Source organism: Caldimonas taiwanensis NBRC 104434 (assembly GCF_001592165.1).
In the GTDB taxonomy this organism is placed as follows: Bacteria; Pseudomonadota; Gammaproteobacteria; order Burkholderiales; family Burkholderiaceae_C; genus Caldimonas; species Caldimonas manganoxidans.
The window spans coordinates 1-56,582 of the sequence record NZ_BCWK01000014.1 but is presented as its reverse complement, the minus strand read 5'-3'; the positions used below and the strand labels follow the sequence as shown (position 1 = coordinate 56,582).

Genomic DNA, 56,582 nt, shown 5'->3' with positions numbered 1-56,582 from the left:
TCCATCATGCCGCCTTCGCTGTGCTTGACGTCGAAGAGCCCGTCCTTGACCGGATGGGCCTGGCGCACCTTGGCGCGCATGGCGCGGATTTCCTCGCGCACGGCCCGTGCATCGCGCGGGGCGGCGATCACCTCGCGGCGCACTTGTTCGAAGCGCGCGCCGATGTCCGCTGCGCCGGCGCAAAAGCGCGCCCGTGTGATGGCCTGATGCTCCCAGGTCCAGGCGGTGTTGCTGCCTCGGCCTTTCTGGTAGGCCTCGAAGGCCGACAGCGAGGTCACCAGCAAGCCGGAATTGCCGTTGGGGCGCAAGGCGGTATCGATTTCGAACAGTTCGCCGGCGCTGGTGCGCAGGGTCAGCCAAGTGATGAGCTTGCGCGCGAAAGCGGCGTAGGCCTCGGGCGCGCGCTCGTCGTCGTCGTCGAACAGGAAGACCAGGTCGAGGTCGCCCCCATAGCCCAGTTCCTTGCCGCCGAGCTTGCCGTAGGCGATGACGGCAAAGCGCGGTTGCTCGGCATGGCGTTGACGCAGGTGCGGCCAGGCCCAGCGCAGGGTGCATTCGACGGTGGCATCGGCCAGGGCGGAGAGATCGTCGGCGACTTGCTCGACGCTGATGTGCCCCTCGACATCGCGCACCAGGGTGCGGAACACCTCGGCATGATGGGCGCGGCGCAGGGTGTCGAGCAGGGCTTCTTCGTCGGCCTGGCCCGAGCGCGCCCAGGCTTCGTGGCGTTGCTCCAGGTCGTGCACGAAGCTGGCGGCATCGAAGCGGGTGTAGATCAGGCGCGGGTCGGCCAGCTCGTCGATCACGCCGGGGTGGCGCATCAGATAGCGCATCGGCCAGCGCGCCAAGCCCAGCAGGCGCAGCAAACGCTGGTGGACCTCGGGCCGCTCCACCAGCATGGCAAGGTAGCTCTCGCGGCGCAGCAGGGGGTCGAGCCAGTCGATGAAGCGCAAGGCCGCCTCGTCGGGGATGTCGCCTTGCGCCACGCGCTGGGCCGACCGCAACACCAGCTTGGCCAGTCGTTGCTTGGTGTCGTCGCGCAAAGCGGCGATGCGCGGGTGCGCCACCCAAGGCTTGACCCGTTGGGCCAGAGCCAGCGGCAGCCGCTCGAGCAAGGCCTCGCTGTCCAGCGCCGGCAGCGACTCGCCACAGCCCTTGCAGCCACCCGGGCGCGGGGATTGGCCATCGTGCAAGAGGGCGTCGAACTCCAGCGCCACGAATTCGCGGGTTTGCAGCAGACGGTCCATCAACTCGCAGGCATCGCGATGGCAGGCCAGGCCCAGGCTGCCGGCGATCCAGCGCAAATCCTCGTCATGGGTGGGTAGCTGGTGGGTCTGCTGATCGTCGAGGTACTGGATGCGGTGTTCGACCCGGCGCAAAAAGACATAGGCCTCGGCCAATTGCTGCGCCGTCTCGGGCTTCATCACGCCCACCTGGGCCAGGCGTTCGAGGGCGCGCAGCGTCGAGCGGGTGCGGATCTCGGGGAACTGGCCGCCGCGCACGACCTGCAACAGCTGCACGATGAACTCGATTTCTCGGATGCCGCCACGCGAGAGCTTCACGTCATTGGCGCGCTCGGGCCGGCCGGCGGCGCGGCGCGCGGCCTCTTCGCGCACCTTGCGGTGCAGGTTGCGCAGGCTCTCGAACACACCGTAGTCGAGATAACGGCGAAAGACGAAGGGAATGACCACATCCCGCAACTGCAAGGCCCGTCCCGAGACCACCGAGGCGCGCGGGGCCACCACACGGCTTTTGAGCCAGGCAAAGCGCTCCCACTCGCGGCCTTGCACGAGGAAATATTCCTCCAGCATGGCCAGGCTCACCACGGGCGGGCCGGACATGCCATTGGGTCGCAAGGCCAGATCGACACGGAAGACGAAACCATCCTCGGTGGTGTCGCCGATGAGCGTGTACAGGCTGCGCGCCACCTGCGAGAAGTATTCGTGTGCCGAGATGCGGCCGCCCCCTTGCGCGTTGCCGGCGGTCATGCCGGCTTCCTCGTACACGTAGACCAGGTCGATGTCGGAGGAAACGTTGAGCTCGCGCCCGCCGAGCTTGCCCATGCCCACGACCCAGAAGTCGATGCGTTGGCCGGCTTCGTTCAGCGGTGCGCCGTGGCGCTCGTCTTGTTCGGCCAAAGCCGCACTGAGCGCACGGTCGAGCGTCACTTCGGCCAGCGCGGTCATCGCCTGCCCGATCTCGGGCATGCTGGCGGCGCCTTCGATGTCGAGCACGGCCAGCCGCTCCAGCGTGAGCTGACGCGCCTGCCGCAAGGCCGCTGCCAGCGATCGACCGCGACCGAGCAAGGCATCGATCAGGGCTTCGATGCGGGGCGGGTCGGGAAGCCCAGGGGGCAGCAAGCCCAAGATGTCGCCATGGCGACGACGCACCCGCTGCACGAAGCGGGAATACTCGGCCCTCACCCCTGGGCCGGTGGCGGAGCGACCGCCGCTGACAACTTCGTGGAAACCCATGGCCCGTCCTGGGGTCTGATCAGATGCCTGTGCTAGATTGTGATGGCCTCATCGCGCAGGGCGCCGATGGCTTGCGCGTTGCTGCGCGAGCCGTGGCGGCTGCCGTCATCGTCCCCATGAGTCTTGCTGTCTTGCCGCATGCCTGGTTCCAATGGCCCCGTCGGGCCGTTGGCAAGATCGTGCGCGTGTTGCAGTGGATGACGGTGGCGGCGCTGGGCCTCATGCTGCTGGTGTGGCTGGTCGTGCACACGGTGATTCTGCCGCGAATCGACACTTGGCGTGTGCCGATCGAGCAGGCCGCCACCCGGGCCTTGGGGGTGCCCGTGCAGATTGGGCGCATCCGTGCGGAATTTCACGGCGGCACGCCGGTGTTCGAGCTCGATGAGGTGCGCCTGTTCGACAGCCAGGGGCATGAAGCCTTGCGTCTGCCGCGCCTGAGCGGGACATGGTCTTGGGCCTCGCTGTGGCATGTCGAGTTGCGATTGGGCCGCCTGGACATCGAGGCCCCTCGCTTGGCCGTGCGGCGCGATGCCCAGGGGCGGCTGTTCATTGCCGGGTTGGATGTGGGGGACACTGGCGCCAGTGCGTCGGCCTCGCCGGCGGCCCTGGACTGGTTCCTCTCGCTGCCGGAGTTTCGCGTGCGAGGGGGGCAGCTGCGCTGGATCGACGAGCAGCGCGGCCTGCCGCCCCTGGAGCTTGGCGACGTGCAGGTGGTGATGCGCAACAGCGCCCTGGCGCCGCGTCGGCATGAGTTCCGGCTCGATGCCACCCCGGTGGACGGCTGGGGCGAGCGCCTGTCGCTGCGGGGCCGGTTCACGCAGCCGTTGCTGACCCGTCCATCCGATCGTTCGCGTTGGAGCGGCCAGGCCTATGCCGAGCTGCCGCGGGTGGACTTGCAGGCTTTACGCCGCCACTTGCCGGCCGAGCTGCAGCTGCAGCGCGGCGTCGGAGGGCTGAGGGTGTGGGCGGACATGCAGGCCGGGCGCTGGAGCGGTGTGACCCTCGACCTCGATCTGACCGATCTGCAAGCCCGCTTCGAAGGGGTCGACCAGGCCCTGGAGCTGGGCGGCCTGCACGCGCGCCTGCTCTGGCGTGAGGAGGAGGGCGGGCAGCAAGTCGTGGCCTTGCAGGGGCTGAGCGCGACGGCCGCCACGCACACGGCCCCGGCGCAGGCGGCGCTTTGGGCAGGGCTGCCGCCGTCCTTCGAGCTGCGGTGGCGTGCGGCGTCCACACCAGGGCTCACCGAGGACGGGTCGCTCCATCTGCCGCGCGCCGATGTGGCCGCCTTGGCCGCGTTGGCACAACGGCTGCCCCTGCCGGCGGGCTTGCGTGCCGGACTGGCCGAAGTGCAGCCGGCCGGTCGGGCCGAACCCTTGTCGCTGCAATGGCAGGGCGATTGGCGTGCACCACGGGCGTACCGGGTCAGTGGCCAGTTGTTCGGCGTGAGCCTGGCCGCGCAGGCCGTGGGGCCGACGGTGGGGCGTCCCGGGTTGCAAGGGGCCGACTTGGCCTTCCAAGCCCATGAGTCCGGGGGCTCGGCCCGGTTGCACATGCGTCAAGGCGCCTTGGTGTTCCCGGGCGTGTTCGACGATCCGCGCGTGCCGCTGGACGAGCTGCAGGCCGACTTGGCCTGGACCCTCACGGCCGGCGAGGATGGCCCGGCCGTGACTGTGCAGGTGCGCGACGCGCACTTTGCCAATGCAGATGCCCAGGGGCGCTTCGTTGGGACATGGCGCACCGGCGCGGCCGCCGGCGTGGGCCGCGGGGCGCGGCTGCCCGGCGTGCTCGATCTGCAGGGCCGCCTCGACCAGGCCCAGGCCACGCGCATCTGGCGGTATCTGCCGCGCCAACTGCCCGCCTCGGTGCGTGACTATGTGCGTCGCGCCGTGATGGCCGGCCGCGCCAGCGAGGTGGAGTTCCGCGTGCAGGGTGATTTGTGGGACTTCCCCTATGCGCCCGGCCAAGACGGCACTTTCCGCATTGCCTCGCGCATCGAGCAGGCCAGCTTTGCTTACGTGCCCGGCCAGGAGGGGCAAGCCTCGCCCTGGCCGGCCTTCACCCATGTGCATGGCGAGCTCGTGTTCGATCGGCACTCGATGCAGATTCGACAGGCCCGGGCTCGGCTCTTCGGCTTCGAACTGCAAGACGTCAACGGCGGCATCGAGGACTTGGCACATCAGCCCGTGCTGCGCTTGAGCGGAGCTGGCAGCGGGCCTTTGGCCGATGCCTTGCGTTTCGTCAATGACACGCCGGTGGGGCAGTGGACGCATCATGCGCTGGCCCAGGCCAGCGGCAGCGGCCTGGCGCAGCTGCGCTTGTCGGTGCAACTGCCGCTGGACGACCCGTCGCAGGCTCGCGTGCAGGGGCGCGTCCGTTTGGACGGCAACGACCTGCGGCTGCGACCCGACACGCCCGTGCTGGCGCGCGCCCGCGGCGAGGTGAGCTTTTCCGACGAGGGCTTCACGGTGCATGGCGCCTCGGCCCGGGTGTTGGGGGGGGAGCTGCAGTTCGAAGGCGGCACCATGCGCGATGGCAGTGTGCGCTTCGAAGGCCAAGGCACGGCCAGCGCCGCCGGCCTGCGCGAGGTGCGTGAACTGGGGCTGCTGCCCTATCTGGCCGAGCACCTGCAAGGCCAGACGGCCTACCGGCTCCAGTTCGGTCTGGTGCAAGGCTGGCCCGAGCTGAGCCTCAGCAGCGACCTCACCGGACTGGCCTCGACCCTGCCCGCCCCGCTGGACAAGCCCGCGGCGCGGCCCTGGCCTTTGCGAGTGACGCAGACCGTCGAGGCCGACAGCCTGCAGCCGGGCCGCACACCACGCGACCAGGTGCGCGTGCAGCTCGGTCAATCGCTGTGGGTGCATTACCGCCGGGCGCTGGGCGACGCGACCCAAGGCACCCCCACGCGCGTGCTGGCCGGTGCCATCGGCCTGGGCGATGCCCTGCCGCTGCCGGCCAGCGGCGTGCGCGCCCGGGTGGCCTTGCCCCAGCTCGACATGGACCGCTGGCGTGCCGTGGCTGAAAGCTTCGAAGCCGGTCTGGCCAGCGCCGAGGCGCCGGGGGCGGACTATGCGCCCGATCGCGTCGAGCTGCGCAGCGCGGCGGTGCAGGCCGCGGGCCGGCGGTTCACGGCCGTGCGTCTGACGGGCGAACGCGCCGGTGAAGGCTGGCGTGGCCAGGTCCGCAGCGAACAGCTCGAAGGCCGCATCGAATGGCAGCCTGGGGCCGCCGGCGGCCAGCTCCGAGCCCGGCTGGCCCGTCTGAATTGGCCCGAGGCCGATCCTGGCGATGGAACACCGGCGGCCACGCCGTTCGGCTCGGACCGTGCAGCACCCGCCCTGGACATCGAGGTCGAGGACTTCCGCTGGGGCTCGCGTGCCTTGGGGCGTTTGGAAGTGCAGGCCGAGAGCCGTCGCACTGGCGAGTTCCGTGAATGGCGGCTGCGGCGACTGTCGCTGCAAAACGCCGTGGCTCGCTTCGGGGCCAGCGGTGCTTGGCTGGCCGTGCGCGATGGCCTCGGCGGGGCCACGGCCCGCACCGAACTGGACTTCGAGCTGGACGTGACCGACAGCGGCAGCCTGCTGGAGCAATGGGGGCAGGCCGGCGTGCTCAGCGGCGGCCAAGGGCGCGCCAGCGGTCGCATCGGCTGGCAGGGTCCGCCCCTGGCTCCCGACCTGGCCAGCCTGGAAGGACAGCTGCGCGTCGATGTCGAACGCGGCCGCTTCCTCAAGGCCGACCCCGGCGCGGCGCGGCTCATCAGCGTGCTGAGCCTGCAGGCCTTGCCTCGGCGGCTGATGCTCGACTTCCGCGATGTCTTCAGCGAAGGCTTCGCCTTTGACGACTTCGGCGGCGATGTGCGCATCGAGCGTGGCGTGGCCCACACCGACAACCTGCGCATGCGGGGGGTGGCCGCTGCGGTGCTGATGGAAGGCCGCGCCGACCTGCGGCACGAAACCCAGGACCTGCGCGTGGTCGTGGTGCCCGAGATCAACGCCGGCGGCGCCTCGCTGGTGTATGCCGCGATCAATCCGGCCGTGGGCCTGGGCACCTTCTTGGCGCAGCTGTTCTTGCGCAAACCCATGATCGAGGCCAACACCCGTGAATTCCGCATCACGGGCTCGTGGAGTGACCCTCAGGTGTTGGCCGTCCCCCGCGCCGCTTCGTCGGCGGCGCCAGCGGCCACCAGTGGGGCGCCCAGCCCTGCGCTGCCGGGGGGATGAACCCCCGATCCCCAACGAAGGAGTCTCCATGCGCATTGCTGCGGTCCAGATGGTGTCTTCCACCCGCCCGGCCCACAACCTCGAACGTGCCCGCGACCTCATCGCGCAGGCCGCGGCGCAAGGGGCCGAACTCGTGGGCCTGCCCGAGAATTTCGCCTTCATGGGCCACAGCGACACCGACAAGCTGTCCCTGGCCGAGCCGCCGGGACACGGGCCTTGGCAGCAAGCGCTGGCGCAGGCTGCACGCGAGCACCGCCTCTGGCTGATCGGCGGCAGCCTGCCCCTGCGCACCGAGCAGGCGCAGCGCGTCACCAACACCACCCTCGTCTTCGATCCCCAGGGTCGCTGCCGTGCGCGCTACGACAAGATCCATCTCTTTCGCTATGAGGAACATGGTCCCGAGGGCCACAAGCTCTACGACGAAGCCGTGGTGCTGCGTGCCGGCGACCAGCCCGTGGCCGTGGACCTGCAGTCGCGCCAGGGGGTGGCGCTGCGCCTGGGGCTGAGCATCTGCTATGACCTGCGCTTTCCCGAGCTGTACCGGGCGCTGATGCGCCCGCCGTGCGACTTGATCGCCGTGCCCTCGGCCTTCACCCATACCACCGGGCAGGCTCACTGGGAGGTGCTGCTGCGTGCGCGGGCGATCGAGAACCAGTGCTATGTGATGGCGCCGGCCCAAGGGGGGCGCCACGAGAACGGGCGCCGCACCTTCGGACACACGCTCATCATCGACCCTTGGGGCGAGGTGCTGGCGCGCGTGGAAGAGGGGGAGGGGGTGGCCTGCGCCGAGCTCGATCCCGCACGCATCGCCCAAGTGCGTCAACGCTTGCCGGCCTTGGCGCATCGCCGGCTGTGATCCCGGGCCGGTCATTCACGAGGGCCTTTAGACCTTTAGAAGAACGGCGAATCGTCGGCCGGCGGCCGGCGATGGGGGCTGCGCTCGCGCGGCCAAGGCGGCGGGCGGCGTGCCGGGCGTGCGGGCCGCGGCCGGCTCAGCCACAGGCCCAGCAGCGGCAGCAGCGGTTGCAGCCATGCCAGGCCCTCGCGCATGCCTCGCAGAAAGCCCACGGCCGCGCGTGTGACCGACACGGGCGTCTGCCCGAGACGACGCGGGCCGGCCCACAGCGCCATGGCGGTCACCAAGCCCGCGACGGCCACCGCCTTGGGGTTGGCCAGGATCCACCGCAGGCTTTGGCTGCGCGGGAAGGCCGGGCTCAAGCGCGGGTGGGCCGGCCAATCGGCATCGCCCGGGCCGAGGTCGGGGGCGCCGGCTGGCCTCGCAGGCCCGGGCGCGGCCGCTGCGCGCGGTGCCACCAGCGCACGCAATTGCGCTCGCTGGCGCGCCATGCGCAACAGCAACAGCTCGCGCTGGGCATCACGGTGCTCTTGTTCGGGCGTTCGGTTCGGCGGGGGCGCACTCATGATGATGGTGGACTCTCAGGCGTCCAAGGGCGGGCATCGTCGCTGGGCGGCATGGGCGCAGGACTGGCCACCGCCGGCCCCTGGCCCTCATGCAAGCGTCGCAGGGTCTCCAGATCGGCCGCCAGCTCGCGGCGCAACAAGGCAAAGGCCTGATCCCCTTGCTCGAGCAGGCGCCGCACTTGGAAGACGGCCCATGCCGCGCCCACGCCCAGGACCAACACCACGCCGGCGGCCGCTGCGACGCGCCAGGGCGTGTCCCAGCAGGCGATGATGACCAGCGCGCCGAGGAAGCTGACGGTCAGGCCGGCCAGCCAGACTGCCGCCAGCAGGCTGACGAACAGCCGCGCCAGGCGCCGCTTTTCGTCTTGCCATTCGAGCTGGGCCAGGGTGACCCGGTCGACCGCCACCTCGACGCCCAGCGCCAACACGCGCCGTAGCCGCTCGATCAGCGCATCGATCTGGGGGGCGAACAGCCGCGCCAGCATGGGGCTGACTCGGTGGGTCAGCGGCGGGCGATCAACACACCCACCAGCAGGCCGGCCAAGGCGGCGATGCCAGCCACCTTCCAGGGCTCCTCGTGAGCGTATTCATCGGCCATGGCCGCGGTGTGACGCACCCGTTGGGTGATGTCATGCGTGACGTCGGCCACGGCCTCGCTGGCCCGATGCAAAGAGGCCTGCAGCTTTTCCTTCAGCGCTCGCACCTCGGGCAGGTCGCGCACGGCCGGGTTGGACATCAGCTCGGCCAGATCGGCCTTCAGATCGGCCCATTCGCGCTCCAGGGTGCTGGCGCTGTCTTGCGCCGCCTGACTCACCCCGCGGGCCACGCGGCGGGCGGCCTGTTCAGTGCGTTCGGCGGCAGCGGCAGCGGCTTCGGTGGGGGCATTGGCAGACATGGCGTTCTCCTGTGGTCAATGAAAAGGGAGGACCAACCCATTCTAGGCAGGGTTGGTGGCGCGACGCGCGGCACCGCAGCGCGTCATGGGGTCTTGTGCGGTGGGGCTTGCGCACGCAAAGCGTCCAGGGCCAGCGCCACACGGTCGAATTCATAAGACTTGTCGAAGAAATGCTCGGCCCCCAGGGCCAAGCAGCGCAAGCGCACCGCGCGCGAGGCCGTGTTCGTCAACACCATCGTCAGCGGCCGCGGTTGCAGATGCTGTAGCGCGCTCAGCACCCCGAAGCCGCTGCCCTCGCGCAACTGCAAATCCACCACCACCACATCGAAGGCCTGCTCGCGCAGCGCGCTCAACGCGGCGGCCTCGGTGTCGGCCTGAGCCGTCACCCGGAAGCCCTCGCAGCTGTGCACCAACTCGACCAGGCGCTCGCGGATCAAGGCCGAGTCCTCGATCACCAACACCGTGCGCTCGGGCACGCGCGGAGGGACGGCAGTGGATGCGCTCGCATGCATGATGGTCTGAGCCTAGCGCAGCAGCCCGTGCACGTCTGTAGGCGCGGGCCTACGTGCTCATCCCGGCGACGCGGGCGCTGCTGATTTGGACGCTGCTTATTGAACGCTGGCTATTGAACGCTCGCTATTGAACGCTGGTTATTGGATCAACCCGTTCTTCACCGCGTAGTACGTCAGCTCGGCATTGCTCGACAATTGCAGCTTGGCCAGCAGTCGCGCACGGTATGTGCTCACCGTCTTGACACTGATGAAGAGTTCGTCGGCGATCTGCGTCACCGACATGCCCGAGGCCAGCTTGCACAGCACCTGGAATTCGCGTTCGGACAAATCCTGGTGGGCCGGCCCAGCCCCGGGCTGGTCCATCCGCTCGGTCATCAGGTCGGCCACCACCGGGCTCACATAGCGCCGCCCCTGCAAGACCACGCGGATGGCGCGCAAGATCTCTGCGCCATCGGCATCCTTTTTCAAGTAGCCGTTGGCGCCGGCGCGCAACAGATTGATGGCGTACTGCTCTTCCGGGAAGGCACTGACGATCAGCACCGGCACCTCGCCCACATGGTGGCGGATCAGGCGCAGCGTGTCCACGCCCGTGCGGTCCGGCAGCGAGATGTCCAGCAGCACCAAGTCCCAGCCGCTGTGGCGCAACAGGGCCAAGGTCTCGGCGCTGGTCGAGGCTTCCCCGCCGACGACCAGGTCGGGTTCTGCGTCGATCAACTGGCGCAGGCCGGCGCGCACGATCTGATGATCGTCGGCCACCAACAGGCGTTTGCGTTGCATGCGAAGGTGCCAAGCCGCAGGATGCCCAGTCTGGCACAGCACGGCGGGATTCGCCAAGTCGGGCTGGGGCATGTGGACCTCTGAATGGCAAGAAAGTGGAGGGCGCACCCTACCGAGCCGCCAAGCCCCAAGGACATGAGCCGGCGGAGGGGTCCGTGGCGATGCGGCCGCTGCGGGCCCAAGCTGCCACCACCGATGCCCTCATGGTAGAAACGCGAGGCGACGGCCGGTGTCATCCTGCATGCCGGGCGGTCTGTCGGAATCCGCTGACATCGATGAGGCCTTTTTCTGCTCCGTCCTCCTGGTCCTTGCGCGGCGTGTGGCGCGAGGTGCTGCGCCGACTGCGTCGGATTCACCAGGACCTGCAAGCCGCCGCGGCGCGCTCCGGCCAAGTGCCGGCGCGTCTGCTGCGTCGGCTGGCCGTGCTCAAGCTGGCGCTGCCCTTGGCCCTGGCCTTGGGGGTGGGCATGCTGTGGATCACCGAGCGCGGCTATGAGCGGCTGGTCCACACTTATGCCGAACTCAAAGGCTCACGAGTGTTCTCCGCCAACCTCGACAGCCTGGCCTTCCTCGCGGCTCGGGCCGATGCCACGCAGGCCGAGTATCTGCTGACACGCACGCCCGACAGCCTCTGGCGCCACCGTTCCACCTTGCAGCAGATCGTCGCTCTGTACCCGCCCTTGCTCGAAGGCGGCCTGCCGCATGCCGACCCGCAGGATCTGGCCGTGGCCTTGCGCTACATCGACGCCGAGCGCGAAGAACTGGCGCGGCTCGATGCCTTGGGGCCCCGCGCCACGCCCGCACAGATCGACGCGGTGCTGCAACCCAGTCCCGTGTCCGATGGCAGCCTGCGCCAAGCCATCGGCCGCATGGTCGCGCGCGAGCGTGCCTTGCTCGAACGCGCCGAGGCCGAGGCGGCCGGCGAACTGCAGCGTCAGCGCTGGGTCTCGCTGGGCACGCTGGTCGCAGGCCTGATGCTGCTCGTGCTGCTCTTTCAGGCCTACCGCGGCGAGTTCGCAGAGGAGCAGCGCATGGCCCAGCGTTTGCAACAGGAGCGTGATCGGCTGGAGCGTGCGGTGCGGCTGCGCACGCGTGAGTTGTCGGAGCTGGCCACCCACTTGCAGGAAGTGGCCGAGCAGGAAAAGGCCCGGCTGGCGCGCGAGCTGCACGACGAGCTCGGAGCGCTGCTGACGGCCAGCAAGATGGACGTCGGCCTGCTGCTGCGGCGCGGCTTGCAGCTGCCGCAAGAAGCGATCGAGGCCTTGCAGCGCGTGCAATCCAACCTCGAGCAAGGCGTGCAGATCAAACGCCGTGTCATCGAAGGGTTGATGCCTTCGACCCTCAGCCACCTGGGCTTGGTGGCTGCGCTGGAGACCTTGGCCGACGAGGTGCAAGCCCAGTCGGGGCTGCACATCGAGCGCGATCTGCCCGAGGCCCTCGAGCTCGACCGCGAACGCAGCCTAGCGGTGTTTCGGCTCGTGCAGGAGGCCCTGACCAATGTGCAAAAACACGCCCGCGCCAGCCGGGTGGACTTGGTGCTCGAAACCCGAGGCGACCGCCTGCTGCTGCGTTTGCGCGACGATGGCGTGGGGTTGGACCCGGCGCAGACACGCAAGCTCAAAAGCCACGGGCTGCGCGGCATGAAACACCGGGTCGATGCCTTTGGCGGCCGCTTCGAGATCGGGCCTGCGGCTGGCGGCGGCACTGTGCTGACGGTCGAAATTCCCTTGACGCCCGTGCCCGAGGTCGCGGACGACACCGAGATCTGAACGCCAGCCCGCCGGCAGCTGCCATGCCGGCAGTGCCGTGTCGGTGCGCCCGCGCGCCGTGGGGCAGCGGCCTATCGTCGGCCGAACATCATCTGCCGCGCCAGCAGCGACTTGGCCGGCGACATCCGCTGCAGCGCAGCCAGCCCCAGCGCGCGGGCTGCCCCCAAGCCCGGCAGGTTCCACACGAAACTGCGCGCCAGGAAGTCGGTGACGGCGATCGTGCCCCAGCGGTCCCCCGCGCGGGCCCATTCCGCGCGCCGCAGTGCGGCGTCCACGTCGCCGCCCGAGCGGCGCAGCCGTCGTACCAGTTCAAAGGCGTCGCGCAGACCCAGGTTCAGGCCCTGGCCGGCCACCGGGTGCAGTGTTTGCGCCGCATTGCCAATGCGCACCGTGCGACCCTGCACCAAGCTGCGTTCGGCATTGAGCCCCAGTGCGAACGCCTTCAGCGGACTGATGGCCACCACGCGCCCGGTGTCGGGGTGCAGCACGTGGTTGAGCACGGCGATGCGCTGCGCATCGTTCAAGGGCTGCACGGGATCGTCCTGCTGCGGCACACACCACACCAGCGCGGCCTCCTCGCCCCCCAGCGGCAGCAAGGCCACCGGCCCGTGGGCGGTGAAACGCTCATAGGCCGTGCCGGCGGGCAACCCACGCACCGTGACCTGGCCGACCCAGGCGGTTTGCGCATAGTCGTGACGCAGCGCCTTGCGCGCCTGCTCGGCAAACACCCCGCCTTCGGCCACCACCGCCAAGTCGAAGCGTTCGGCGATGTCGGTGTCCAGCTCCACGGCGCCGTGCAGCGTCTTCAGCGAGCGCACCGGGGTTCCCAGCCGCAGGGCCAGACGCTGCGGCTGGGCAGCGCAGGCGTCGGCCCAGGCCTGCTGCAGCGGGGCCACCAAGCGGCCGTAGCGCAGCACCGCCCCCAGCATCGGCACGCCTTCTTCCAGCGCATCGATCACCACTTCTGGCTGCCGGCGCACCAGCAGCAAGGGTTGCTGCTGCGACACATGCACGCGCCGGATGGGCTCGGCCGCCGCCGCGGGCCAGACCTTCAGGCGCTGCAGCAACTGCACGCTGCCCAGCGACAGCGCCAAAGTGCGGGGATCGGCCCCCACGTCATGCTCGGGCGCTCGGGCATCGAAGACGGTCAGGCGCGCGTGCGGCAGTTCGCGCGCGGCCAGCAAGGCCAGCGCCAAGCCGCAGGGGCCGGCGCCGACCACGGCAATGTGCAGATCGGCGGACATGGGAAGCAACACCTGGGGAACACCTGGGGCAGGGCGACACGGAAGCCTGCCGGTACGGCGATGATAGGGCGGCCCTGCACCGATATCATCGCCGCAACCCCATCCGCCGACCCGGCCTTGCCCATGGCCCGACTGCCCCGCCTCGTCCTGCCCGGCCTGCCCCACCATGTGATCCAGCGAGCGCACCCTGGACAGCCGGTGTTCGGCGACGAGGCCGACCATCGCGCCTATCTCGAGGCCCTGCGCGAGGCAGCCCGCACCCACGGGGTGGCCGTGCATGCCTATGTCTTGGTGCCGCGCGAAGTGCAGCTCCTGGTGGTGCCCGATACCGCCGAGGGCTTGTCCCGCATGATGCAGTCCATCGGTCGGCGCCATGGCGCCTGGTTCAACCGTCGCCATGCGCGCAGCGGCAGCCTGTGGGACGGCCGCTATCGGGTCACCATCGTCGAGCCCGAAACCGGGTTCATCGACCTGTGCCTGTACATCGAAGCCCTGCCAGTGCGCCTGGGCTTGTGCGCCCGGCCGCACGACTGGGCCTGGTCCAGCCTGCCCCACCACCTGGGGCGGCAGCGCGACCCCTTGCTGAGCGAGCACGCTGAGATCTGGCGCCTGGGCAACACCCCCTTCGACCGCGAAGCCGCTTACGCGCGGCGCACCGAAGAGGGGCTGAGTGCCCGGCGCATCCAGGAGCTGGAGGCGGCCTGCGGGCGCGGCTGGGGGCTGGGGCGCGCGGAGTTCCTGGCCGACCTGGCCGAGAAGGCGGGGCGGCCGCTGCAACCGCGCCCGCGCGGCCGGCCGCGCAAATCGCTGCCCCCACAAGACTGTCCCCATTAATTTGTGCACCGTATTGGTGATGAAAATAATTTGAGTCTGACCCCATTTAATTGCGCTTGAAGTCCTGTCGGGCCTGCAGTACGCTCGGGTCATCCCTAACGATGACTCGGAGTGCGCCATGCCACAGGCCGCCCAGGGGGGAGCCACCCCCGAAGAAATTCGTGCCCTGGCCGAACAGGGCCTGTATGACCCCCGCAACGAGCGTGATGCCTGCGGCGTGGGCTTCGTGGCCCACATCAAAGGCCACAAGGCTCACAGCATCGTCGAGCAGGGCTTGAAGATCCTCGAAAACCTCGACCATCGCGGCGCCGTGGGGGCCGACAAGCTGATGGGCGACGGTGCGGGCATCCTGATCCAGATCCCCGACGAGTTCTATCGTGCCGAGATGGCCAAGCAGGGGGTGGAGCTGCCGCCGCCGGGCGAATATGGCGTGGGCATGATCTTCTTGCCCAAGGAGCATGCCTCGCGGCTGGCCTGCGAACAGGAGTTGGAGCGGGCCGTCAAGGCCGAAGGGCAAGTGCTGCTGGGCTGGCGCGATGTGCCGGTGGACAAAGACATGCCGATGTCGCCGGCAGTGCGCGAGAAAGAACCGGTGATCCGCCAGATCTTCATCGGCCGCGGCCCGGACATCATCGTGCCCGATGCCTTGGAGCGCAAGCTCTACGTCATCCGCAAGACCGCCTCCAGCGCGATCCAGCGCCTCAAGCTCACGCACTCGCGCGAGTACTACGTGCCCAGCATGAGCTGCCGCACGGTGATCTACAAGGGCTTGTTGTTGGCCAACCAGGTGGGCACCTATTACAAAGACTTGCGCGACCCGCGCGTGGTCTCGGCCCTGGCCCTGGTGCATCAGCGCTTCTCGACCAACACCTTCCCGGAGTGGCCGCTGGCCCACCCCTACCGCATGGTGGCCCACAACGGTGAGATCAACACCGTCAAGGGCAACTTCAACTGGATGCGCGCCCGCGAAGGCGTGATGAAATCGCCCGTGCTCGGCGACGATCTGCAAAAGCTCTATCCGATCAGCTTCGAAGGCCAATCCGACACGGCCACCTTCGACAATGCGCTGGAGCTGCTGACCATGGCGGGCTATCCGCTGGCCCATGCCGCCATGATGATGATCCCGGAGGCTTGGGAGCAGCACACGCTGATGGACGAGCGCCGCCGCGCCTTCTACGAGTACCACGCGGCGATGATGGAGCCCTGGGACGGTCCGGCCGCGATGGTGTTCACCGACGGCCGTCAGATCGGCGCCACGCTGGACCGCAACGGCCTGCGTCCGGCGCGCTACATCGTCACCGACGACGATTTGGTGGTGATGGCCTCGGAGTCGGGCGTGCTGCCCATTCCCGAGAACAAGATCGTCAAGAAGTGGCGCCTGCAGCCGGGCAAGATGTTCCTGATCGACTTCGAGCAGGGCCGCATCATCGATGACGAGGAGCTGAAAAACCTCTATGCCTCGGCCAAGCCGTACCGCCAGTGGATCGAGAACGTGCGCATCAAGCTCGACTCGATCGACGTGGTGGGCGAGCCGCCGAAGTTCACCGAATCGCTGCTGGACCGCCAGCAGGCCTTCGGCTACACGCAGGAAGACCTGAAGTTCCTGATGAGTCCGATGGCGCAGTCCGGCGAGGAGGGCATCGGCTCCATGGGCAACGACTCGCCCCTGGCCGTGCTGTCGGACAAGAACAAGCCGCTGTACAACTACTTCAAGCAGCTGTTCGCCCAGGTCACGAACCCGCCGATCGACCCGATCCGCGAGGCCATCGTGATGTCGCTGGTGTCCTTCATCGGCCCCAAGCCCAACCTGCTGGACATCAACGCGGTGAACCCGCCGATGCGTCTGGAGGTTTCGCAGCCCATTCTCGACTTCGACGACATGGCGCGCCTGCGCCAGATCGAGCGCCACACCGGCGGCAAATTCAAGAGCTACGAGCTGAACATCACCTATCCGCTGCAATGGGGGCGTGAGGGGGTGGAGGCCAAGCTCGCCTCGCTGTGCGCCGAAGCCGTGGACGCCATCAAGACCGGCCACAACATCCTCATCATCACCGACCGCTACATGAGCCGCACCCAGGTGGCCATCCCGGCCTTGCTGGCCTTGTCGGCCGTGCATCACCATTTGGTGCGCGAAGGCCTGCGCACCACGGCCGGCTTGGTGGTGGAGACCGGCTCGGCCCGCGAGGTGCATCACTTCGCCGTGTTGGCCGGCTATGGCGCCGAGGCCGTGCACCCCTACCTGGCCATGGAGACGCTGGCGGCCATGCATGCCGAGCTGCCGGGGGAGCTGTCGGCCGAAAAAGCCATCTCCAACTACGTCAAGGCCATCGGCAAAGGCTTGTCGAAGATCATGTCCAAGATGGGCGTGTCCACCTACATGTCCTATTGCGGGGCGCAACTCTTCGAAGCCATCGGCCTGAAGAAGGAGATGGTGGACAAGTACTTCCGCGGCACGGCCTCGCAAGTGGGCGGCATCGGCGTGTTCGAAGTGGCCGAAGAAGCCATCCGCATGCACATGGCCGCCTTCGGTGACGACCCGCTGCTGCGCGACATGCTCGACGTCGGCGGCGAATACGCCTGGCGCGCGCGCGGCGAAGAGCACATGTGGACGCCGGATGCCATCGCCAAACTGCAGCACAGCACGCGCGCGGGCCGCTTCGACACTTACAAGGAATACGCGCAAATCATCAACGACCAGTCGCGCCGCCACATGACCCTGCGCGGCTTGTTCGAGTTCAAGCTCGATCCGAGCAAGGCCATTCCGATCGAGGAAGTCGAACCTGCCTCGGAAATCGTCAAGCGCTTTGCCACCGGCGCGATGTCGCTGGGCTCGATCTCCACCGAGGCCCACACCACGCTGGCCATCGCGATGAACCGCATCGGCGGCAAGTCCAACACGGGTGAAGGCGGCGAGGACCCGGCGCGCTACCGCAACGAGCTCAAAGGCATCCCCATCCAGGCCGGCACCAAGGTGTCCGATGTCTTGGGCCACAAGGTCATCGAGGTCGACTACGAACTGCAGGCCGGCGACTCGCTGCGCTCGAAGATCAAGCAAGTCGCCTCGGGCCGCTTCGGCGTGACCACCGAGTACCTGGTGAGCGCCGACCAGATCCAGATCAAGATGGCGCAGGGCGCCAAGCCCGGCGAAGGTGGCCAATTGCCGGGCGGCAAGGTGTCCGAGTACATCGGCTTTTTGCGCTACTCGGTGCCTGGGGTGGGCCTCATCAGCCCGCCGCCGCACCATGACATCTACTCGATCGAGGACCTGGCCCAGCTCATCCACGACCTCAAGAATGTCAACCCGCGCGCCGACGTGTCGGTCAAGCTGGTGTCCGAAGTCGGTGTGGGCACGATCGCCGCTGGTGTGGCCAAGGCCAAGGCCGACCATGTCGTGATCGCCGGCCATGACGGTGGCACCGGCGCCTCGCCTTGGTCGTCCATCAAGCATGCCGGCACGCCCTGGGAGCTGGGCTTGGCCGAGACCCAGCAGACCCTGGTGCTCAACCGCTTGCGCGGACGCATCCGCGTGCAGGCCGATGGTCAGATGAAGACCGGCCGCGACGTGGTCATCGGCGCGATGCTGGGGGCCGACGAATTCGGCTTCGCCACGGCGCCCCTGGTGGTCGAGGGCTGCATCATGATGCGCAAGTGCCACCTCAACACCTGCCCGGTGGGCGTGGCCACGCAAGACCCGGTGCTGCGCCGCAAGTTCGCCGGCAAGCCCGAGCACGTGGTGAACTACTTCTTCTTCGTGGCCGAAGAAGTGCGCTCGATCATGGCCCAGCTGGGCATTCGCAAGTTCGACGACCTGATCGGTCGCTCCGACTTGCTCGACATGCGTCGGGGCATCGAGCACTGGAAGGCCCGCGGCTTGGACTTCAGCCGCATCTTCCACCAGCCTGAGGTGGGACCCGAGGTGGCGCGCCACCATGTCGAGTCCCAGGACCATGGGCTGGAGCGCGCGCTGGACGTGCGCCTCATCGAGCGTTCGCGCCCCGCGCTGGACAAAGGCGAGAAAGTGCAGTTCATCGAGACCGCGCGCAACGTCAACCGCACCGTCGGCGCGATGCTCTCGGGCGAGTTGATCCGCCGCCATCCCGACGGCCTGCCCGATGACACCATCCACATCCAAATGGAGGGCACCGGCGGCCAGAGCTTTGGCGCCTTCCTGGCCAAGGGCATCACGCTGTACCTCATCGGCGATGCCAACGACTACACCGGCAAGGGCTTGTCGGGCGGCCGCGTGGTGGTGCGTCCCAGCATCGACTTCCGCGGCGATGCCACGCGCAACATCATCGTGGGCAACACGGTGTTGTACGGCGCCACCAGCGGTGAGGCTTTCTTCCGCGGCGTGGCCGGCGAGCGCTTTGCGGTGCGTTTGTCCGGGGCCACGGCGGTGGTCGAGGGCACGGGCGACCATGGCTGCGAATACATGACCGGCGGCACCGTCGTCGTGCTGGGCAAGACCGGCCGCAACTTTGCCGCCGGCATGAGCGGCGGCATCGCCTACGTCTATGACGAGGATGGCCAATTCGCCAAGCGCTGCAACACGGCGATGGTCAGCCTGGAGAAAGTGCTGCCGGCGGCCGAGCAACGCGCCACGGTCGATCCGGCGATCTGGCACAAGGGGCAGACCGACGAGGAACTGCTCAAGAAGCTGGTGCAGGACCACAACCGCTGGACCGGATCGCAGCGTGCGCGCGACATCCTCGACCACTGGGAAGAAGCGCGTGCGAAATTCGTCAAGGTCTTCCCGCACGAATACAAGCGGGCCCTGGGTGAGTTGCATGCGCGCACCGAAGCGGCCCACACCATCGAGCGTGCCAAGGCGGCCGATGCATCGAAGAAGTCCGCCAAGGCCAAGGCCTGAGCCCCACGTCAGGAGTTCAACACATGGGAAAAGTCACTGGGTTCCTCGAGTACGAACGCCTCGAAGAGGGCTATGAGCCGGTCGAGAAGCGGCTGAAAACCTGGAAGGAATTCGTCATTGGCCTCAAGGAAGACGAGGCCAAGATCCAGGGCGCGCGCTGCATGGACTGTGGCACGCCGTTTTGCAACAACGGCTGCCCGATCCACAACATCATTCCGGACTTCAACGATCTGGTCTATCGCGGCCAATGGCGCCAAGCGCTGGACGTGCTGCACTCGACCAACAACTTTCCGGAGTTCACCGGCCGTGTCTGCCCGGCGCCCTGCGAAGCGGCCTGCACGCTCAACGTGAATGACGACCCGGTGGGCATCAAGTCCATCGAACATGCCATCATCGACCGCGCCTGGGCCGAAGGCTGGGTGGTTCCTCAGCCGCCCCAGCGACGCACCGGCAAGAAAGTGGCCATCGTCGGCTCTGGGCCGGCCGGCCTGGCCGCAGCCCAGCAGCTGGCCCGCGCCGGCCACGACGTGACCGTGTTCGAGAAGAACGACCGCATCGGCGGCCTGCTGCGCTACGGCATTCCAGACTTCAAGATGGAGAAGTCGCACATCGACCGGCGCATCGAGCAAATGAAGGCCGAAGGGGTGACCTTCCGCACCGGGGTGCTGGTGGGCAAGCTGCCCGAAGGCTCCAAGGTCACCAACTGGGCCAAGGAAACCCTCAGCGCCGAGCAATTGTGCAAGGACTTCGACGCCGTGCTGTTGGCTGGCGGGGCCGAACAATCGCGTGATTTGCCCGTGCCAGGCCGTGAGCTCGACGGCATCCATTTCGCGATGGAATTCCTGCCCCAGCAAAACAAGGTGGTGGCCGGCGACAAACTCAAGAGCCAGATCCGTGCCGATGGCAAGCATGTGATCGTCATCGGCGGTGGCGACACCGGCTCGGACTGCGTGGGCACCTCCAACCGTCACGGCGCCAAGAGCGTGACCCAGTTCGAGCTCTTGCCCATGCCACCGGAGCAGGAAAACAAGCCGCTGACCTGGCCGTATTGGCCCTACAAGCTGCGCACTTCCTCCAGCCACGAGGAAGGCTGCGTGCGCGAGTTCGCCATCGCCACCAAGGAGTTCGTGGGCGAGAAGGGGCGCGTCACCGGCGTGAAGACCGTCCGCGTGGACTGGAAGGACGGCAAGATGAGCGAAGTGCCCGGCACCGAGCAAGTGTTCAAGGCCGACCTGGTCTTGCTGGCCATGGGCTTCCTCGGTCCGGTGGGCAGCGTCCTGGAGGCCTTTGGTGTGGACAAAGATGCCCGCGGCAATGCCAAGGCCAGCACCGAATTCATCGGCGGCTACCGCACCAACGTCGACAAGGTGTTCGCCGCCGGTGACATGCGTCGCGGCCAGTCGCTGGTGGTGTGGGCCATCCGCGAAGGCCGCCAAGCCGCGCGCGCGGTGGACGAGTACCTGATGGGCACGAGCGACCTGCCGCGCTGAGGCCTGCGCAGCGCGGGGTCAGCCCGCGGCTGCGGCCGCGGCCGGCAGCGTCAGCCGATAACCCGCGCCGCGCACGGTCTCGATCAAATCCACGCAGCCGGCTTGTGACAAGGCTGCGCGAAGTCGTTTGATGTGCACGTCCACGGTGCGCTCTTCGATGAAGACATGGTCGCCCCAGACCCGATCCAACAGCTGCGGTCGGGAGTGCACCCGCTCCGGGTGCGTCATCAAGTAGCGCAGCAACCGAAACTCCGTGGGGCCCAGATGAATCGGCCGTCCGGCCCAACTGACGCGGCGGGTGCCGGGATCCAAGGACAATGCGCCCAGGGTCAACGGGGTGTCCAAGACTTCGGGCGCCTTGCGGCGCAGCACCGCCCGGATGCGCGCCCCCAGCTCGGCCGTGGAAAAGGGTTTGGACACATAGTCGTCGGCACCGGCCTCCAAGCCCAGCACCACGTCGTGCTCATCGCTGCGCGCGGTCAGCATCACGATGGGCAGGCTGCGTGTGCGCGGATCGGCCCGCCAGCGCCGCGCCAGGCTGATGCCCGACTCCCCTGGCAACATCCAGTCCAGCACCACCAGGTCTGGCAGGGCTTCGCGCAACGCGGCATCGGCCTGCGCGGCATTGCTGCTGAGGCGCAGCTCGAAGCCTTCGTGGCGCAGATGCAAGGCAATCAACTCGGCAATCGCCGGTTCGTCTTCGACGACGAGAATTCGTGCCATGAGCGTCCTTCGTTGACAATCGGGCGCACCGTGGATCAGCTCACCACCGAGGCCACTTCCCCCAGCGGCGTGTGACGCACATCGGCCCCTTTGACCACATAGATGACTTGTTCGGCCACGTTTTTGGCATGGTCGCCCACCCGTTCGATGGCTTTGGCCACGAACACCAGATCGATGCTGATCGAGATCGTGCGCGGGTCTTCCATCATGTAGGTCACCAGCTTGCGCAACAAACCATCGAACTCGAGGTCGATGGCATGGTCTTTCTGGATGGCCGCGAAGGCATCGGCCGCATCCAGCCGAGCAAACGCATCGAGGGATTGACGCAGCAAGCGCAGCGCCAAGTCTGCCTCGAAAGACAAGTCCGCCACGGTGGCACGTAGGCGATGCGCCATGCCCGAATCGATCAAGCGCCGCACGGTGCGTGCGATGCGCGAGGCTTCGTCGCCGGCGCGCTCCAAATTGCCGATGGCCTTGCTCACCGCGATGAGCAGCCGCAAATCGCGCGCCGTGGGTTGGCGTCGCGCGATGATGGCGCACAAGTCACGGTCGATCTCGACTTCCCGGCGGTTGACGCGCGCCTCCTGCTCCAACACTTGGAGGGCGGTCTCGGGGCTGAGGTGTTGCAGTGCATAGACCGCTTGCGCGAGCTGCGCTTCCACCAAGCCGCCCATTTCCAGCACCCGGCTGGAGATGTCGCTCAGTTCGGCGTCGAATTGCGTGGACAGATGTTTGTCGCTCATAGATGACGGCGGCGGCAAGCGCCCGGGGTGTGTTCAGCCAAATCGGCCGGTGATGTAGTCCTCGGTTTCTTTGCGCTGAGGCTTCATGAAGATGTTCTTGGTTTCGCCGAACTCGATCAGGTCGCCCAGATACATGTAGGCGGTGTAGTCCGACACACGGGCTGCTTGCTGCATGTTGTGCGTGACGATCAGCACCGTGACTTGATCTTTGATCTGACCGATCAGCTCCTCGATGCTGGCCGTGGCAATCGGGTCCAGCGCCGAGGTCGGCTCATCGAACAGGACGATTTCCGGATCGGTGGCCAGGGCTCGGGCGATGCACAAGCGCTGCTGTTGGCCTCCCGAGAGATTGAAGGCCAAGTCGTGCAGCCGATCCTTCACCTCCGGCCACAACGCGGCAGCGCGCAGCGCCGACTCCACCTTGTCGTCCAGATAGCTGCGAGAGCGTTCGCCGCGCACGCGCAAGCCGTAGGCGACGTTCTCGTAAATCGACTTGGGAAACGGGTTGGGCTTTTGAAACACCATCGAGATGCGCATGCGCACTTCGATCGGATCGACACGGCGGTCCAACAAGTTCACCGCATCAGGCAACAACTCGATGGCACCTTGATAACGGTGCCCGGGGTACAAGTCGTGCATGCGATTGAAGCAACGCAGGAACGTCGATTTGCCGCAGCCGCTGGGGCCGATCAGGGCAGTCACTTTGTTCTGGAAGACCGGCATCGAGATGCTCTTGAGCGCCTGGAATTCGCCGTAGAAGAAGTCCAGCGCGTCCGACTTGGCCTTCAGGGCAGGGGGATGGTCCGGCAAGGTGATGGTGCTGGTCATGGCAAACGGAAAAGAAGATTCGGTGTGAGGGGGCTTACCACTTGATGCGCTGGCGCAGCCGATAGCGCAGCCAAATGGCCAAGGCGTTCATGCCCAAGGTCATGAAGACGAGCACCAAACTGGCCGCTGCGGCGTTTTGGTGAAACGCAGTGTCCGGCCGCGAGGTCCAGTTGAAGATTTGGATCGGCATCACGGTAAACGGGGACATCAGCCAGTCGAACAAGCCGGCCGGAGGCTGGCCGCTCCCGGGCAGGGGAGGCAAGAAGGCGATGAAGGTCAAGGCGCCGATGGTGATGACCGGTGCGGTCTCGCCGATGGCGCGCGACAAGCCGATGATCACCCCGGTGAGGATGCCCGGACTGCTGTACGGCAGCAGATGATGCTGCACCACCTGCCACTGAGAGGCCCCGCAGGCATAGGCGCCTTCGCGGATGTGCTGGGGAATGGCGCGCAAGGCCTCGCGCGTGGCGGTGATGACGATGGGCAGGATCAGCAGCGCCAGCGTCAAGCCTGCCGTCAGAATCGACTGCCCCAGCCCGAAGGTGTAGACGAACAACCCCAGAGCCAACAATCCATAGATGATCGAGGGCACACCGGCCAGATTGGTGATGTTGATTTCGATCAGGTCGGTCAACCAATTCTTGCGAGCGTATTCCTCCAGATAGATCGCTCCTGCGATGCCCACCGGCACGGCCACGGCCGCGGTGACCAGCATCACCAACAGCGAGCCGACCCAGGCCGACAGGATGCCGGCCTGTGATGCGCGGCGCGAGGGAAATGAGCCAAAGAATTCCAGATCCAGGCGCGACAAGCCTTGGACGGCCATGTCGGTGAACAAGGCCGCCAATGTCAAGACGGCCACCATCAGGGCACCGAGGCCCAACACGCCGAACCACAAATCCCAGCGTTTGTGCCGCTCGATGATCTGGCGCAGTCGCGCAACGTCGAAATGGGGGCGGGACATCTCAATACACCTCGCGGAAGCGCTTGCGCAGCCCATAACCGGCCAGGTTGAACAACAGCGTGATCAGCATCAAGGACAGGCCCGCCGCAAAAATGGTTTGGTAGCCGATGCTGCCGTGCGGCAAGTCGCCCAGGGCCACTTGCACGATGTAGGCGGTCACGGTGGCTGCCGGCTCCAACGGGTTGAAGCTGAGGTTGGGCTGCATGCCGGCGGCCACGGCCAAGATCATCGTCTCGCCCACGGCACGCGAGATGCCAAGGATGTAGGCCGAGGCGATGCCGGAGAGGGCTGCCGGCACGACCACTTTGAGGGCGGTCTGCAAGCGGGTGCTGCCCATGGCGTAGGCGCCTTCGCGCAGGCTCATGGGCACGGCACGCATGGCGTCTTCGGACAAAGACGCGACATACGGGATGATCATGATGCCCATGACCAAACCGGCGGACAACACGTTGAAGCTGGGCAGCTGAGGGATCAGCCGTTGCAACATGGGCGTGACGAACAGCAGCGCGAAGTAGCCGTAGACGATGGTTGGCACGCCCGACAGCAGCTCCAGCACCGGCTTGAGCGTTTCACGGACTCGGTGGCTGGCGAATTCCGACAGGTACAAGGCGATGACCGTGCCCAGGGGCACAGCCACCAACAGCGCCACGGCCGAGCTGGTGATCGTGCCCGAGAGCAAGACCACGATGCCAAAGCGCGCCTCGGAGAACAGCGGGGTCCATTGCGTGTCGGTCAAAAACGTCCACAGGGGCACGGACTGGAAAAAGACCAGCGACTCCTTCAGCAGGATGTAGACGATGCCCACCGTGGTGAAAACCGACACACAGGCACAGGCCAGCAAGGCCGCGCGGATGAACCGCTCGGCCCATCGACGCCGAGCTTGCGCGCGGGCGTACTCGGCCAACTTGGCCTGCCCTAGCATGGGCCGAGGCGCCAGCGTCTGGGCCTTGCTTGCCTGAGAAACGGCCGACATGAATGATGCTCCGCGATACGGGGAAAAAACGACAGAATCGAGCGGGCCGCCCCGCTCGGAAGCGGCCCACTGACAAGGAGGTGTGCCGAATCTCGGCCGCTCACAGGCTGGCTTCGCGGCGCATCAGTTCATCGATGGTCACGCCCACTTCGGCCACGCCGCCGAAGACCGTGCCTTTGCGGTTCTTGGCCAAGTGTTCGAGGTTCATCTTGTAGGCGGCCTCGGGCAGCGGCACGTATTTCACTTCTTTCATGATGCGCGAGGCATTCTTCATGTAGAAGTCGACGAACTCTTTGACCTCCGGCCGTTCGTAAGCCTTGGCGTTGACATAGATGAAGATCGGGCGCGACAGCGGCTGGTAGGTGCCATTGATCACGTTGGTCTCGTTGGGCTCGACCGCAGGGCTGCCCGGCTTGGCCACGATCGGCACGGCCTTGAGGTCTTTGCGGTTCTCGGCGTAGTAGGCATAGCCCAAATAACCCAGCGCATAGACATTGCCCGAGACGCCCTTGACCGTCACGTGATCGTCCTCGGTGGCGGCATAGTCCCCGCGGCTGGACTTGGCTTTGCCATTGATGGCTTCGGTGAAATAGTCGAAGGTGCCCGAATCGGAGCCCGCTCCGTACAGCACGATCTTCTCAGCCGGAAAGGCCGGGTTGATTTGGCTCCACAGTGTGATCTTGCCCTGGGCGGCAGGCTCCCACATGGTCTTCAGTTCGGCCACGCTCAGTTGCTTGACGAAGTTGTTTTTGGGATGGATCACCACGGTCAAGGCATCGAAACCCACGGGCAGCTCGAAGTACTCGATGCCGGCGGCGCGGCAGGCTTCCATTTCCTGCTTCAGGATCGGCCGAGACGCGTTGGAAATGTCGGTTTCACCGCGGCAAAACTTCTTGAAGCCGCCCCCGGTGCCGGAGATGCCCACCGTCACGCGAACGGCGCCTTTCTTGGCCTTTTGAAAGTCTTCGGCCACACCTTCGGTGGGCGGGAACACGGTCGAAGAGCCGTCGATTTTCACGATCGGCGTCTGCGCTTCGGCCACGCCGGGGCCGGCCAACGCGGCCAGCACGGCGGCGGCCGCAGCAACTTGAGCGAGAGCTTTCATCATCATCTCCTGAAAAAACGGTCCAAGACCCGACCGTGATCTTCGTTGGGGCTCATGAATCTTTCGTGACGGTGGCTTTGACCGATGTGACAGCCGTTGCGGCCCAGGGCCCATGCTGGGCCGGGCGCGATGCGCTGGCGTCGCTCGCATGGGTGACGGCCCAGCCCTGCAGGGCCAAGCGATAGCCCACACCGCGCACCGTTTGGATCAGGTCTGGGCTCACTCCGGTTTGCGCCAGGCGTCGGCGCAGCCGTCGGATGTATTGGTCCACCGTGCGCGCATCGATGTTGGGCACGTCTTTCCACACTTCGGCCAGCAGCGCATGGCGCGGCACGATGCGCTCGGCGTGTTCGAGCAGCTGGCGCAGCAGCTGCATTTCCCTGGGCGCCAGCGTGACCGTCTGCGTGTGCGCCCCGCGCCGCAAACGCAGCTGCAGCTCGGGGGCGTCCACTTCGATCCAGGGGCCGTGTGACCCAGTCAGGCTCCCATCGCCCGCTGCGCCGGGGGCCTCGGTCCCTGTGGGGCTTTCCCGGGCCGACAAATGGCCCAGCAAATCACGCACCAAGGCACGGGGACTGAAGGGCTTGGTGATGCACCAGGTGGCGCCGCAGCGTTCGCCGTGGGCGCCGCAGCGCTCGTCCAGCCGCGACGTCAGCATCACGACGGGCACACCCAGCGGCCTGGGCGCCGCGATCGCCCCGGGCTGCGCAGGCAAGGCGTCCAGGTCGATCACCACGGCGTCGGGCAACACTTCGTTGGCCAAACGCCAGCCTTCGTCCAGGGTGGCTACTGCCATGGCATAGGCGCCGGCGCTTTGGCAATGCGCACGCACCAGTTCGCGAATCGCTGGCTGCGCCATGACCACCAGCACCGTCGGGCTGGTGGGGCGGGTTGTTTCTGGGCTGGACCCGGCCGACATGTCGATGACCTCTTGTCACACCGTGGCGGGGCCGCGCTGCACCTGACGCATGGCTGCCGCCGCCTCCATCGGGACGATGCTGGGCTGGCTGTGTGACGCTGGTGTGACAGTGGCGGCCCAGGAGGCGGCCGGCGGCCGGCCGGGCCCGGCGCAGGCAGCCGCTGGGCCGAGGGCTTCCGTGTTTTCACCTATCATCGGCCCAGCGGCCATGCGGCCGACGGTCCCTTCAACCCATGCAAACTCTCGTCGAGACGACCCGGTCGACCCCCTCTACGACGCCTGCGCTGGTGGAACTGCGCGAGGTGAGCTTTGGCTATGACGAACGGCCCATCTTGCGGGACGTGAGCCTGAGTGTGCCGCGCGGGCAGGTGGTGGCGCTGATGGGCACGTCTGGCGGGGGCAAAACCACGGTGTTGCGCCTCATCGGCGGGCAGATCAAGCCGCAGCGCGGTCAAGTGCTGTTCGACGGGGTGGACATCGCCTCGATGGACCGGCAGGCGCTGTATGCCATCCGCCGACGCATGGGCATGCTCTTCCAATTTGGCGCGCTGTTCACCGATTTGTCGGTTTTCGACAACGTGGCCTTCCCCCTGCGCGAGCACACGCAACTGAGCGAGGACATGATCCGCGATCTGGTGCTGATGAAGCTCGATGCGGTGGGCCTGCGCGGTGCGCGCGATTTGATGCCGTCTCAGATCTCCGGCGGCATGGCCCGGCGCGTGGCGCTGGCGCGGGCCATCGCGCTGGATCCCGAGCTCATCATGTATGACGAGCCGTTCGCCGGTCTGGATCCCATCTCGATGGGGGTGGCGGCGCGCTTGATTCGGCAGCTCAACCAGACCCTGGGCGTGACCAGTTTGGTGGTGTCTCACGACGTGGACGAGACCTTTCTGATTGCCGACCACGTGATCTTTCTGGCCGATGGACGCATTGCCGCGCAGGGCACCCCGGCGCAGATGCGCGCCACCGAGGACCCGCTGGTGCGCCAGTTCGTCGATGCCCAAGGCGACGGTCCGGTGCGATTCCACTACCCGGCTCCCGAGGTGGCCGAAGACTATCGCCTGCCCGGGGGGCGTGCATGATGGGGTGGCTGCATCCGCGTCGGGTGGGGCGCGCCGTACGGGGGGGCTTGGCCGATCTGGGCCGCGCCGCACGCATGCTGGCGCACTTGTTCGCGCTGGGCGGCAAGGCCTTCGCGCGGCCCCGCTTGGTGGTGGACCAGATCCATTTCTTGGGCAACTACTCGCTGGCCATCATTGCGGTCTCAGGGCTGTTCGTGGGTTTCGTGCTCGGCTTGCAGGGGTATTACATCCTGCAGCGCTATGGCTCGTCCGAGGCCCTGGGGCTGATGGTGGCCTTGGCCTTGGTGCGCGAGCTCGGGCCGGTGGTCACGGCCTTGCTGTTCGCCGGGCGGGCCGGCACCTCGCTGACTGCCGAGATCGGCCTGATGAAAGCCGGCGAGCAACTCGCGGCGATGGAGATGATGGCCGTCGATCCGATGCAGCGGGTGCTGGCCCCGCGCTTTTGGGCCGGCCTCCTCGTGATGCCCTTGCTGGCGGCGGTGTTCAGCGCGGTGGGCATCATCGGCGGCTGGATCGTCGGCGTGGTGATGATCGGCGTGGATGGCGGGGCTTTCTGGTCGCAAATGCAAGCCGGTGTGGATGTGTGGTCCGACGTGGGCAACGGCGTGATCAAAAGTTTCGTGTTCGGTGTGACGGTGAGCTTCATCGCCCTGTGGCAGGGTTACGAGGCCAAGCCCACGCCCGAGGGCGTCTCGCGGGCCACCACCCGCACGGTGGTGGTGGCCTCCTTGTTCGTCTTGGGCCTGGACTTCATGCTGACCGCGTGGATGTTTTCGATCTGATGAGCCGCGGCCCGGCAGGGCCGGCGGCAGGAGTGGTGTGATGCCTCAGTCTCGACATGATGTGTGGGTAGGCCTGTTCGTGCTGCTGGGCGGGGCGGCCTTGCTGTTTCTGGCGCTCCAGGCGGGCAACCTGTTGTCGCTGTCGTTCGAGGACACGTATCGGGTGCAGGCCCGCTTCGACAACATCGGCGGCCTCAAGCCCCGTTCGGCAGTGCGCAGCGCTGGGGTGGTGGTCGGCCGGGTCGAGTCGATCACCTTCGACGACCAGACCTACCAGGCGCGCGTCACGCTCAGCCTGGAAAAGCGTTTTGCCTTTCCGAAGGACAGCTCGGCCAAGATCCTGACGTCCGGGCTGTTGGGCGAGCAATACATCGGGCTGGAGCCCGGCGCCGCGGAGCAGATGCTGTCCGAAGGCGACACGATCACGCAAACCCAATCGGCCGTGGTGCTCGAGAATCTCATCAGCCAGTTCTTGTTCAATCGCGCGGCCGAGGCCGGCGATGGCGGGGCGCGTCCCTGAGTCTGCCCGCGGCAAGGAGAGGAGCATGTCGCAGAGCTGGTCTCGTGGGATCGTGTGGGTCGTGCTCGGGCTGCTCGCCGGCTGTGCGAGCACCCATCCGAGCGACCCGCTCGAACCCCTGAACCGCAAGGTGTTTGCCTTCAACGATGCGGTGGATCGCGCGGTGCTCGAGCCCACGGCGCGAGCCTACCGCGACATCGTGCCCAGCCCGGTGCGCAAAGGGGTGAGCAATTTCTTCGGCAACATCGGCGATCTGTGGTCGGCGATCAACAGCTTCTTGCAACTCAAGATCGAAAATGGCCTGCACAGCACGATGCGAGTGGGCTTGAACACCTTTTTGGGGTTGGGCGGACTGCTGGACATTGCCAGCGAGGCCGGGCTGCGGGCCGAGCCAGAGGACTTCGGTCAGACCCTGGGGCACTGGGGGCTGGGTCCGGGGCCTTACCTGGTGCTGCCCTTGCTGGGGCCGTCGACCTTGCGCGATGCGGCAGCGCTGCCGCTGGACATGCAAGCCACCAGCACCGGGCGGCTCACGAGCGATACGGCCACCGCCTACGGGTTGACGGGCTTGCGCATCGTCGATACACGTGCGCGCTTGCTGGGCGCCTCGCGCATGCTGGAGGACGTGGCGCTGGACAAATACCTCTTCACCCGCGATGCCTGGCTGCAGCGTCGGCGCAACCTGGTCTACGATGGCCAGCCCCCGTCGCAGGACGAGGAAGAAGATTGGAGCGCCGAGGAGGCCGCCGCTCCAGCCAGCGCTGCGTCCGCCTCGGCCCCCTGAGAGAAGGGTGACAAAGGTAAGCATGCGCTTCGGCAGTGGCGCTGGCCTGACGTTGGTTCACAATGAGGCTCATGGACGAGCGCCTCGATGAACTGCGCAGGCCCATTCGAGTCATAAGCTCCATCGGCTTTCGCCGAGTCTCCATTCAAAAGGGAATTCACCGCATGAAACGACGCCATTTTGCCGCCTTGGGCTTGGTTTTGGCCGCTGTGGTGGCCGCACCGATCGCCCAGGCCGCCCCCCAGGCTCCCGATGAGTTCATTCGCGAGCTGTCCAATGACATCCTCGAGACGGCCCAAAAAGACGCTTCCTTGCAGAACGGGGATCTCGGCAAGGTCATGGCCTTGGTGGACAGCAAGATCCTGCCGCACACGAATTTCCGTCGCATGACGGCTTCGGCCGTGGGCCGTTATTGGCGGCAGGCCACCCCGCAGCAACAGCAACGCCTGCAAGACGAATTCAAGCTCTTGCTGGTGCGTACCTATGCCGGCGCCCTCAGCCAGGTCAAGGGCTTGTCGGTGCACCTGCTGCCGCTGCGTGCCAAGCCCGAAGACACCGAGGTCATCGTGCGCACGCAGGTGCGCGGCGCGGGCGAACCGATCCAGATGGACTATCGCCTCGAAAAGGTCGGTGACGGCTGGAAGATCTATGACGTCAATGTGCTGGGTATTTGGTTGGTGGAGAACTACCGCTCCACCTTTGCCCAGGAGATCAGCAAAGGTGGCATCGACGGCCTGATCAACAGCCTGGCCGAGCGCAACAAAGTGGCGGCTTCCGCTCGCAGCTGAGGTCGGCACGATGCTGCTGTTGCCGGCCACCTTGACCGTCGCCGAGGCCAGCGACACCCTGCGCATGCTGCAACAGGGGCTGCGGGATCAGCAGGGCGAGACCCTGGTGGTCGATGCGGGGGCGCTCAAGCGCTTCGATTCCTCGGCCCTGGCGGTGCTGGTCGAATGCCATCGTCTGGCCCGCGCCTGGGGCAAGCGTTTCGAGGTGCGCCACCTGCCGCCCAAGCTGCGCGATCTGGCGGGTCTGTATGGGGTGGCAGCTTTGTTGCCCGATGGGCGCTCGCCGGCGAGTCAGTCCGGGGTGGCGTAGCGCTTGGCGCGCAGATTGCGTTTGATCTCCTGCAGCATCGGGCGCAGTTGCTCGCCCAGGCGCAGCGCCACGCCGGTGGTGAGAATGTCGATGACGGTGAGGTGCAGCAGCCGCGACACCATGGGGCTGTAGCGGTCGTAGTCCTCGGGGTGATCCACGGCCAGCAGGATCTGGGCGTACTGCGTCAGCGGCGAGCCGCTGGCGGTGATGACGATGGTGGTGGCCCCTTTCTTGCGCGCGATCTCCGCCGCATCGAGCAGGTCGCGGCTGCGGCCGGAATTGGAGATGATCACCGCACAGTCGCCCGGCTGCAGCATCGTGGCGCTCATCACCTGCACATGGCCGTCGCTGTAGGCCACGGCGTTGACGCCCAGGCGGAAGAACTTGTGCTGCGCGTCCTGGGCCACGATGCCCGAGTTGCCCACGCCGTAGAACTCGATGCGCCGGCCGCCCTTGCCGGCGGCCGTCAGGGCTTCGATGGCGCGCTCGAAGGCATGGCTGGCGGCATCGTTGCGGTATTTCAGCAGCGCCGACACCGCATTGTCGATCACCTTGACGATGAGGTCCGCGGGCTTGTCGTCCTCGTCCACGGCGCGGTGCACGAAGGGCACGCCCTCGTTGACGGTGCCGGCCAGCTTGAGTTTGAAGTCGGCCAGGCCGTCATAGCCCACGCTGCGGCAGAAGCGCACCACGGTGGGTTTGCTGACATGGGCGCGCTCGGCCAGTTCGGCCACCGGCAGGCTGGCGAAGCTGCGCGGGTCGGCCAGCACCAACTTGGCCACGCGCTGCTCGGCCGGGGGCAGGGCGGGGATCGAAGCCTTGATGCGATCGAGCATGAGGTGGGTTCCTGCTGAGGGCGTGGCCTTGCAAGCTCAGGCCTCTTCGGGCCAGGTGAAATTGTCGCGCGCGACCAAGGCGCTGGCTGCCGCCGGGCCCCAGCTGCCGGCCGCGTAGGGGCGCGGCCCGGTGCTGTCGCGGGCCCAAGCCTCCAGAATGGGTTCGACCCAGCGCCAGGCTTGTTCCTGCTCGTCGCTGCGCACGAAGAGATTGAGCCGTCCGGCGATCGCATCCAGCAGCAGGCGTTCGTAGGCGCCCACGCGGTCGGTGGGGAAGGCTTTGTCGAAATCCAGGTCCAGGAACACCGGGGCCAAGGCCTCTTGTTGGCCGGTGCCCTTGGCCGCCAGCAGGTGCAGCTCCAGTCCGTCTTCGGGCTGCAGCTTGATCACCAGCTTGTTGGGCTGGTTGACGCCGGGAAAGATCGGGTGCGGCACCGGACGGAAGTTGACCACGATCTGCGCATCGCGCGCGGGCAGGCGCTTGCCGGTGCGCAAATAGAACGGCACACCGGCCCAGCGCCAGTTCTGCACCTCGGTGCGCAGGGCCACGAAGGTCTCGCAGCGGCTGTCGGCTGGCACCTTGGCCTCTTCGAGGTAGCCCGGCACGGGCTGGCCACCCACGCTGCCGGCGCGGTACTGGCCGCGCACCACGTCGCGGGCCACCGATTCCGGCGTGAAGGGCTTGAGCGAGCGCAGCACTTTGAGCTTCTCGTCGCGGATCGCATCGGCGTCATGGGTGGCCGGCGGCTCCATGGCGATCATCGTGAGCAGTTGCAGCGCGTGGTTTTGGATCATGTCGCGCAGCGCCCCGGTGCGGTCGTAGAAGTCGCCCCGCGTGCCCACGCCGATGCTTTCGGCCAATGTGATCTGGATGTTGGCGATGCTCTCACGCCGCCACAAGGGTTCGAACAGCGCGTTGCCGAAGCGCAAGGCCATCAGGTTTTGCACCGAGGGCTTGCCCAAGTAGTGGTCGATGCGGAAGGCTTGGTTTTCCTTGAACACCGAGCGCACGACGCGGTTGATCTCCTGCGCGCTCTTCAAGTCGTGGCCGAGCGGCTTTTCCAGCACCACGCGGATGTGCGGCCCATTCAGGCCGACGGCTCCCAGCTGCTCGCAAATCACTGGAAACAAGTGCGGGCTGGTGGCCAGGTACAGCACCACGGTGTCGGCTGCACGCTGGTCCAACCAGGCCTTCAGGTGCGCATAGTGCTGCGGCTGAGACAGGTCCATGCGACGGTAGAAGATGAGCTCGGCAAAACGCGCGAACTCCTCGTCGCTGGGGCGCTTGGAGCTTTCGACCTCCTCGAAATGGGCCTTCAGCCAGGCGCGGTAGTCCTCGTCACTGCGCTCGTCGCGGGCCACCGCGAGAATGCGCCCGCCCGACGGCAGCTTGCCGTGGCGAAAGGCCTGGAACAGGGCCGGCATGAGCTTGCGCCAGGTCAGGTCGCCGGTGCCGCCGAAAAAGACGAGATCGAAGGACATGATGGAACGGACTGTGTAAGCGGGTGTGGCCGACGCCCGGGGCTGCACGGCGCGTCGATGTAATTCAATTACATCCGCATCATGCGACGAAGTGTCGCATTCGTCAATCGGAAATCGCGTGATCCGCCTGTGGCGCGGGGCGGGTTTTGGGAGTTACCAGCGAATTACGGGGTAACCTTGTTACTCCCGCCCGTTGAAGCGCTGTGCGGGCCGCACGGCGACAATGTGCATTGCTGCAGGCCTATCCTCCTCTCCCCATGAACGCACTCGACGCACTCAAGCAATACACCACCGTGGTGGCCGACACCGGCAATTTCAAACAGCTGGCCCAGTTTGCCCCGCGCGATGCGACCACGAACCCTTCGTTGATCCTCAAAGCGGTGCAGCAGCCCGAATATCGGCCGCTGTTGGAGGCCACGGTGCGCGCTCATCCCGGGCGTGCGCTGGACGAGCTGGTGGACCGGGTGCTGGTGGCCTTCGGGGTGGAAATCCTGAAGGTGGTGCCAGGGCGTGTGTCCACGGAGGTGGATGCGCGGCTGAGCTTTGATACGGCAGCGACGATGGCGCGTGCGCAGCGTCTCATCCAGATGTACGAGGCGGCTGGCGTTCCCCGCGAGCGGGTGCTGATCAAGATCGCCGCCACCTGGGAAGGCATCCAAGCGGCCCGCGCCCTGGAGCACGAGGGCATCCATTGCAACCTGACGTTGCTGTTCGCCTTCTGTCAGGCCGTGGCTTGTGCCGAAGCCGGCGTGCGGCTGATTTCGCCGTTCGTGGGCCGCATCTACGATTGGTACAAGAAGGCCGCAGGTGCCCAGTGGGACGAGGCGGCCCATGCCGGGGTGAACGACCCGGGCGTGAAATCGGTGACGCAGATCTATACCTACTACAAGCACTTTGGCATTCCCACCGAGGTGATGGGTGCGAGCTTTCGCAACGTGGGGCAGATCCTGGCGCTGGCCGGCTGCGATTTGTTAACCATCAGCCCAGAGCTGCTGGCGCAATTGCAAGCCAGCAACGCGCCCGTGACACGCCACCTCGACCCGCAGGCCGCGCAGCGAGCCACGGTCAAAGCCGTGAGCTACAACGAAGCCAGTTTCCGCTATGCGCTCAACGAAGACGCCATGGCCACCGAGAAATTGGCCGAGGGCATCCGGGCGTTTGCAGCCGATGCGGCCAAGTTGGACGCTTTGATCCGGGAGCAGATGGCATGACCCGCTGCGATCGCACGACGGCTTGGGCGGCCCTGCGGGGACACTTCGAGGCCCATGGCCGTGACCTGGACTTGCGCGAGGCCTTTGCGCGCGATCCGGCGCGCTTCGAGCGCTTCAGTCTGGAGGCGCCGGAGGTCTTTGCCGACCTGTCGAAGAACCTGTGGGACGAGGCCACGCATCGTCTGCTGAGCGAGTTGGCCCGAGAGTGCGGACTGGAGGCGCGACGCGACGCGATGCTGGCCGGCGAGCCGATCAATGTGACCGAAGGCCGCGCGGTGTTGCACACGGCGCTGCGGGCGCCGCGAGGCCAGGGCCCTTACAGCGAGGAGGTCCACGGGGTGCTCGACCGCCTGCTGGCCTATGCCGAGGGCGTGCGTGACACCGCGGCCAGCGGCATCACCGATGTGGTGAACATCGGCATCGGCGGCTCCGACCTGGGGCCGCAGATGGTGGTGGGCGCGCTGGACGCTTTCGTGCACCAGGGCCTGCGCTTGCATTTCGTCTCGAACGTGGACGGGCACGACATCGCGCCGGTGCTGCGCCGGCTGCAGCCGCAGTCCACGCTGTTCATCATCGCCTCCAAGACCTTCACCACGCAGGAGACCATGGCCAACGCGCGGGTGGCGCGCGAGTGGTTCATCCAGCAAGGCGGCAGCGACATCGCCAAGCATTTCGTGGCCACCACCACGAACATCGAGGCGGCAGCCGCGTTTGGCATCACCACCACCTTCGGCTTTTGGGACTGGGTGGGCGGGCGCTATTCGCTGTGGTCGGCCATCGGGCTGCCCATTGCGATCGCGCTGGGTCAGGAGCACTTCCGTGCCCTGCTCGACGGCGCGCATGCGATGGACCGGCATTTCGCCACCGCGCCGCTGGAGCAGAACCTGCCGGTGCAACTGGGCCTGCTCGATGTGTGGTACCGCAATTTCCACGGCTTTGCCAGCCGCAGCGTGGCACCCTATCACCAGGGCCTCAAACGATTGCCGGCCTATCTGCAGCAGCTGGAGATGGAGTCCAACGGCAAGCGGGTGGACCTGGACGGACACGCGCTGCCCTATGGCACCTCGCCGGTGGTCTGGGGGGAGCCGGGCACCAACGGCCAGCATGCCTACTTCCAGATGCTGCACCAGGGCACCGACGTGATCCCGGTGGAGTTCATCCTGGTGAAGACGCCCACGCATGGCCATGCCGATCTGCATGCCAAGCTGCTGGCCAACGGCCTGGCGCAGGCGCAGGCGCTGATGCGGGGCAAGACCACCGAGGAGGCGCTGGGCGAGCAGGCCCCCACGGCCAGCCGGACCTTGGAGGCCACGACGATCGCGCGCCACCGCACGTTCCCGGGCAACCGTCCCAGCACCATGCTGCTGCTGGAGCGGCTCACGCCCCGTGCCCTGGGCGCGCTGATCGCGTTGTACGAGCACCGCGTCTTCACCAGCGGTGCGCTGTGGGGCATCAACAGCTTCGACCAATGGGGCGTGGAGCTGGGCAAGGCCTTGTGCAACGACCTGCTGCCGCGTCTGGCCTCCGGAGAGACCACGGGGCTGGATGCCTCCACGGCCGGTTTGATCCGACGGTTGCGAGGCTGAGGCCGGATCGGTGGCTTCTCAGTCGCGGCTGCACAGGCCGCGCAGGGCCTGCAGGCCCGCCTGGAGGGCCTGTTCGACGAGCCGCTGCTTCCAGTCGTCAGTGTCGACGTAAAACGCATCGCGCAGCCGTTGCTTGAGGGCCTTGCGCAGCGTCTCGTCGGCCTCGGGATGGTTCTCGACCCAGTGCTCGCCCCGCAGGGCGTGGAGCACCTCCAGCACCGGCACGGTGCCGTATTCCAGCGCGATGCCGGTGTAGCGGGCTTGTGGGCATTCGTCGAAGATGGCCAGCCACATCATGCCGGTGAGCTCGGCCGAACTGGACGAGCCGTCATAGATGGAGGTGACCTGCGGGCCCCACCAGCGTCTTGCGCGGGCCAATTCGACCGGGTCGTTGCGTGAGGCGAAGATGCGCTCGCCGTGGCCGCAGGGCCCCAAGCCCGTGTGCAGGTCGATCCAGGCGATGTCGGTGGCCTGCCGTCCCTGTTCTCGCAGCACGTGGCGCAGTGTCACGTGGCTCCAGGTGGGATGACGTCCGCCATAGTAGAGGCCGTCTGCGTGCGTGTACTGGCCCTGCGAGACCGCGGCCTGGAAGGCCATGGGCCCATGGCGCTCGATGTAGGCCTGGATCGCCGCTTCCACGTCGGGCGGCGGCGGCCACTGTGGCGGCAGCAGCCAGCCATGGATCTCGTCGTAGGCGTCGTTGCGCGGCAGGGGGCGGGAGAAATCGTGGAAATTGCGGTTGAGGTCCACATTCTCGTGCGTCACGCGCCGCCACCATGAGAACCCATAGGGATTGAGCGCGTGGATGTAGAGCACGGCCACCCCCGAGGCCTGCACGGCCTCGCGCCAGCGCGGATCGCCAAGCAAGGCGATCTGGATGCCCGAGCCGGCAAAGCCTTCCACGCCATGGCAGGCGCTGGACAGGATGAGCAGGCGCTTGGCGTCACGGGGTCCGTGGCGCACCACGTCCATCGCGAGCGACTCGCCATCCCGACCGAGCATCGGGTGGATGTGCGACTCCACGTCCAGCCCCAAGGTCTCGCAGGTGGCGAGGAACTTGCGACGGGCCTCGGCGTAGCTTTGCGAGAAGGCGCTGGGGATGTCGCTCATGGGGGGCGCTCCTCAGGCCGTGGGCCGCAGCCAGGCCTCGGCCAGGCGCACCCACAGCGTGGCCCCCAGCGGGATCAGCTCGTCGTTGAAATCGTAGGTGGGGTTGTGCAGCACGCAAGGCCCCAGGCCATGGCCGCTTTCGCGGTGGGTGCCGTCGCCGTTGCCGATCAGGAAGTAGGCCCCAGGCTTGTGCTGCAGGAAGTAGCTGAAATCTTCGGCGCCCATCGTCGGCTCGAACTCCAGCACATTTTCGGGGCCCACGACGTCGGCCATCACGCGCCGCACGAAGGCGGTTTCATCCGGGTGGTTGATGGTGGGCGGGTAGTTGCGGTGGAAGCTGAAGTCGACCTCGCAGCCATAGGCTGCTGCGGTGTGGCGGGCGATGTCGCCCATGCGTTGCTCGATCAGGTCGAGCACCTCCAGCGTGAACGTGCGCACCGTGCCTTGGATCTCGCAGGCATCGGGCACGACGTTGGTGGCCTCACCGGCGTGGATCATCGTCACCGAGATCACGCCGGCATCGATGGGCCGCTTGTTGCGCGTGAGGATGGTTTGGAAGCCTTGCACCATCTGGCAGGCCACGGGCACCGGATCCACGGTGTTGTGCGGCAGCGCCGCATGCCCGCCCTTGCCGCGGATGAGGATGCGAAACTCGTTGCTCGAGGCAAAAATCGGGCCGGTCTTGATCGCGAACTGGCCCACGGCCATGCCGGGCCAGTTGTGCATGCCGAAGATGGCCTCCATCGGGAAGCGTTCGAACAGACCGTCCTTGATCATTTCGCGCGCGCCGCCGCCGCCTTCCTCGGCCGGCTGGAAGATCAGGTAGACCGTGCCGTCGAAGTTGCGGTGCGTCGAGAAATGCTTGGCCGCCGCCAGCAGCATGGCGGTGTGGCCATCATGGCCGCAGGCGTGCATCTTGCCGGGATGCCGGCTGGCATGTGCGAACTGGTTTTTCTCGGTGATCGGCAGCGCATCGATGTCGGCGCGCAAGCCAATGGCGCGCGAGCTGCTGCCGTTTTTGACGATGCCCACCACGCCGGTGGTGCCCAGGCCGCGGTGGATGGGGATGCCCCAGTCGGTGAGGGCTTGGGCAATCACGTCGGCGGTGCGCACCTCTTCGAAGCACAGTTCGGGATGGGCATGGATGTCGCGCCGAATGGCGGTGACGGCTGCGGCGTCGGCCAGGATGGAGTCGATCAACTTCATGGAAAACCACGCAGGGCGAACCCGAGGGCGATGATTCAGTGTAGCCTTGTCGGCTCAGTTCGTGTTTGCAAGACCCTGTCCGTTCTGGAGCCCTGGATGTCCTCCTCGCTTGCTGCTGCCGAAAGTGCGCGCATCGTGCGCGCGGCCTGCCCGCACGATTGTCCAGACACTTGTGCGATGCAAGTGGTGGTCGAAGGCGGCCGTGCGCTGCGTGTGCAGGGTAACCCGGACCACCCTTCCACGCACGGGGCGCTGTGCCGCAAGGTCTCGCGCTATGTGGAGCGCACTTACCATCCGCAGCGCGTGCTGCACCCACTCAAGCGCGTGGGGCCCAAGGGGGCCGGGCGGTTCGAGCCGGTGAGCTGGGACGAAGCCCTGGAGGCGATCGCACGGCGCTTGTCGAGCATTGCCTCGCGCGATGCGCAGGCCATCTTGCCCTACAGCTATGCCGGCACCATGGGCCTGGTGCAAGGCGAGAGCATGTCGGCGCGCTTCTTCCACCGTTTGGGGGCGTCGCTGCTGGACCGCACCATTTGTGCCAGCGCCGGGGCCGAGGCGCTCACGGCCACCTATGGCGCCAAGGTGGGCATGCATGTCGAGCATTTCGCCGAGAGCCGCTTGATCCTGATCTGGGGCAGCAATTCCATTGCCTCCAATCTGCACTTCTGGAGCGTGGCCCAAGAGGCCAAACGGCGCGGCGCCAAGCTGGTGTGCATCGACCCGCGTCGCACCGAGACGGCCGACAAGTGCCACGAGCACCTGGCCTTGCGTCCTGGCACCGACGGCGCGCTGGCGCTGGGGCTGATGCACGAGCTGATCGTCCACGGCTGGCTCGACGACGACTACATCGAGCGCTACACGCTGGGGTGGCCGGCGTTGCGCGAGCGCGCCTTGCAGTGGCCGCCGCAGCGCGTGGCTGCCGAATGCGGCCTATCGGCCGAAGCCGTGCGCAGCCTGGCGCGCGACTACGCCACCCTCAGCCCGGCGGCCATTCGCCTGAACTATGGCATGCAGCGCGTGCGCGGCGGTGGCAATGCGGTGCGGCTGATCGCCATCTTGCCGTGTCTGATCGGCGCTTGGCGCCACCGCGCCGGTGGGCTGTTGCTGTCGAGCTCGGGCTGGTTCCCGGTGGACCGCACCGCCTTGCAGCGCCCGGATCTGCTGGCCGGGCGCCGCCCGCGCACGATCAACATGAGCACCATCGGCGACGATTTGCTGCGCGAGTCCTCGCCCGATTTCGGCCCGAAGATCGAGGCGCTGGTGGTCTACAACAGCAATCCCGTCGCGGTGGCGCCGCAGTCGCCTCGGGTGGTGCGTGGCTTTGCGCGGGAGGATCTCTTCACCGTGGTGCTGGAGCATTTCCTCACCGACACGGCCGATTTCGCCGACTATGTGCTGCCGGCGACGACCCAGCTGGAACACCTGGATGTGCATATCAGCTATGGTCACACCGATGTGCTGCTCAATGAGCCGGCCATTGCGCCCTTGGGCGAGAGTCGGCCCAACACACAGATCTTTCGCGACCTGGCCGCGCGCATGGGGTTCGATGAGCCGTGTTTTGCCCAGACCGATGAGCAGATCGCCGAACAAGCGTTCGGCGGACGCATCACGCTGGCGCAATTGCGCCAGCGAGGCTGGGTCAAGCTGCCGCTGCCTGCAGCGCCTTTTGCCGAAGGAGGCTTTCCCACCGCCAGCGGGCGCTGCGAGATCGATTCCCCCCGTCATGGCCTGCCGGACTATGTGCCCAATCACGAGTCGCCCACGTCCACGCCGGCTTTGGCGGCACGCTATCCGCTGGCCATGATCTCGCCGCCGGCGCGCAACTTCCTCAATTCCAGCTTCGTGAATGTGCAGAGCCTGCGCGACATCGAGGGCGAGCCACTGCTGGAAATTCACCCGCAGGATGCGGCGGCCCGGGGCATCGTCGATGGGCAGGTGGTGCGCGTGTTCAACGACCGTGGGGAGTACTGGTGCACCGCCCGTGTGAGTGACCGCGCCCGCCCCGGCGTCGTCAATGGCCTGGGCATCTGGTGGCGCAAACTGGGGCTGCGCGGCAGCAATGTGAACGAACTCACCCATCAACGGCTGACCGACCTGGGCCGCGCGCCGTGCTTTTATGACGTGCTGGTCGAGGTCGAAGCGGCTTCGGCCGCGGGCTGAGGCGCGTGCAGCAGGCCATGGGCAAACCGGGGCTGTGGGCGGCAATCGGTGCGGGCGCGCTGGCAGTGCTTGGCGCCTTGCTCTTGGCCGGTTGCGGCACCGTGGGCTATCTGGCCCAGTCCGTGCATGGTCACCTGAGCCTGGTGCAGCAGGCCCGGCCGGTCGAGCAATGGTTGGCCGATGCGAACACGCCGCAGCATTTGCGTGAGCGCCTGGCGCTCAGCCAGCGGATCCGGCGCTTTGCGGTGGACGAGCTGGCCTTGCCCGACACCCGCAGTTATCGCAGCTATGCCGATCTGGGCCGGCCGGCGGCGGTATGGAACGTGGCGGCGGTGCCTGAGCTGAGCCTGACGCTGCAGACCTGGTGCTTCCCCGTGGTGGGCTGCGTGGGCTACCGTGGCTACTATGACCGCAAGGAGGCCGAGGCCTTCGCGCAGACGCTGCGGGCGCAGGGCATGGATGTGCGTGTCTACGGTGTGCCGGCTTATTCGACCCTGGGCCGGTTGGAATGGCTGGGGGGCGACCCGCTGCTCAACACCTTCATCGGCTACCCGGAGGGCGAGCTGGCGCGCCTGATCTTCCATGAGCTGGCCCACCATGTGGTTTATGTGCGGGACGATACGTCCTTCAACGAGTCTTTCGCCACGGCGGTCGAACGCCTGGGGGTGCAGCGGTGGTTGCAGCACCATGCCAGCGCCGCGGCGAAAGAGGAATACGAGCGCTTCGATGCGCGGCGCCGGGACTTCATGGCCTTGACGCTGCGTTACCGTGAGCGCCTGGCCGCGGTCTATGCCGGCCCCGGCCGCGAGGAGGACAAGCGCCGCGGCAAGGCCGAGGTGCTGGCCGCCATGCGTGCCGAACATGCGCAGCTCAAGGCCGGGCCCTGGGAGGGCTTTGCGGGATACGATCGTTGGTTCGAAGAAGCCAATGGTGCGTCGTTGGCCGTGCTGGCGGCCTACACCGAGTGGGTGCCCGGGTTCGAGCGCTTGTTCGAGGCCCAAGGCCGCAGCTTTGCGCGGTTTTATGAGGCGGTGCGCGAACTGGCTCAGCAGCCGCGTGACGAACGCCGCCGGGTGCTCATGTCGTCCATGATCTCCGACCAGGAGCCTGCGCGATGAGCGACATCGTCATCCACCGTGAACATCGGCTCGGCCTGGCCCGGGCCCGTGAGATCGCCAGGCAATGGGCCGCGCAGGCCGAGGAGAAGTTCGGCCTGGACTGCAGGGTGGAGGAGGGCCAGGACGGCGACATCATGCGCTTGCGTCGCGCCGGGGTGGACGCAACGCTGACCGTGGCGGCCGATCATTTCGCGCTACAGGCCAAACTCGGTTTTTTGCTGGGCGCCTTTGCCAAGACCATCGAGGCCGAGATCCAGAAGAACCTGGACCAGCTGCTGGCGCCCCAGGCGCGCAAGCAGCCGGCGGCCCGCAAGACTGCGGCGGCCTCCACGAAGCAGGCCGCGGCCCGCCGAAAGAGGTGAGGGGCTTGGGGGGCAGGAGCGCGGCCTGGTCGGCCGCGCCGGCTCACTTCAGGCGTTCGACTTCAGGCTTTCGATCAAGTCGATGTAGGCTTGCTTGGCCTCGTCGGCGCTTTGCCCCTTGAGGGCATTCCAAGCGTCCCACTTGGCGCGGCCGACCATGTCGGTGAATCCAGGACGCGAGCCTTGGACGTCACCGACGGTGGCTTGCTTGTACAGCGCGTAAATTCTCAGCAGGGTCATGTTGTCCGGCCTCTGCGGCAACTGTTTGGATTCGGCAACGGCCTTCTCGAAGGCGGCTTGCAGATCAGACATGAAAGGCTCCTCAAGAGTCAATGAATGAGTGGGTGAAAACTGCGCTGCGGATGCTAGTGTGCTTTGCGCCGCACGCATAGATGTCAGGCCCTGCGGATGGGGACCGAGAGGCTGCCGTGGGGCGATGAAGGCTCGGTGGCTGCCACAAAAAAAGTCGGCCCCCTGACGGGGGCCGACTGGCATTGGCGGGCAAGACCGACTGCTGGCGTCATGGCCCGTGCAACCGGATGAGCGGGCGGCTGGGGCCGCCGGCCTTCCACACTCAGGTGGACTTGCCCGATCCAAGTATCGGGCTTGCCGTGCCGAACTGGAGCCCCGAAGTGTGGGGGTAGGCGGCAAGAATTCACGCCATCGGCCCCCTTGTTCATGGGGCGGGTGGGCTCACTGGCAGACGAAGCTGTCGGCACGGTCCAGGTCGCCAGAGCCTCGATAGCGCGCGACCTGCGGGTAGGGGCAAAGGGGCCGGGTGCGATCGGCAGCCCAGTCGCTGGGCAGTTCGTTGTTGACGCCGCCAGGGTTGCCGGCGCCGCGAGCACTGGCCACGATGCGCTCGGGAACCGTGCCTTGTTCCACCCATTGCACCAGCGGCGTGAGCAGGTCGAACTGGTCGGTGGCCGGGCCACCGGAGCAATGACCCATGCCAGGCACTGGGAAGACCCGCGCAAACCGTGTGGCCTGGCCACCGTGGTTGGCGTTCAGTGCGTCATACCACCGCAGTGTGTCGTGCAACGAGAAGATGTGGTCGGACACCCCATGGTAGACGAGCACCTTGGCACCGCGGTTGCGCAGGGTGGACCAATCGCTCGGACGAGGGGGCGTCATGAAGCTCATCGCCGATTCGGTGTAGCTCAGCGAGGTGCTGTGGATGTACTCATACAGTGTGTCCACCGGGGTATTCAAAGAGAAAGACGCCCCGTTGAAGCCTGCGAGATTTTCTGGGGGCGCCTTGAAGACGATGCCCACGGCACCGGAGTCCAGCGCCAGCGGCGCAGTGAACTCCCAGAAGGCCACGCCAGCGCCGCGCAGGCCGGGGTCGTATGGAAAGCTGGCATAAAAGCGGGTGCCGGCGCTGGTGGTGGCTCCTGCAAAGATGGAGGCGATCACGGATTTTTGATCGGCGCTCAGGCAGCTGCCGTCGCGCGCACCGGCGCAAGTGGGCACGTCGCGCATCAGGTCGAAAGTGGCTTGGCAGGCCGCGGTGTCTTGCACGAGCCCGTCGGTGGCCCCGTCCAAGGCGTCGCAGCGATCGAGGATGGCCTGCGAGACGAGCTGACGTTCTTGCGCCGTGAAGGCCGTGCTCAAGTCGCTGGCGTCGGTGGCCACCGTGGCATAACGCTGCGCGCCCCAGATGTTGGCCACTGCCGCCAGGGGCAAGTTGAACCCCGGGGCGCCGATCAGATAGCCATCGTACTCGGTGGCGTAGCGGGAGGCCGCCACCATCGCATGCCGCCCGCCGTTGGAGCAGCCGCCGATGTAGGAGCGGTCCGGACCCTTGCCATAGACACGGCGGATGATCTCCTTGGCCACGGGCGTGAGCTTGCCCACGGCTTGATAACCGTAGTCCAGACGGGCCTGAGGGTCGCGCCCGAAGCTCGGGTTTTGGGCCGCACTGTGCCCGGCATCGGAGCTGAGCACGGCAAAGCCTTGATGCAAGGCATGGGTGCGTGGGCCGCCACCGTGGCTGCCGGTGGCCGTCACGACATTGCCGTCCAGTCCGCCGTTGGCCTGGTAGTAAAAGCGGCCATTCCAGTCCTTGGGCAAGCGCATCTCGAAGCCGATGGCATAAGAGGCGCCGTCGATCGGGCTCGTGCGCTCGAACATCCGGCCGCGCACGAGGCAGTGTTCGGCCACCGGTGCGCCGCCCACACTGAGCGTGCCAGCACTCACGGTGGACGTTTCGGTGAGGGTGGTGTTCGGCAGGCCGGCCAAGGCGCTGCTCAGTGCCGCGCAATCGCCGCTGAAGCGGGCCGGGGTGGCTGGGGGTAGTTGCGGAATGTCGGTGGTCGACGGATCGCTGCCGCCGCCACAAGCGGTCTGCGCGATGGCGGTCAACACGAGGGCGCCGGTCAGCGCCGAAACTGAAGCTGCACGGGAACGAGGACGCATGGGTGGGTCTCCTGCCGAGGGTGGGAGCGATCGCCGCGTGGCGTCGCACGATGCCGCAAGGCATCTGATCGTTAGTTAAGTTAATTAATTTCAAAGCGCCTGGTGATCGTGGAAACCCTTAAGGGCTTGGCAGGACATTGGTTCATGATCTTTATCACTGGGCCGGGGTTGCGGCGCAGGCACAATCCAGGGCATGAGCACCAGGCGATCCTCCCGCAGCGACACCACGCCAGCCGGCCGTCTCGACGAGGCCCGTTTGCACGACGTGCTGGGTTATCAACTGGCCCAGGCCGGCATCGTCACCGATGCCGTGTTCAAGTCTCAGGTCGGGCAGCCCTTCGGCTTGCGCCCGGTGGAGTACACGGTGCTGACGTTGATCGTCGAGAACCCCGGCGGCTCGCTGGTGCGTTTGGCGCGGGCGTTGGCGGTGACGGCGCCCAACATCACGATGTGGATCGATCGTTTGGAGTCGCGCGGCTTGGTGCGGCGCGAGCAAAGCGCGCGCGACCGGCGCTCGCAGTTGCTGCATGCCACGCCGGAAGGGGTGGCGCTGGCACGTGCGGCCACCCAGCGCATCCTCGATGCCGAGCGCCAGGCGCTGGCCAACCATTTGTCGCCCGGGGAGCGGGCGATCTTGCTGGAGTTGCTGCACAAGGTGGCCTGCGCCCGATCCGAGGTGGCTGCAGCGCGCGCGCAGCCGACCGTCGCCTCAGTGCCAAGCCGCCGAGGCAAATCAGTTCAGGCCCAGTAGCCGCTGCGCATTGGCTTTGAGGATGAGGGGCTTGACGTCCTCGCGGAAGCCGGCCTCCTCGAAGTCTTTCATCCAGCGGTCTGGCGTGATCAGCGGGTAGTCGCTGCCGAAGAGCACGCGGTCTTTCAGCAGGGTGTTGGCGTATTGCACGAGCTGGGGCGGAAAGTACTTGGGGCTCCAGCCCGACAGATCGATCCACACGTTGGGCTTGTGCATCGCCACGCTGAGGGCTTCATCCTGCCAGGGCCAGGACGGATGGGCGATGACGATTTGCATGTCCGGAAAACTGATCGCCACATCATCTAAGTGCATGGGGTTGGAGTACTCCAGCCGCAGCCCACCGCCGCAGCGCATGCCCGAGCCGATGCCGGAATGCCCGCTGTGAAAGATTGCGGGCATTTTGTGCTCGGCGATCACCTCGTACAGCGGCCAGGCCATGCGGTCATAGGGGTGAAAGCCCTGCACGGTCGGGTGGAACTTGAAGCCCTTGACCCCGTGCTCCTCGATCAAGCGGCGCGCTTCGCGGGCGCCCATCTTGCCTTTGTGCGGATCGATGGAGGCGAAGGCGATCATGATGTCGCTGTTGTTGCGCGCGGCTTCGGCGATCTCTTCGTTGGGAATGCGGCGGCGGCCGATTTGGGCTTCGGCGTCGACCATGAACATCACCAGCCCGATGCGGCGCTCGCGGTAGTAAGCGATGCTTTCGGCGATCGTGGGGCGCCGGTTCGAGCGGAAGTACTTGTCGGCGGCTCGGTCGTACTCCTCGCCATAGCTGTCGTAGGGGTTCCAGCAAGACACCTCGGCATGGGTGTGCACATCGATGGCGATGAGGTCGTCGGTCTTCACGGCGGGCTCCAGTGCAGTCGAATCATTATAGAAATGAATTACTTTGCAGTCGGTCGCGCCACGGCGTCGCCCTGCAGGACCGGGGGCATGAATCGCGGTGTCATCCAAGTTTTCGTTGGATGGATGGCCATCATGCCAGCGGGTGGGTGGTCTGGATTCGCGGGTAAACCCTGGGGGGCGAAGGCTGCGAAAATCGTTATTCTTGTTAACCAATTGAGTTCACCATGCCCATGCCTTCCGAAGTGTCTTCCAACGCCGTGCTGGCCGCTCTCGACTTGCTGAAGATCGAGCACGACGCCGCGGTGACCCATGTGCGCCTGAATCGTCCGGCCAAGCGCAATGCGATCAACGATGCGCTGGTGGCGCAACTGCACACATGCTTCCTCCATCTGCCCGACAGCACGCGCGCCGTGGTGCTCAGCGGCGAGGGTGAGCACTTTTGCGCCGGGCTGGACTTGTCCGAGCTGGCCGAGCGCAGCGTTGCCGAGGGCATTGCGCATTCGCGCAGCTGGCACGCGGCCTTCGAGCAGATCCAGTTCGGCCGGGTGCCGGTGGTGGCGGTGCTGCATGGTGCGGTCGTCGGCGGGGGGCTGGAATTGGCGGCCTCTGCCCACATTCGCGTGGCCGAAGACTCCACCTTTTACGGGCTGCCCGAGGGGCAGCGCGGCCTGTTCGTGGGCGGCGGGGGCTCGGCGCGTGTGCCGCGGTTGATCGGGGTGGCTCGCATGACCGACATGATGCTCACCGGCCGCGTGCTCGATGCCGACGAAGGGCAGGCCGCCGGCCTGTCGCAGTACCGTGTGGCCCAGGGTCAAGGCTTGGCCAAGGCGATGGAGCTGGCGCGCAAGATCGCCAGCAATGCGCCGCTGTCGAATTTTGCGGTGATGCAGGCCTTGCCGCGCATTGCCGAGCTGTCGCAGCCGCAGGGGTTGTTCGTCGAGTCGCTCATGGCGGCCATTGCCCAGGGGGATGCGGCGGCCAAAGAGCGGATGCGCGCCTTCCTGGAAGGCCGGGCGGGCAAGGTGAGCAAATCATGACGCGCTACCGTGCCACGCCGGTTGGGGGCTGCTTGTCTGCGACGGTGGAATACCGTGCCGACGGCAGCGTCGTGCTGCGCTCCACCGAAGCCTTGCAGCCGTATCCGGCACGCCTGACCGACCGGTTGGAACATTGGGCCGAGGTGGCCCCCGATCGCTGTTTGGTGGCGCAGCGCGAGCACCGGCCCGATGGCAGCTTGGGCGACTGGCGGCGCATCTCATACCGGGACATGCTCGCGCGCGCCCAGGCCGTGGGGCAGGCGTTGGTGCAGCGTGGGCTGTCGCCCGAGCGGCCGCTGGCCATTTTGTCGGGCAATGATCTGGAGCATCTGACCTTGGCGCTGGGGGCGATGTGGGCGGGCATCCCGTACACGCCGGTGTCGCCAGCCTACTCGCTGGTGTCGCAAGACTTCGGCAAGTTGCGCCACATTCTGAACATCGTCACGCCGGGCTTGGTGTTTGCGGCCGATGCGCGCTATGGCCGCGCGATCGAAGCGGTGGTGGACCCGGAGGTGGAAGTCGTGCTGAGTTCGGGCGAGCTGCCGGGCCGGCGCGTCACTCCTTTTGCCGAGCTGCTGGCAACGACCCCCGGTGCCGCGGTGGAGGCGGCCCATGCGCAAGTGGGGCCGGACACCATCGTCAAGTTCTTGTTCACCTCCGGATCGACCAAGGCCCCCAAGGGGGTGATCAACACCCAGCGCATGTTGTGCGCCAATCAGCAGATGAAGCGGCAGGCCTTTGCCTTCTTGGCCGAAGAGCCGCCCGTGCTGGTGGACTGGCTGCCGTGGAATCACACCTTTGGTGGCAACCACAACACGGGGCTCACGATCTACAACGGCGGTACGCTGTACATCGACGAGGGCAAACCCACCGCTGAAGGCATTGGCGAGACGCTGCGCAACCTGCGTGAGATCTCTCCGACGATGTATTTCAACGTGCCCAAGGGCTTCGAGGCCATTGCCGCTGCGATGGAGCACGACGCGGTGCTGCGCGAGTCGCTGTTTCGCCGGCTGCGGGCCTTCATGTATGCCGGTGCCGGACTCAGCCAGGCCGTGTGGGATCAGCTCGACCGGCTGGCCGAGCGCACCGTGGGCGAGCGCATCCCGATGTTCACCGGCCTGGGCATGACCGAGACGGCGCCATCGTGCACGTTCGCGCTCAAAGCGGGCGAAGTCCGCTCCGGCCACATTGGCCTGCCCTGCCCGGGGGTGGAGGTCAAGCTCGTGCCCGACGGCGATGCGCGCTATGGCAAGACAGAGATCCGCTTCCGCGGGCCCAACGTGATGCCGGGCTACTGGCGCCAGCCGGCGCTCAGCGCCGAAGCCTTCGACGAAGAGGGCTACTACCGCACCGGCGATGCGGTCAAATGGGTGGACCCGGCCGACCCGCAAAAAGGCTTGCTTTTCGATGGCCGCATTGCCGAAGACTTCAAGCTTGCCACGGGCACGTTCGTCAGCGTGGGGCCGCTGCGCGCGAAGATCATCGCCCTGGGCGCGCCTTGCGTGCAGGATGCGGTGATCACCGGCCTGAACCGCGACGAAGTGGGCATGCTGGTGTTCCCGCGGGTGGACGAATGCGGCAAGTTGGCCGGGCTCGGGCCGCAGGCCGATGCGGCCGAGGTGTTGCGGCATCCGGCGGTGCGTGCGTTTTTCCAAGCCTTGCTCGATCGCCTTTGGCGCGACGGCACCGGCAGCGCCAATCGCGTGGCGCGCGCACTGGTGTTGGTGGATCCGCCGTCGATCGACCAGGGCGAGATCACCGACAAAGGCTCCATCAATCAGCGTGCGGTGCTGCAGTGCCGACAGGCTCTGGTCGAAGCGCTGTACCGCGCTGACGGCCACGACCCCGATGTGCTGCTGGCCCGCCAAGACACCCAGGACGCAAGATGAAGATCGAAGGACAAGCAGCGCTCGTGACTGGCGGCGCCTCGGGCTTGGGGGCCGAAACTGCGCGTGAACTGGCCCGTCGCGGTGCCCGAGTGGCCGTGCTCGATGTGAACGAGGCGGCTGCGCAAGCCGTGGCCGCCGAAATCGGCGGGCTGGCGCTGCGCTGCGACATTACCGACAGCGGCAGCGTCGAGGCGGCGTTGGATGCGGCCGACCGGGCCCACGGACCGGCCCGCCTGTTGATGAACGTGGCCGGCATCGGCGGTGCGCGCCGACTGGTGGGGCGTGATGGCATGCCGATGCCGCTGGAGGACTTTCAGCGCATCGTCCATGTCAACCTGGTCGGCACGTTCAACATGATCCGTCTGGCCGCAGCGCGCATGGTGCGCTTGGATCCGCTGGACGATGGCGAGCGCGGGGTGATCGTCAACACCGCGTCGGTGGCCGCCTTCGATGGCCAGGTCGGACAGGAAGCTTACGCAGCTTCCAAAGGCGGCATCGTGTCGTTGACATTGCCGCTGGCGCGCGATTTGGCGCAGTTCGGCGTGCGCGTGTGCACGATCGCACCGGGGCTGTTTCTCACACCACTGCTGCATCAACTGCCTCAGGAGGTGCAGCAGTCGCTGGCGCAGGCCATTCCCTTCCCGAAGCGCTTGGGCAAGCCCGAAGAGTTTGCCCAGCTGGCCGCGCACATCGTCACCAACGCCTCGCTCAATGGCGAGGTCATCCGCCTGGACGGCGCGTTGAGACTGCCGCCGCGCTGAAAGAGCCGTCCGTCCCATCCTTCGAGTGAACCACCGACAGAGGAGACAGCCATGATCGATCGCAGACAATTTCTGGCCTATGGGGGCGCCGCCGTGGCCACCGGCCTCGGGCTGGCCCCCGGGGCGAGTCGGGCGCAGCCCATCGACACCGTGCGGGTGCTGTGCGGCTTTCCGGCGGGCGGCACCACCGATGCGGTGTCGCGTCGGGTGGCCGACAAGCTGCGTGGCAGCTATGCCCGGGTGGCGCTGGTGGAGAACAAGCCGGGCGCGGGTGGGCGCTTGGCGGTCGAAGAGCTCAAGCGCAGCCCCAATGATGGCGCTCATCTGCTGCTCACCCCCGCGGCGATGATCACGCTGTATCCGCACATTTACCGCTCGCTCAGCTACACGCCCGAGGACGTGACCCCGGTGTGCACGGCCGGCACCATCGTCTTCGGCTTCGGCGTGGGGCCGGCCGTGCCGGAGTCGGTGAAGGACCTCAAAGGCTTCCTCGAATGGGCCAAAGCCAATCCCGGCGGCGCGAACTATGGCTCGCCGGGGGCCGGATCACCGCCGCATTTCATCGGGGCCTTGCTGTCCAAGGAAAGCGGGGTGCCGCTCAACCATGTGCCCTATCGCGGCTCGGCCCCTGGCATCCAGGACCTGCTGGGCGGCCAGGTGGCCGCGTTCTCCTCGCCTGTGGGGGACTACCTGCCCCATTTGGCCAGTGGTCGCCTGCGCTTGCTGGCCACCTCGGGGGCCACGCGCTCGCGCTTTGCGCCCAACGTGCCGACCTACACCGAGCAGGGCTTCAAGGCGTTGGAGATGAACGAGTGGTATGGCTTCTTCCTCCCGGGCAAAGCCTCGCCCGAGGTGACCCAGCGTGCGGCCCAGGCGATCAAGGCGGCCGTGAGCTCCCCGGACGTGATCGAGGCCTTTGCCCAGCTGGGCGTGGAGGCGGGTGCCAACACACCAGCCGAGCTGGCCGCCGCGGTCAAGCGCGAGAACGCGGCCTGGGGCCCGATCGTGGCCCGCGTGGGCTTCAAGCCGGAGGCTTGAGCGCCGATGTGGTCCTATGACCCGCCGCTGCGAGCGCTGCGCTTCGTCCTCGAGGATCTGCTGCAGGCTCCCACGCGGTGGGCCCATTTGCCGCCCTATGCCGAAGTCGATGCCGCCACCGCATCGCAGGTCTTGCAGCAGGCCGGCCGCTTTGCGTCCGAGGTGTTGGCGCCCCTGAACGCCGTGGGCGACCGCGAAGGCTGCGTGTGGGAGGCAGGGGCCGTGCGCACCCCGCGAGGCTTTCGGCAGGCCTACCAAGCCTATGTGCAGGCTGGCTGGCCGGCGCTGGCGTGCTCTCCCGCGTGGGGCGGCCAAGGCCTGCCCATGGCGCTGCATGTGGCGCTCCACGAAATGCTGCACGGCGCCAACCACGCCTGGGCCATGTATCCCGGCCTGGCGCACGGTGCTTACGCATGCTTGCTCGCGCATGGCACGCCCGAGCTGCAACAGCGTTACCTGCCGCACATCGTCAGCGGCCAGTGGCTGGCCACCATGTGCCTGACCGAAGCCCAGGCCGGCTCCGACTTGGGGTTGGTGCGCACCCGGGCCGAGCCGGTGGACGTGCAGGCCGGCGCGATCGACGCCGGGGGCGAGCTGAGGGTGTCTGGCAGCAAGATCTTCATCTCCGGCGGCGAGCATGACCTGACGGACAACATCGTGCACCTGGTGCTGGTGCGGCTGCCCGATGCGCCCGCGGGCAGCCGAGGGCTGTCCTTGGCGCTGGTGCCCAAGATCCTGCCCGACGGACGACGCAATGCGGTGCATTGCGACGGCCTCGAACACAAGATGGGCCTGCACGGCAGCGCCACTTGCGTGCTGCGCTTCGACGCGGCCACCGGCTGGCTGGTCGGCGAACCCCATCGCGGGCTGGCCGCGATGTTCGTGATGATGAACGCAGCCCGCCTGCTCGTGGGCGTGCAGGGGCTTGGGCATCTCGAAGCGGCGCGGCAAAACGCCTGGCGCTATGCGCATGAGCGGCACCAATCGCGCGCACCGGGCAGCCGCAGCGCCGCGCCCAGTGCCATCGTCGAACATCCTGCAGTGCGGCGCATGTTGTGGCGGCTGGAGGCGCTGACCCAAGGCCAGCGGGTGCTGGCCCTGGCCATGGCCTTGTGGCTGGACGAGGCCGAGCACCACCCCGAGCCGGCCCTGCGCGGCCGGGCTCGGCGGCTGGTGGAGCTGCTCACGCCCGTGGTCAAAGCCTTCTTCACCGAGACGGCCCACCATGCCGTGGACATGGCCTTGCAGGTCTGGGGCGGCTACGGCTACCTGCGCGACCATGGCATCGAGCAGGCCGTGCGCGACAGCCGCATCACCATGATTTACGAAGGCAGCAACGAGATCCAGGCGATCGATCTGCTGCAACGCAAACTGTTCGAGGATGGCTGCCATCGCTTTGCCGAGGCCATGGGCGTGATCGATCGCGAACTGCACCTTGCGCACGCTGCGGCCGCCGAGCTGGACGACGGCGCCGCGTTGCGACCCTTGGCGCAGGCCGTGCAACGTCAGGTGGACGCCTTGCGCGAGGCCACGGCCCGCCTTTACATCGCTCGCCGCGACGACCCCAGCTGGGCCTATCGCGTGGCCGACGACTACCTGCAGGCCTTGGGCTGGGTGTGGATGGGGTGGGCCTGGTTGCGCACCGCACGCTGTGCTGCGCAGCGCCGTGCCGAGCGCTGGTGCGCCACCCAGCTCGACGCCGCGCGCTATGGCCTGGAGTGGTTGCTGCCCGAGGCGGGTTGGCGTCTGCAGCACGTGGGGCGGCGCCGCGCCGTGTTGCCGGCCTGGCCGCCCGAGTGAAGCCTCACGCCGGGGCCGTCTCCGGCGCTGCACACCCCCCCAACGCCATCCGCCTCGGCCTCAAGGCCGGCGGCCTGCGCCCGCTCTGGGCCGCTGGCCGAGCGCGTCTGGACTCCACCCCTCGGCGGCCAACGGCGCCGCGACGCCTGTTTGCAACCAAACCCTGCAGATGTAAACGCTGGTAATTCCACCGGGTTGGGGATACCGAAGGGAGGGGTCGAGGGCTCATACTTCGCGGCCACACGGGCAAGGACCCGCAAGAGACCCCCTTCAGGGAGGAGGCGCGAGATGACGGACTTATCCGACCTGGGCCAACTCGTGCGTGCGGCGCGGGCTGGCTATGAGCAACACGAACGGCTGCTGCGGCTGCACACGCCGCTGGGCCCGCAGGTGTTGCTGGCCGAGCAAGCCACCATCACCGAAAGCCTTGGCCCCAGCCCAGGCTGCGTGGGCTTTCGCATCGAGATGACGGCCCTGTGCGTCAGTGCGCATCTGGATCTGGACGAACTCATTGGCCAGCCGGCCCGGTTGGAGTTGCTGACGGCCCGCAGCGAAAGCCCGCTGCGGCCATGGCACGGACACATCACGCAGGCCAGCCTGCTCGAAGCCGATGGGGGGTTTGCCCGCTATGGGCTGACCCTCGAGCCATGGCTGAGCCTGCTGGCGCACCGCGTGGACAGCCGCTGCTTCCAAGGCTTGAGCGTACAAGGCATCGTCGATCGGGTGCTGAGCCACTACCAAGGCCAAGGCCGGCTGGTGCCGGCGTGGCGCTGGGAGCTGGCCGATGCGCAGGCCTATGCCGAGCGCTCCTTGTGCATCCAGTACCAAGAAAGCGACCTGGACTTCGTGTCGCGGCTGCTGCGCGAAGAAGGCCTGTTTTGGTGGTTCGAGCACCACGCGGGCGACGACCCTGAGCTGGGCAGCCACACCCTGGTCATTGCCGACCACAACGGCGCGCTGCCGGCGGTGCAACCCCAGCACATCCGCTACACCCAGACCCTGGCCAGCAAGAGCGAAGACGGGCTGCACGCCTGGGCGCCGATGCGACGCAGCCACACCGCCCAAGTCGGTCTGGCCAGCTGGGACTACCGCAGCGTCGATTGGCGCCCGGTACACGCCCAAGCCGATGATGCCTGCGCCAGCGCCGGCACGGGTTGGTTGGACGTGCCTGGCGTCTACGCGTACGAAGACCGTGCCCAAGGCCAGCGCCTGGCGCAGCGCTGGCTGGAGGCCCTGAGCGCCCGGGCGCATCGCGTGCACGGACGCAGCCGCGCGCGCCAGCTGCACGCCGCAGGGCACTTCATCCTGCAGGGCCACCCGGTCTGCGCGGCCGAGCCCTACGCCGTGCTGCGCGTGGTGCACCGCGTGCGCAACAACCTGGCCTGGGCGGCGCCGACGGGGCCCGAGGCGGCCGAAGCCGCGCCGATCTACGACAACGAATTCCAAGCGCTGCCGCTGAGCCAGCCCGTGCGCGCGGCCGTGCTCGACGACATCGAAGGCAGCGTGCTGCTGCAGCCACGCCCGACGGTGCACGGCAGCCAGACCGCGCTGGTGGTCGGCCCTGCCGGTGCGGCCGTGCACACCGACCGCGACCACCGCATCAAGATCCAGTTCCACTGGCAGCGCGGCAGCTGCGCCAGTCACCGGCTGCCCAGCGACGACGGCAGCGACGATGCGCCGGCCAACGACGCCAGCGGCACCTGGGTGCGCGTGGCCGAGAGCTGGGCGGGCAACGACTGGGGCACGAACTTCATCCCTCGAGTGGGCCAGGAAGTGGTGGTGCAATTTCTCGATGGCGACATCGACCGCCCGGTGGTGGTGGGCGCCGTCTACAACGGCCGCGGCCGCACGGATGCCGCCGGCAACGACGTCAGCCGCGGCGCCAGCAGCGCCACGGGCAACGCGCCGGCATGGTTTCCTGGCAGCCGCAGCGAGACCGACGCCGCCTCGCAGCAGCCGCTGCAAGGCCACCAGCATGCGGCGGTGCTGTCGGGCTACAAAAGCCAAGAGCTCTCCCACAGCCAAGACGGCAGCGGCGGCTACAACCAACTCGTCTTCGACGACAGCGCCGGCCAAGGCCGCCTGGAGCTCAGCAGCACCCAGGCGCACAGCCAACTGCAACTGGGCCATCTGCTGCACCAAAGCGACAACCGGCGGCTGCACCCCCGGGGCTATGGGGCCGAGCTGCGCACCCAGGCCTGGGGCGCCGTGCGCGCCGGCAGCGGCCTGCTGCTGAGCGCCTACGCCCAAAGCGGCGGCTCCACCCAAGCCGGCTCGCAACTCCAAGCCCAGCAGGCCCTGACCCAACTCGGCCAAGGCTTGCAACGCCAGCAGGCCCTGGCGCACAGCGCACGCCAGGCCCAGGCGCACACCGCCGCGCAGCCGCAGCCATCGCAGCTGATCAACCACCAAGCCTGGCAGGCCGCGCTGCAAGAGCTGCAAGCCCACACCACCCATGGCCCCAGTGCCGCGCACATCGGTGGCGGCCAAGGCACGGTGCCGGCGTGGTCGCGCCCGCACCTGCTGGCATGCGCGCCGGCGGGGCTGGTGTTCACCACGCCGGCGCACCATCTGGTGGCCTGCGGCCGCAGCCTCAGCCTCAGCGCGGGGCAAGACCTCACGCAAACCGCCTGGGGCCAGGTCCAAGTCCGAGCCGCACAAGGCATCGTGGGCTACACGGTGGGGCGCGTCCAAGACGACAAGCAGCTCCAAGGCATCGCGCTGCATGCGGCCAGCGGGCCGGTGCAGGTGCGCGCAGCCAGCCACAGCGCACAGCTGGCCGCGCGCGGTCGTGTCGACGTGTGCAGCACCCAAGCGCACCTGCGGCTGCAAGCGCCCAAACAAATCCTGCTGGTGGGCGCAGGCTCGGCCCTCAAGCTCGAAGGCCCCAACATCACCCTCACCACGCCTGGGCCGGCGCAATTCCGCGCCACGCTGCGCAGCCTCCAAGGCCCCGCCAGCGCCAGCGCCACCCTGGACTTGCCCAAGGTGGGGACTTTGGCGCCCTGCCCCAGCCGAGTTCGAGAGGTCGCCGCGCAAGGAGGAAGCGCACTGTGAGTGCTTCGGTGCTCCCTGTGGCCGACGGCTTCGACCCACGAACCTTTGCACGAGAGGTGGCCACCGCGCGCGCTGTCGAGCTGCGACAGCGCATGCGAGACTGCCATGCGGGGGTGTTCGTGCTGATCGACCCCGTGCTGGGCGATCCCGTGTCGCGTGATCCGCTGCCTGAGGGCCTGAGCCCCAACGAGCTCAACGACCTGCGCAGCCAACTTTGGGGGCGCAGCACCCACGGGCTCGAACTGCCGCAGGGTGTGGCGCTGGAGACCAGGCTTGGGCCCTATCTGATCGAGCTCGACGGCCCGAATGATCCCTGGCTGGAGGTCACCGTCGGCTGGGCGGTCCAAGAAGCCGTCGCCAGCTGGACCGACACCCGCGGCGCAGGCACACCTCACCGCGTGGCCGGCTGGTTGCAAAGCGCGGCGCACGTTTCGGTGCTGGCCACGATGCTGTCGGCCTGGCTGAAGCTGGACACCGATGCGGCTACGACGGCGCGCTACCTGCGACTGGCCGACCGCCGGGTGTGGGGTTTGGCGGTGCACGTGCTCGGGGCCGAACACATCGCGCAGCGACTCGCCCCCATCCACTGCTGGCACTGGCTGGACCCCCATGCGACCTGGCAACGACTGCAAGCCGCCACCCCAGCGGCGGCGTTGCACGACATCGCCCCCCAGCCGCTGGCACGCTTCAGCCGCAAGCAATGGGCCGTGATGATGCAAGGGCCGGCCATCCACCGGTACCTTGCCGAGGAGCAGGCCCGCCGTGTGAGGAGCGCCAACGCGCCTGGGCTGGTGCCGTCGATGCCGGTGAGCGATGCGTTATGCCAAGCTGCCCTGGCGCACGCCAGTCTCGAGAACAAAACGAATCAGGAAGGACCTTCCCCATGAGC

The 56,582-nt window shown here is 67.1% G+C and carries 46 protein-coding genes (1 of these 46 running past the window's edge); 25 read left to right on the top strand and 21 right to left on the bottom strand.

Features of this window, described 5'->3' with window-relative positions; genetic code table 11:
* Positions 1 to 2,474: the 5' portion of a bifunctional [glutamate--ammonia ligase]-adenylyl-L-tyrosine phosphorylase/[glutamate--ammonia-ligase] adenylyltransferase gene (glnE, locus tag CTA01S_RS12160; protein ID WP_019560665.1), read on the bottom strand. It extends 277 nt beyond the left edge of the window; 2,474 of the gene's 2,751 nt are visible here — the first part of the coding sequence; the start codon lies at positions 2,472 to 2,474; the stop codon falls past the left edge of the window.
* A gap of 116 nt (positions 2,475 to 2,590) precedes the next feature.
* On the opposite strand from glnE, the gene CTA01S_RS12155 reads away from it, so the two are divergent.
* Together CTA01S_RS12155 and CTA01S_RS12150 are read left to right on the top strand one after the other, a co-directional pair.
* A complete protein-coding gene (locus CTA01S_RS12155) occupies positions 2,591 to 6,691 on the top strand; it encodes a YhdP family protein (protein ID WP_198150876.1) in 4,101 nt (1,366 codons plus the stop codon).
* Between the two features lie 28 nt (positions 6,692 to 6,719).
* A complete protein-coding gene (locus tag CTA01S_RS12150; RefSeq protein WP_019560668.1) occupies positions 6,720 to 7,547 on the top strand; it encodes a carbon-nitrogen hydrolase family protein in 828 nt (275 codons plus the stop codon).
* A gap of 35 nt (positions 7,548 to 7,582) precedes the next feature.
* Here CTA01S_RS12150 and CTA01S_RS12145 read toward each other — a convergent pair whose 3' ends face one another.
* From CTA01S_RS12145 to CTA01S_RS12125, 5 genes are all read right to left on the bottom strand, one after another.
* Complete coding sequence (locus tag CTA01S_RS12145) at positions 7,583 to 8,113, bottom strand: hypothetical protein (protein ID WP_062195893.1); 531 nt, start codon at positions 8,111 to 8,113, stop codon at positions 7,583 to 7,585.
* Positions 8,110 to 8,598, bottom strand: coding sequence for a phage holin family protein (locus tag CTA01S_RS12140; RefSeq protein WP_062195891.1), 489 nt, complete (start codon positions 8,596 to 8,598; stop codon positions 8,110 to 8,112). Before CTA01S_RS12140 ends, CTA01S_RS12145 begins: the two co-directional genes overlap by 4 nt.
* 17 nt (positions 8,599 to 8,615) lie before the next feature.
* A complete protein-coding gene (locus CTA01S_RS12135; protein ID WP_019560671.1) occupies positions 8,616 to 9,008 on the bottom strand; it encodes an ElaB/YgaM/YqjD family protein in 393 nt (130 codons plus the stop codon).
* Positions 9,009 to 9,091: 83 nt separating this feature from the next.
* Positions 9,092 to 9,520, bottom strand: a complete 429-nt coding sequence (locus CTA01S_RS12130) for a response regulator (protein ID WP_084362415.1) — start codon at positions 9,518 to 9,520, stop codon at positions 9,092 to 9,094.
* A gap of 138 nt (positions 9,521 to 9,658) precedes the next feature.
* Positions 9,659 to 10,297 (bottom strand): response regulator, encoded by a 639-nt coding sequence (locus CTA01S_RS12125; protein ID WP_019560673.1) that lies wholly within the window; start codon positions 10,295 to 10,297, stop codon positions 9,659 to 9,661.
* A gap of 275 nt (positions 10,298 to 10,572) precedes the next feature.
* On the opposite strand from CTA01S_RS12125, the gene CTA01S_RS12120 reads away from it, so the two are divergent.
* Positions 10,573 to 12,066 carry a sensor histidine kinase gene (locus CTA01S_RS12120; RefSeq protein WP_157451360.1) on the top strand — a complete coding sequence of 498 codons (1,494 nt, stop codon included), beginning with the start codon at positions 10,573 to 10,575 and terminating at the stop codon, positions 12,064 to 12,066.
* 71 nt (positions 12,067 to 12,137) lie between these two features.
* Here the strand turns inward: CTA01S_RS12120 and CTA01S_RS12115 are convergent, their stop codons facing one another.
* Positions 12,138 to 13,310, bottom strand: coding sequence for an FAD-dependent monooxygenase (locus CTA01S_RS12115; RefSeq protein WP_062195887.1), 1,173 nt, complete (start codon positions 13,308 to 13,310; stop codon positions 12,138 to 12,140).
* Positions 13,311 to 13,433: 123 nt separating this feature from the next.
* Here CTA01S_RS12115 and CTA01S_RS12110 point away from each other — a divergent pair, with 123 nt between their 5' ends.
* The 3 genes from CTA01S_RS12110 (at position 13,434) to CTA01S_RS12100 (ending at position 20,504) form a co-directional block, all read left to right on the top strand.
* Complete coding sequence (locus CTA01S_RS12110; RefSeq protein WP_062195884.1) at positions 13,434 to 14,144, top strand: transposase; 711 nt, start codon at positions 13,434 to 13,436, stop codon at positions 14,142 to 14,144.
* 118 nt (positions 14,145 to 14,262) lie between these two features.
* Positions 14,263 to 19,014: a glutamate synthase-related protein gene (locus CTA01S_RS12105; RefSeq protein ID WP_062195882.1), complete on the top strand. Its 4,752-nt coding sequence runs from the start codon at positions 14,263 to 14,265 to the stop codon at positions 19,012 to 19,014.
* 23 nt (positions 19,015 to 19,037) lie between these two features.
* The gene (locus tag CTA01S_RS12100; protein WP_019560678.1) at positions 19,038 to 20,504 is read left to right on the top strand and encodes a glutamate synthase subunit beta; all 1,467 of its coding nucleotides are present in this window, start codon (positions 19,038 to 19,040) and stop codon (positions 20,502 to 20,504) included.
* A gap of 18 nt (positions 20,505 to 20,522) precedes the next feature.
* On the opposite strand, the gene phoB is transcribed toward CTA01S_RS12100, so the two are convergent.
* The 7 genes from phoB to CTA01S_RS12065 all read right to left on the bottom strand — a co-directional run bounded on the left by phoB (position 20,523) and on the right by CTA01S_RS12065 (position 26,759).
* Positions 20,523 to 21,227 carry a phosphate regulon transcriptional regulator PhoB gene (gene phoB / locus CTA01S_RS12095; RefSeq protein WP_062195879.1) on the bottom strand — a complete coding sequence of 235 codons (705 nt, stop codon included), beginning with the start codon at positions 21,225 to 21,227 and terminating at the stop codon, positions 20,523 to 20,525.
* 35 nt (positions 21,228 to 21,262) lie between these two features.
* Entirely contained in the window at positions 21,263 to 21,970 is a 708-nt protein-coding gene (gene phoU, locus CTA01S_RS12090) for a phosphate signaling complex protein PhoU (RefSeq protein WP_019560680.1), read from the bottom strand.
* A gap of 33 nt (positions 21,971 to 22,003) precedes the next feature.
* Positions 22,004 to 22,798: a phosphate ABC transporter ATP-binding protein PstB gene (gene pstB, locus CTA01S_RS12085; protein WP_019560681.1), complete on the bottom strand. Its 795-nt coding sequence runs from the start codon at positions 22,796 to 22,798 to the stop codon at positions 22,004 to 22,006.
* A 34-nt stretch (positions 22,799 to 22,832) separates the two neighbouring features.
* Complete coding sequence (gene pstA, locus CTA01S_RS12080; protein ID WP_062195877.1) at positions 22,833 to 23,762, bottom strand: phosphate ABC transporter permease PstA; 930 nt, start codon at positions 23,760 to 23,762, stop codon at positions 22,833 to 22,835.
* Position 23,763: 1 nt separating this feature from the next.
* Positions 23,764 to 24,735 carry a phosphate ABC transporter permease subunit PstC gene (gene pstC / locus CTA01S_RS12075; RefSeq protein WP_157451359.1) on the bottom strand — a complete coding sequence of 324 codons (972 nt, stop codon included), beginning with the start codon at positions 24,733 to 24,735 and terminating at the stop codon, positions 23,764 to 23,766.
* Positions 24,736 to 24,835: 100 nt separating this feature from the next.
* Positions 24,836 to 25,840, bottom strand: a complete 1,005-nt coding sequence (locus CTA01S_RS12070) for a PstS family phosphate ABC transporter substrate-binding protein (protein ID WP_062195932.1) — start codon at positions 25,838 to 25,840, stop codon at positions 24,836 to 24,838.
* A 52-nt stretch (positions 25,841 to 25,892) separates the two neighbouring features.
* Complete coding sequence (locus CTA01S_RS12065; RefSeq protein WP_084362412.1) at positions 25,893 to 26,759, bottom strand: winged helix-turn-helix domain-containing protein; 867 nt, start codon at positions 26,757 to 26,759, stop codon at positions 25,893 to 25,895.
* A gap of 233 nt (positions 26,760 to 26,992) precedes the next feature.
* Between CTA01S_RS12065 and CTA01S_RS12060 the strand changes: the two genes are divergently transcribed.
* From CTA01S_RS12060 to CTA01S_RS12035, 6 genes are all read left to right on the top strand, one after another.
* Positions 26,993 to 27,841, top strand: coding sequence for an ABC transporter ATP-binding protein (locus tag CTA01S_RS12060; RefSeq protein WP_026330144.1), 849 nt, complete (start codon positions 26,993 to 26,995; stop codon positions 27,839 to 27,841).
* Positions 27,841 to 28,623 (top strand): lipid asymmetry maintenance ABC transporter permease subunit MlaE, encoded by a 783-nt coding sequence (mlaE, locus tag CTA01S_RS12055; protein WP_062195872.1) that lies wholly within the window; start codon positions 27,841 to 27,843, stop codon positions 28,621 to 28,623. Before CTA01S_RS12060 ends, mlaE begins: the two co-directional genes overlap by 1 nt.
* Before the next feature lie 40 nt (positions 28,624 to 28,663).
* Positions 28,664 to 29,143: an outer membrane lipid asymmetry maintenance protein MlaD gene (mlaD, locus tag CTA01S_RS12050; protein ID WP_019560688.1), complete on the top strand. Its 480-nt coding sequence runs from the start codon at positions 28,664 to 28,666 to the stop codon at positions 29,141 to 29,143.
* A gap of 25 nt (positions 29,144 to 29,168) precedes the next feature.
* Positions 29,169 to 29,927, top strand: a complete 759-nt coding sequence (locus tag CTA01S_RS12045) for an MlaA family lipoprotein (RefSeq protein WP_019560689.1) — start codon at positions 29,169 to 29,171, stop codon at positions 29,925 to 29,927.
* A 164-nt stretch (positions 29,928 to 30,091) separates the two neighbouring features.
* Positions 30,092 to 30,715 (top strand): MlaC/ttg2D family ABC transporter substrate-binding protein, encoded by a 624-nt coding sequence (locus tag CTA01S_RS12040; protein WP_019560690.1) that lies wholly within the window; start codon positions 30,092 to 30,094, stop codon positions 30,713 to 30,715.
* A gap of 10 nt (positions 30,716 to 30,725) precedes the next feature.
* On the top strand, positions 30,726 to 31,025 hold the full coding sequence (locus CTA01S_RS12035) for an STAS domain-containing protein (protein WP_062195870.1): 300 nt from the start codon (positions 30,726 to 30,728) through the stop codon (positions 31,023 to 31,025).
* On the opposite strand, the gene CTA01S_RS12030 is transcribed toward CTA01S_RS12035, so the two are convergent.
* Together CTA01S_RS12030 and zwf are read right to left on the bottom strand one after the other, a co-directional pair.
* Positions 31,007 to 31,861: a MurR/RpiR family transcriptional regulator gene (locus CTA01S_RS12030; RefSeq protein WP_019560692.1), complete on the bottom strand. Its 855-nt coding sequence runs from the start codon at positions 31,859 to 31,861 to the stop codon at positions 31,007 to 31,009. The genes CTA01S_RS12035 and CTA01S_RS12030 overlap by 19 nt on opposite strands.
* 36 nt (positions 31,862 to 31,897) lie before the next feature.
* Positions 31,898 to 33,343, bottom strand: a complete 1,446-nt coding sequence (gene zwf / locus CTA01S_RS12025; RefSeq protein ID WP_019560693.1) for a glucose-6-phosphate dehydrogenase — start codon at positions 33,341 to 33,343, stop codon at positions 31,898 to 31,900.
* A 257-nt stretch (positions 33,344 to 33,600) separates the two neighbouring features.
* Between zwf and tal the strand changes: the two genes are divergently transcribed.
* Positions 33,601 to 34,554 carry a transaldolase gene (gene tal, locus CTA01S_RS12020; protein ID WP_062195867.1) on the top strand — a complete coding sequence of 318 codons (954 nt, stop codon included), beginning with the start codon at positions 33,601 to 33,603 and terminating at the stop codon, positions 34,552 to 34,554.
* On the top strand, positions 34,551 to 36,140 hold the full coding sequence (gene pgi / locus CTA01S_RS12015; protein ID WP_062195865.1) for a glucose-6-phosphate isomerase: 1,590 nt from the start codon (positions 34,551 to 34,553) through the stop codon (positions 36,138 to 36,140). The genes tal and pgi overlap by 4 nt, the downstream gene beginning before the upstream one ends.
* Positions 36,141 to 36,158: 18 nt before the next feature.
* On the opposite strand, the gene CTA01S_RS12010 is transcribed toward pgi, so the two are convergent.
* The gene (locus CTA01S_RS12010; protein WP_062195862.1) at positions 36,159 to 37,250 is read right to left on the bottom strand and encodes a M14 family metallopeptidase; all 1,092 of its coding nucleotides are present in this window, start codon (positions 37,248 to 37,250) and stop codon (positions 36,159 to 36,161) included.
* A 12-nt stretch (positions 37,251 to 37,262) separates the two neighbouring features.
* Positions 37,263 to 38,456: a M20 aminoacylase family protein gene (locus CTA01S_RS12005; RefSeq protein ID WP_062195860.1), complete on the bottom strand. Its 1,194-nt coding sequence runs from the start codon at positions 38,454 to 38,456 to the stop codon at positions 37,263 to 37,265.
* Positions 38,457 to 38,552: 96 nt separating this feature from the next.
* Between CTA01S_RS12005 and CTA01S_RS12000 the strand changes: the two genes are divergently transcribed.
* The 3 genes from CTA01S_RS12000 to CTA01S_RS11990 are packed head-to-tail and all read left to right on the top strand — an operon-like array spanning position 38,553 to position 42,096.
* Positions 38,553 to 40,616: a molybdopterin-containing oxidoreductase family protein gene (locus CTA01S_RS12000; protein ID WP_062195857.1), complete on the top strand. Its 2,064-nt coding sequence runs from the start codon at positions 38,553 to 38,555 to the stop codon at positions 40,614 to 40,616.
* Positions 40,617 to 40,633: 17 nt separating this feature from the next.
* A complete protein-coding gene (locus tag CTA01S_RS11995; protein ID WP_062195930.1) occupies positions 40,634 to 41,734 on the top strand; it encodes an aminopeptidase in 1,101 nt (366 codons plus the stop codon).
* Entirely contained in the window at positions 41,731 to 42,096 is a 366-nt protein-coding gene (locus CTA01S_RS11990; protein ID WP_019560700.1) for a polyhydroxyalkanoic acid system family protein, read from the top strand. Before CTA01S_RS11995 ends, CTA01S_RS11990 begins: the two co-directional genes overlap by 4 nt.
* Positions 42,097 to 42,144: 48 nt before the next feature.
* On the opposite strand, the gene CTA01S_RS11985 is transcribed toward CTA01S_RS11990, so the two are convergent.
* Together CTA01S_RS11985 and CTA01S_RS11980 are read right to left on the bottom strand one after the other, a co-directional pair.
* Entirely contained in the window at positions 42,145 to 42,408 is a 264-nt protein-coding gene (locus CTA01S_RS11985; protein WP_019560701.1) for an acyl-CoA-binding protein, read from the bottom strand.
* 381 nt (positions 42,409 to 42,789) lie between these two features.
* On the bottom strand, positions 42,790 to 44,514 hold the full coding sequence (locus tag CTA01S_RS11980; RefSeq protein WP_062195855.1) for a tannase/feruloyl esterase family alpha/beta hydrolase: 1,725 nt from the start codon (positions 44,512 to 44,514) through the stop codon (positions 42,790 to 42,792).
* A gap of 193 nt (positions 44,515 to 44,707) precedes the next feature.
* Between CTA01S_RS11980 and CTA01S_RS11975 the strand changes: the two genes are divergently transcribed.
* Entirely contained in the window at positions 44,708 to 45,265 is a 558-nt protein-coding gene (locus CTA01S_RS11975; protein WP_062195853.1) for a MarR family winged helix-turn-helix transcriptional regulator, read from the top strand.
* Here CTA01S_RS11975 and CTA01S_RS11970 read toward each other — a convergent pair.
* Positions 45,248 to 46,111 (bottom strand): 4-hydroxyphenyl-beta-ketoacyl-CoA hydrolase, encoded by an 864-nt coding sequence (locus tag CTA01S_RS11970; protein ID WP_019560704.1) that lies wholly within the window; start codon positions 46,109 to 46,111, stop codon positions 45,248 to 45,250. The genes CTA01S_RS11975 and CTA01S_RS11970 overlap by 18 nt on opposite strands.
* Before the next feature lie 224 nt (positions 46,112 to 46,335).
* On the opposite strand from CTA01S_RS11970, the gene CTA01S_RS11965 reads away from it, so the two are divergent.
* The 7 genes from CTA01S_RS11965 to CTA01S_RS11935 all read left to right on the top strand — a co-directional run bounded on the left by CTA01S_RS11965 (position 46,336) and on the right by CTA01S_RS11935 (position 56,580).
* Positions 46,336 to 47,148 carry a crotonase/enoyl-CoA hydratase family protein gene (locus CTA01S_RS11965; protein WP_019560705.1) on the top strand — a complete coding sequence of 271 codons (813 nt, stop codon included), beginning with the start codon at positions 46,336 to 46,338 and terminating at the stop codon, positions 47,146 to 47,148.
* A complete protein-coding gene (locus CTA01S_RS11960) occupies positions 47,145 to 49,037 on the top strand; it encodes a feruloyl-CoA synthase (protein WP_062195851.1) in 1,893 nt (630 codons plus the stop codon). The genes CTA01S_RS11965 and CTA01S_RS11960 overlap by 4 nt, the downstream gene beginning before the upstream one ends.
* Positions 49,034 to 49,798 (top strand): SDR family NAD(P)-dependent oxidoreductase, encoded by a 765-nt coding sequence (locus tag CTA01S_RS11955; protein ID WP_062195848.1) that lies wholly within the window; start codon positions 49,034 to 49,036, stop codon positions 49,796 to 49,798. Before CTA01S_RS11960 ends, CTA01S_RS11955 begins: the two co-directional genes overlap by 4 nt.
* A 51-nt stretch (positions 49,799 to 49,849) precedes the next feature.
* On the top strand, positions 49,850 to 50,836 hold the full coding sequence (locus CTA01S_RS11950) for a Bug family tripartite tricarboxylate transporter substrate binding protein (RefSeq protein WP_019560708.1): 987 nt from the start codon (positions 49,850 to 49,852) through the stop codon (positions 50,834 to 50,836).
* 6 nt (positions 50,837 to 50,842) lie between these two features.
* Entirely contained in the window at positions 50,843 to 52,636 is a 1,794-nt protein-coding gene (locus CTA01S_RS11945) for an acyl-CoA dehydrogenase (RefSeq protein ID WP_062195845.1), read from the top strand.
* 288 nt (positions 52,637 to 52,924) lie between these two features.
* Positions 52,925 to 55,693, top strand: coding sequence for a type VI secretion system Vgr family protein (locus CTA01S_RS11940; RefSeq protein WP_062195843.1), 2,769 nt, complete (start codon positions 52,925 to 52,927; stop codon positions 55,691 to 55,693).
* Entirely contained in the window at positions 55,690 to 56,580 is an 891-nt protein-coding gene (locus tag CTA01S_RS11935) for a DUF4123 domain-containing protein (RefSeq protein WP_062195840.1), read from the top strand. The genes CTA01S_RS11940 and CTA01S_RS11935 overlap by 4 nt, the downstream gene beginning before the upstream one ends.
* The last annotated feature ends 2 nt before the right edge of the window (positions 56,581 to 56,582 follow it).

Excerpts from the sequence above, each read along its gene's own strand:
- CTA01S_RS12155 (WP_198150876.1), top strand. The coding sequence starts at position 2,591 with ATGAGTCTTGCTGTCTTGCCGCATGCCTGGTTCCAATGGCCCCGTCGG.
- CTA01S_RS12150 (WP_019560668.1), top strand. The coding sequence starts at position 6,720 with ATGCGCATTGCTGCGGTCCAGATGGTGTCTTCCACCCGCCCGGCCCAC.
- CTA01S_RS12145 (WP_062195893.1), bottom strand. The coding sequence starts at position 8,113 with ATGAGTGCGCCCCCGCCGAACCGAACGCCCGAACAAGAGCACCGTGAT.
- CTA01S_RS12140 (WP_062195891.1), bottom strand. The coding sequence starts at position 8,598 with ATGCTGGCGCGGCTGTTCGCCCCCCAGATCGATGCGCTGATCGAGCGG.
- CTA01S_RS12135 (WP_019560671.1), bottom strand. The coding sequence starts at position 9,008 with ATGTCTGCCAATGCCCCCACCGAAGCCGCTGCCGCTGCCGCCGAACGC.
- CTA01S_RS12130 (WP_084362415.1), bottom strand. The coding sequence starts at position 9,520 with ATGCATGCGAGCGCATCCACTGCCGTCCCTCCGCGCGTGCCCGAGCGC.
- CTA01S_RS12125 (WP_019560673.1), bottom strand. The coding sequence starts at position 10,297 with ATGCAACGCAAACGCCTGTTGGTGGCCGACGATCATCAGATCGTGCGC.
- CTA01S_RS12120 (WP_157451360.1), top strand. The coding sequence starts at position 10,573 with ATGAGGCCTTTTTCTGCTCCGTCCTCCTGGTCCTTGCGCGGCGTGTGG.
- CTA01S_RS12115 (WP_062195887.1), bottom strand. The coding sequence starts at position 13,310 with ATGTCCGCCGATCTGCACATTGCCGTGGTCGGCGCCGGCCCCTGCGGC.
- CTA01S_RS12110 (WP_062195884.1), top strand. The coding sequence starts at position 13,434 with ATGGCCCGACTGCCCCGCCTCGTCCTGCCCGGCCTGCCCCACCATGTG.
- CTA01S_RS12105 (WP_062195882.1), top strand. The coding sequence starts at position 14,263 with ATGCCACAGGCCGCCCAGGGGGGAGCCACCCCCGAAGAAATTCGTGCC.
- CTA01S_RS12100 (WP_019560678.1), top strand. The coding sequence starts at position 19,038 with ATGGGAAAAGTCACTGGGTTCCTCGAGTACGAACGCCTCGAAGAGGGC.
- phoB (WP_062195879.1), bottom strand. The coding sequence starts at position 21,227 with ATGGCACGAATTCTCGTCGTCGAAGACGAACCGGCGATTGCCGAGTTG.
- phoU (WP_019560680.1), bottom strand. The coding sequence starts at position 21,970 with ATGAGCGACAAACATCTGTCCACGCAATTCGACGCCGAACTGAGCGAC.
- pstB (WP_019560681.1), bottom strand. The coding sequence starts at position 22,798 with ATGACCAGCACCATCACCTTGCCGGACCATCCCCCTGCCCTGAAGGCC.
- pstA (WP_062195877.1), bottom strand. The coding sequence starts at position 23,762 with ATGTCCCGCCCCCATTTCGACGTTGCGCGACTGCGCCAGATCATCGAG.
- pstC (WP_157451359.1), bottom strand. The coding sequence starts at position 24,735 with ATGTCGGCCGTTTCTCAGGCAAGCAAGGCCCAGACGCTGGCGCCTCGG.
- CTA01S_RS12070 (WP_062195932.1), bottom strand. The coding sequence starts at position 25,840 with ATGAAAGCTCTCGCTCAAGTTGCTGCGGCCGCCGCCGTGCTGGCCGCG.
- CTA01S_RS12065 (WP_084362412.1), bottom strand. The coding sequence starts at position 26,759 with ATGTCGGCCGGGTCCAGCCCAGAAACAACCCGCCCCACCAGCCCGACG.
- CTA01S_RS12060 (WP_026330144.1), top strand. The coding sequence starts at position 26,993 with ATGCAAACTCTCGTCGAGACGACCCGGTCGACCCCCTCTACGACGCCT.
- mlaE (WP_062195872.1), top strand. The coding sequence starts at position 27,841 with ATGGGGTGGCTGCATCCGCGTCGGGTGGGGCGCGCCGTACGGGGGGGC.
- mlaD (WP_019560688.1), top strand. The coding sequence starts at position 28,664 with ATGCCTCAGTCTCGACATGATGTGTGGGTAGGCCTGTTCGTGCTGCTG.
- CTA01S_RS12045 (WP_019560689.1), top strand. The coding sequence starts at position 29,169 with ATGTCGCAGAGCTGGTCTCGTGGGATCGTGTGGGTCGTGCTCGGGCTG.
- CTA01S_RS12040 (WP_019560690.1), top strand. The coding sequence starts at position 30,092 with ATGAAACGACGCCATTTTGCCGCCTTGGGCTTGGTTTTGGCCGCTGTG.
- CTA01S_RS12035 (WP_062195870.1), top strand. The coding sequence starts at position 30,726 with ATGCTGCTGTTGCCGGCCACCTTGACCGTCGCCGAGGCCAGCGACACC.
- CTA01S_RS12030 (WP_019560692.1), bottom strand. The coding sequence starts at position 31,861 with ATGCTCGATCGCATCAAGGCTTCGATCCCCGCCCTGCCCCCGGCCGAG.
- zwf (WP_019560693.1), bottom strand. The coding sequence starts at position 33,343 with ATGTCCTTCGATCTCGTCTTTTTCGGCGGCACCGGCGACCTGACCTGG.
- tal (WP_062195867.1), top strand. The coding sequence starts at position 33,601 with ATGAACGCACTCGACGCACTCAAGCAATACACCACCGTGGTGGCCGAC.
- pgi (WP_062195865.1), top strand. The coding sequence starts at position 34,551 with ATGACCCGCTGCGATCGCACGACGGCTTGGGCGGCCCTGCGGGGACAC.
- CTA01S_RS12010 (WP_062195862.1), bottom strand. The coding sequence starts at position 37,250 with ATGAGCGACATCCCCAGCGCCTTCTCGCAAAGCTACGCCGAGGCCCGT.
- CTA01S_RS12005 (WP_062195860.1), bottom strand. The coding sequence starts at position 38,456 with ATGAAGTTGATCGACTCCATCCTGGCCGACGCCGCAGCCGTCACCGCC.
- CTA01S_RS12000 (WP_062195857.1), top strand. The coding sequence starts at position 38,553 with ATGTCCTCCTCGCTTGCTGCTGCCGAAAGTGCGCGCATCGTGCGCGCG.
- CTA01S_RS11995 (WP_062195930.1), top strand. The coding sequence starts at position 40,634 with ATGGGCAAACCGGGGCTGTGGGCGGCAATCGGTGCGGGCGCGCTGGCA.
- CTA01S_RS11990 (WP_019560700.1), top strand. The coding sequence starts at position 41,731 with ATGAGCGACATCGTCATCCACCGTGAACATCGGCTCGGCCTGGCCCGG.
- CTA01S_RS11985 (WP_019560701.1), bottom strand. The coding sequence starts at position 42,408 with ATGTCTGATCTGCAAGCCGCCTTCGAGAAGGCCGTTGCCGAATCCAAA.
- CTA01S_RS11980 (WP_062195855.1), bottom strand. The coding sequence starts at position 44,514 with ATGCGTCCTCGTTCCCGTGCAGCTTCAGTTTCGGCGCTGACCGGCGCC.
- CTA01S_RS11975 (WP_062195853.1), top strand. The coding sequence starts at position 44,708 with ATGAGCACCAGGCGATCCTCCCGCAGCGACACCACGCCAGCCGGCCGT.
- CTA01S_RS11965 (WP_019560705.1), top strand. The coding sequence starts at position 46,336 with ATGCCCATGCCTTCCGAAGTGTCTTCCAACGCCGTGCTGGCCGCTCTC.
- CTA01S_RS11960 (WP_062195851.1), top strand. The coding sequence starts at position 47,145 with ATGACGCGCTACCGTGCCACGCCGGTTGGGGGCTGCTTGTCTGCGACG.
- CTA01S_RS11955 (WP_062195848.1), top strand. The coding sequence starts at position 49,034 with ATGAAGATCGAAGGACAAGCAGCGCTCGTGACTGGCGGCGCCTCGGGC.
- CTA01S_RS11950 (WP_019560708.1), top strand. The coding sequence starts at position 49,850 with ATGATCGATCGCAGACAATTTCTGGCCTATGGGGGCGCCGCCGTGGCC.
- CTA01S_RS11945 (WP_062195845.1), top strand. The coding sequence starts at position 50,843 with ATGTGGTCCTATGACCCGCCGCTGCGAGCGCTGCGCTTCGTCCTCGAG.
- CTA01S_RS11940 (WP_062195843.1), top strand. The coding sequence starts at position 52,925 with ATGACGGACTTATCCGACCTGGGCCAACTCGTGCGTGCGGCGCGGGCT.